General features: G+C 30.9%; 34 protein-coding genes and 2 pseudogenes. 22 read left to right on the top strand and 14 right to left on the bottom strand.

The genetic code is table 11. The features are described from left to right. Positions 1–290: 290 nt before the first annotated feature. From ES044_RS12570 to ES044_RS12550, 5 genes are all read right to left on the bottom strand, one after another. Positions 291–3170 carry a TonB-dependent receptor domain-containing protein gene (locus ES044_RS12570; RefSeq protein ID WP_147117992.1) on the bottom strand — a complete coding sequence of 960 codons (2880 nt, stop codon included), beginning with the start codon at positions 3168–3170 and terminating at the stop codon, positions 291–293. 527 nt (positions 3171–3697) lie between these two features. Then, on the bottom strand, positions 3698–6400 hold the full coding sequence (locus tag ES044_RS12565) for a TonB-dependent receptor domain-containing protein (RefSeq protein WP_147117993.1): 2703 nt from the start codon (positions 6398–6400) through the stop codon (positions 3698–3700). A 386-nt stretch (positions 6401–6786) separates the two neighbouring features. Beyond that, on the bottom strand, positions 6787–9723 hold the full coding sequence (locus tag ES044_RS12560) for a TonB-dependent receptor domain-containing protein (protein WP_147117994.1): 2937 nt from the start codon (positions 9721–9723) through the stop codon (positions 6787–6789). 20 nt (positions 9724–9743) lie between these two features. Next, positions 9744–10733, bottom strand: coding sequence for a FecR family protein (locus ES044_RS12555; protein ID WP_147117995.1), 990 nt, complete (start codon positions 10731–10733; stop codon positions 9744–9746). Positions 10734–10806: 73 nt separating this feature from the next. Then, positions 10807–11424 carry an RNA polymerase sigma factor gene (locus ES044_RS12550; protein WP_223269105.1) on the bottom strand — a complete coding sequence of 206 codons (618 nt, stop codon included), beginning with the start codon at positions 11422–11424 and terminating at the stop codon, positions 10807–10809. An 86-nt stretch (positions 11425–11510) separates the two neighbouring features. On the opposite strand from ES044_RS12550, the gene ES044_RS12545 reads away from it, so the two are divergent. The 10 genes from ES044_RS12545 to can all read left to right on the top strand — a co-directional run bounded on the left by ES044_RS12545 (position 11511) and on the right by can (position 23028). Beyond that, entirely contained in the window at positions 11511–12500 is a 990-nt protein-coding gene (locus ES044_RS12545; RefSeq protein ID WP_147117996.1) for an AAA family ATPase, read from the top strand. Positions 12501–12564: 64 nt separating this feature from the next. Further along, positions 12565–13434: a DUF58 domain-containing protein gene (locus ES044_RS12540; RefSeq protein ID WP_147117997.1), complete on the top strand. Its 870-nt coding sequence runs from the start codon at positions 12565–12567 to the stop codon at positions 13432–13434. Positions 13435–13521: 87 nt separating this feature from the next. Beyond that, the gene (locus ES044_RS12535) at positions 13522–14523 is read left to right on the top strand and encodes a BatD family protein (protein WP_189663171.1); all 1002 of its coding nucleotides are present in this window, start codon (positions 13522–13524) and stop codon (positions 14521–14523) included. Beyond that, positions 14510–15517: a vWA domain-containing protein gene (locus ES044_RS12530; RefSeq protein WP_147118063.1), complete on the top strand. Its 1008-nt coding sequence runs from the start codon at positions 14510–14512 to the stop codon at positions 15515–15517. The genes ES044_RS12535 and ES044_RS12530 overlap by 14 nt, the downstream gene beginning before the upstream one ends. A gap of 83 nt (positions 15518–15600) precedes the next feature. After that, positions 15601–16647 carry a VWA domain-containing protein gene (locus tag ES044_RS12525; protein ID WP_189663172.1) on the top strand — a complete coding sequence of 349 codons (1047 nt, stop codon included), beginning with the start codon at positions 15601–15603 and terminating at the stop codon, positions 16645–16647. A 4-nt stretch (positions 16648–16651) separates the two neighbouring features. After that, positions 16652–17464, top strand: coding sequence for a tetratricopeptide repeat protein (locus ES044_RS12520; protein WP_147117998.1), 813 nt, complete (start codon positions 16652–16654; stop codon positions 17462–17464). Between the two features lie 162 nt (positions 17465–17626). Next, positions 17627–19387 (top strand): BatD family protein, encoded by a 1761-nt coding sequence (locus ES044_RS12515; protein WP_147187204.1) that lies wholly within the window; start codon positions 17627–17629, stop codon positions 19385–19387. 1 nt (position 19388) lies between these two features. Then, complete coding sequence (locus ES044_RS12510) at positions 19389–20138, top strand: tetratricopeptide repeat protein (RefSeq protein ID WP_147117999.1); 750 nt, start codon at positions 19389–19391, stop codon at positions 20136–20138. A 365-nt stretch (positions 20139–20503) separates the two neighbouring features. Beyond that, entirely contained in the window at positions 20504–22366 is a 1863-nt protein-coding gene (locus ES044_RS12505; protein ID WP_147118000.1) for a SulP family inorganic anion transporter, read from the top strand. Between the two features lie 14 nt (positions 22367–22380). Beyond that, positions 22381–23028: a carbonate dehydratase gene (can, locus tag ES044_RS12500; RefSeq protein WP_147118001.1), complete on the top strand. Its 648-nt coding sequence runs from the start codon at positions 22381–22383 to the stop codon at positions 23026–23028. 79 nt (positions 23029–23107) lie between these two features. Here can and ES044_RS12495 read toward each other — a convergent pair whose 3' ends face one another. From ES044_RS12495 to ES044_RS12485, 3 genes are all read right to left on the bottom strand, one after another. After that, entirely contained in the window at positions 23108–23632 is a 525-nt protein-coding gene (locus ES044_RS12495) for a hypothetical protein (protein ID WP_147118002.1), read from the bottom strand. A gap of 385 nt (positions 23633–24017) precedes the next feature. Then, positions 24018–24407: a hypothetical protein gene (locus ES044_RS12490; RefSeq protein ID WP_147118003.1), complete on the bottom strand. Its 390-nt coding sequence runs from the start codon at positions 24405–24407 to the stop codon at positions 24018–24020. Between the two features lie 736 nt (positions 24408–25143). Then, positions 25144–26106: a sodium-dependent bicarbonate transport family permease gene (locus ES044_RS12485; RefSeq protein WP_147118004.1), complete on the bottom strand. Its 963-nt coding sequence runs from the start codon at positions 26104–26106 to the stop codon at positions 25144–25146. An 86-nt stretch (positions 26107–26192) separates the two neighbouring features. Between ES044_RS12485 and ES044_RS12480 the strand changes: the two genes are divergently transcribed. Beyond that, positions 26193–27125, top strand: a complete 933-nt coding sequence (locus ES044_RS12480) for a LysR family transcriptional regulator (RefSeq protein ID WP_147118005.1) — start codon at positions 26193–26195, stop codon at positions 27123–27125. Between the two features lies 1 nt (position 27126). On the opposite strand, the gene ES044_RS12475 is transcribed toward ES044_RS12480, so the two are convergent. Further along, positions 27127–27651, bottom strand: a complete 525-nt coding sequence (locus tag ES044_RS12475) for a CvpA family protein (RefSeq protein WP_147118006.1) — start codon at positions 27649–27651, stop codon at positions 27127–27129. An 81-nt stretch (positions 27652–27732) separates the two neighbouring features. Here ES044_RS12475 and ES044_RS12470 point away from each other — a divergent pair, with 81 nt between their 5' ends. Beyond that, positions 27733–28092: a hypothetical protein gene (locus ES044_RS12470; protein ID WP_147118007.1), complete on the top strand. Its 360-nt coding sequence runs from the start codon at positions 27733–27735 to the stop codon at positions 28090–28092. Here the strand turns inward: ES044_RS12470 and ES044_RS12465 are convergent. Further along, positions 28089–28883, bottom strand: a pseudogene (locus ES044_RS12465) (SDR family oxidoreductase). The gene ES044_RS12470 and the pseudogene ES044_RS12465 overlap by 4 nt on opposite strands. Positions 28884–28990: 107 nt before the next feature. Here ES044_RS12465 and ES044_RS12460 point away from each other — a divergent pair. Next, positions 28991–30358, top strand: coding sequence for a TlpA family protein disulfide reductase (locus ES044_RS12460; RefSeq protein ID WP_223269108.1), 1368 nt, complete (start codon positions 28991–28993; stop codon positions 30356–30358). 22 nt (positions 30359–30380) lie between these two features. On the opposite strand, the gene ES044_RS12455 is transcribed toward ES044_RS12460, so the two are convergent. Then, the gene (locus ES044_RS12455; protein ID WP_147118009.1) at positions 30381–31280 is read right to left on the bottom strand and encodes a DMT family transporter; all 900 of its coding nucleotides are present in this window, start codon (positions 31278–31280) and stop codon (positions 30381–30383) included. A gap of 80 nt (positions 31281–31360) precedes the next feature. Further along, positions 31361–31720: a YraN family protein gene (locus tag ES044_RS12450; protein WP_147118010.1), complete on the bottom strand. Its 360-nt coding sequence runs from the start codon at positions 31718–31720 to the stop codon at positions 31361–31363. Positions 31721–31987: 267 nt separating this feature from the next. Here ES044_RS12450 and ES044_RS12445 point away from each other — a divergent pair, with 267 nt between their 5' ends. Beyond that, entirely contained in the window at positions 31988–32674 is a 687-nt protein-coding gene (locus ES044_RS12445) for a hypothetical protein (RefSeq protein ID WP_147118011.1), read from the top strand. Here the strand turns inward: ES044_RS12445 and ES044_RS12440 are convergent. Then, on the bottom strand, positions 32661–33650 hold the full coding sequence (locus tag ES044_RS12440) for an LD-carboxypeptidase (protein WP_147118012.1): 990 nt from the start codon (positions 33648–33650) through the stop codon (positions 32661–32663). The genes ES044_RS12445 and ES044_RS12440 overlap by 14 nt on opposite strands. Before the next feature lie 91 nt (positions 33651–33741). On the opposite strand from ES044_RS12440, the gene ES044_RS12435 reads away from it, so the two are divergent. Further along, positions 33742–34341, top strand: a complete 600-nt coding sequence (locus ES044_RS12435) for a Uma2 family endonuclease (protein WP_147118013.1) — start codon at positions 33742–33744, stop codon at positions 34339–34341. A gap of 181 nt (positions 34342–34522) precedes the next feature. Here the strand turns inward: ES044_RS12435 and ES044_RS12430 are convergent, their stop codons facing one another. After that, positions 34523–35101 carry a hypothetical protein gene (locus ES044_RS12430; RefSeq protein ID WP_147118014.1) on the bottom strand — a complete coding sequence of 193 codons (579 nt, stop codon included), beginning with the start codon at positions 35099–35101 and terminating at the stop codon, positions 34523–34525. Positions 35102–35275: 174 nt separating this feature from the next. Here ES044_RS12430 and metG point away from each other — a divergent pair, with 174 nt between their 5' ends. The 7 genes and pseudogenes from metG (at position 35276) to ES044_RS12395 (ending at position 42784) form a co-directional block, all read left to right on the top strand. Next, the gene (gene metG / locus ES044_RS12425) at positions 35276–37345 is read left to right on the top strand and encodes a methionine--tRNA ligase (RefSeq protein WP_147118015.1); all 2070 of its coding nucleotides are present in this window, start codon (positions 35276–35278) and stop codon (positions 37343–37345) included. Between the two features lie 12 nt (positions 37346–37357). Next, the gene (locus ES044_RS12420) at positions 37358–38245 is read left to right on the top strand and encodes a DUF488 family protein (RefSeq protein ID WP_147118016.1); all 888 of its coding nucleotides are present in this window, start codon (positions 37358–37360) and stop codon (positions 38243–38245) included. 3 nt (positions 38246–38248) lie between these two features. Continuing rightward, complete coding sequence (locus tag ES044_RS12415; RefSeq protein ID WP_147118017.1) at positions 38249–39064, top strand: hypothetical protein; 816 nt, start codon at positions 38249–38251, stop codon at positions 39062–39064. A gap of 12 nt (positions 39065–39076) precedes the next feature. Beyond that, positions 39077–39277, top strand: a pseudogene (locus ES044_RS12410) (hypothetical protein); the annotation flags it as partial. 109 nt (positions 39278–39386) lie between these two features. Then, positions 39387–40289: a histone deacetylase gene (locus ES044_RS12405; RefSeq protein ID WP_147118019.1), complete on the top strand. Its 903-nt coding sequence runs from the start codon at positions 39387–39389 to the stop codon at positions 40287–40289. A 120-nt stretch (positions 40290–40409) separates the two neighbouring features. After that, on the top strand, positions 40410–40664 hold the full coding sequence (locus tag ES044_RS12400) for a hypothetical protein (RefSeq protein ID WP_147118020.1): 255 nt from the start codon (positions 40410–40412) through the stop codon (positions 40662–40664). 296 nt (positions 40665–40960) lie between these two features. Continuing rightward, on the top strand, positions 40961–42784 hold the full coding sequence (locus ES044_RS12395) for a hypothetical protein (protein WP_147118021.1): 1824 nt from the start codon (positions 40961–40963) through the stop codon (positions 42782–42784). Positions 42785–43487: the final 703 nt, after the last annotated feature.

Below are 43487 nucleotides of genomic sequence, written 5' to 3'. Positions count from 1 at the left end.
GATATAAAATTTAATCCGCCGTAAGCACTAATATTTTCTGTAGTTGTTGTAATTTTCACCTGTCAGGGTTTTCACCCAAGTTGGTGAAAATTATTGAGATGGAAAAGTCTTGTAACTACTATTTTTAAAGGACTTTCCGTTTCTTTTGAATTGAGACCTGCGGAGTTAAGGTTTTATGTTAATTAACATAAAATTAAGGGTGTAAAATCTGCGTTATTAAGCAATATTTTAAAAAGTAAAAAAATGCTACTCTTTCAAGTAGCACTTTAATAATTCAAATAATTAGCTTTTTAAAACTGGTAGTTTAAAGATAAATTAAACATCGTTCCTAATTGGCTAAAGTGATAACCATCATAGGTCATTTGAGAATAACGTTGGTTAAATGTAATTAAGTTAGATGGAGAATTTGTAACGGCAGCGCCATCAAGAATAGCTTGACCTGTTGCAGTTGCATTTGTAAAACTCCATTCTGGTAACACGTTAAATAAATTGTTTATATTTAAAGAAAATGTCAACTTTTCAGTAGCGTTATAGTTAATCCCTAAGTCTGTAACAACTTTTGGAGTAAATTCTGTTCTTAAATCAGATCCTCCGTCTTCTAATGCTCCTGAAGGTACTTGGGATTGGTCAACAAAAAGTTTTTCTAAATCCTGTAAACCTTGTTGTGCAAACTTAGTTTTACCAAAATAGGTATTATTAAGATTGAATCCAAACTTCCCAATATCATAAGTAGCTCCAAAAATTAACTTCATTTCTGGTCTCGAAGTAAAGAATAAAGCTTCTTGAGTTTCATTCACTACAGATTGTCCTGCTGCTTCAACAATAGCTGGATTTTTAACCGCGCCATCTCTAGCATTTTCGATTACGAAGTTTCCAGATAAGTTAAAACCTAAAGTTCCTTCTCCTGCTTCAATCTTATTATAACCAATAACTAAATCGATACCAGAAGTTTTAGTATCTATAGCATTAGAAAAAAAACTAAGATCAGATAAATTGTTATCTCTTAAAATATCATCTAAAGGAGTCGTTCCAATGTTTACATCATTAGCATCAAAAGCTGTTCCTGTAATTTCAGTACCTAAAACAATTCTATCTGCTACATTAATACTGTAATAATCTACCGTAAAACTTAAATTTCTATTTACCTTACCTCCAAAACCTAATGTTAAGTTGGTAGACGTTTCTTGTTTTAATTTTTCAATTCCTAATAAACCTGCTTGAGAAGACACATTATTTACCAAACCACCTACTTGAATCCCTTGTCCTGGAACAAAACTATATTGTGCTTTTTGTGTGTAAATTTGGTGTAATGTTGGTGCTCTAAAACCTGTAGAAGCAGAACCTCTTAGTGTGTATTTGTCAGCAATCGTATAGGCTCCACTTGCTTTCCATACAAATGCATTTCCGAAATCTGAATAGTTTTCAGAACGTATTGTACCGTCTAACGTTAAGTTTTCAATTGGATTCCAGTTTAAAGAGGCATACCCACCAAAATTATAACGTGTAAAAGAACCTGCGTTTTCTGGGCTGTTTCCTGCAAATGAATCTGCACCACCACCATCATAAGAACCTAATTCACCTTCAATCACTTCAAATCTTTCAAATCTAATTTCAGAACCAAAAGCAACACTTAAGTTGTCTGTAAGAATTTTAGAAACATCTAAGTTCCCAACATTGTGATAAAAACCTGTTCCACCTGGATCAAAAGATTGTTTAGAATTTGCACCGTAAAGCGGAGTTGCTTCAAATAAAGCTGTATCTGAGTTATAGCTAACACCAAAAACTTCGTTTCTATTATGAGATTGATTTACTTTATAAGTTTGAGAATTTCCACCCGTAGTAAAACTAGCATCTATATTCCAATCGTTAATTACAGATTTTACTCCTACGGTTGCGTTGTAGTCATTTAAATCTCCTTCAAACGTTGGTACATACCCGTCATAACCACCGTCATTTGTTGGGTGATCGCCAGGGAAAAAATCAGCTAAATAAGGAAAATCATCAACCGTTCTCCAATATGGCGTTCTGTAATTAGCGAAAGAATTTACTTTTTTATTAATTAAAGCTGCATTGAAGTATAAATTAGATTGTTCGTTCAATTTATATTCACCGTTTACTAAAAATTTAGCGGCAGCCGTTTCTGGTGCACCGTTGATATTATTGGCGTCTGGGTTTCTACTTAAAAATTCTTGCACACCACCAAGAGTTATAGGCACAGCCGCATCACCATCAAAGAAATCAGCAAACTCACCGGCAGCACTTACGGTTCCTGGTCTGTTAGATACTTTTGTTTTAGAAAAATCTAATGTATAATTGATAAAACCCTTATCATCTCCAATAGTAGCCCCATTATTTACAGAAACACCATACATTTCTCCATCACCTGCTGAAGTGATTCCTGATCTTAGTGTTGCAGAACCTCCATCAGTAGCATCTTTTAAAATAATATTGATTACACCTGCAATTGCATCAGAACCATATTGTGCAGATGCACCGTCTCTTAACACTTGGATATCTTTAATAGCATCAATTGGAATTCCTGAAATATCAGAACCCGTTTCACCTCTACCAGGAGAAGTTTGTGTGTATAATAAAGCAGATAAATTCTTACGTTTTCCATTAATTAAAATTAAAGTTCTACTTGGCCCCATGTTTCTAATTTCATACGGATCTAATAAAGAAGTTGCATCATTTACAGGTGTTTGTACTGTACTAAATGATGGAATCTTGTATTGTAACGCTTTATCAAAAGTAGTTTGTCCTGTAGCTACTAAATCTTTAGCAGATACAATATCTATTGGTAATGGACTTTTGGTATTACTTCTTTGTGGCGTTCTAGAACCTGTAACAACGATTTCAGATAACGCATTATCTTCATTAATAACGATTGTTAAGTATGAATTATTTTTCACTTTTATCGTTTTGGTTTCAAAACCCATAGAAGAAATAACAATTGATGCTGGTAAACTTTTAAGTGTAATAGAAAACTCTCCATTATCATCAGAAACAATTCCGTTAGAAATGTTTCCTTTTTCAACAATATTCATATAAGGCAATCCTTCACCAGATGAATCTGTAACTTTACCTTTTACAGTCTGTGCCATAAACCCAAGAGGTAGCATAAACATAAAAGCAACGGTACATAATTTTAAAAAATACTTTTGTTTCATAAATAAGTTATTAAATTTGTTTTATTGGTTATTCTTTCATGTAAAAGTTTTCACCCATTTATTTTAAAAGCCAACTATAGAAAAAATATACTCTTTCAAATTCATTTTTTTTTAATAAAAATAACAAAATGGTATCAAGTCGACAATAATCAAGCACTTACATTGCGATATAAATTTTTTAGGATAGTATCTGAAACCATTCATAAAAAGAAAAAAACAACCTTTTAAAACATCGTCTTTTGCGCTCTTATCAATTTTATTTAAATTTATAAAACACGGACTATAATTACATTAAACCACTTAACTTACTTGATAAAACCTTTCTGACGCCTTTAAATTTTGTACTCAATCATATAAATAGATACTACTTTCTATAACAAAATAATAGATAACACTTTCTTCTGATTTTTTAACTTCAAAAAAAATAAACATAAAAAAATGCTACTCTTTCGAGTAGCATTTTTATCTATCCAACTAAAACAATTATACATGTGAGTCTAAAAGTAGGAAATATTTTAAGTTAATTTTTAGAACGTAAATGCTAATTTTGTAAATACTCGTGTTCCATCAATACCAAATTGAGTTGTTTGCCAAGGGTATTTAAATCTACCTACAAAATCTAAATTTCTATCGTTTGGCACACCACCGTTGCTACTATATGCATCCGCAAAAGTATCTGGATACACATTAAACAAATTATTAACCCCTGCTGAAATATTTATTTTATCTGTTAGTTCATAACTAACGTTTATATCGGTTAAGGTTTTACCTCCAAAAGTTGCATCGTTAGAAGCGTCAGAAGCATGTCTATATGTTACCTCTCCATAATTCATAAAAGATAAGCCTGCTGTAAGTTTATTAATTCTATAATTTGCAGAAGCAATAATTTTTTGTCTTGGCCTCCAAGACTCTACTCTAGAAATATCTTCTCTAGAAAAGATTGCATCTTGTAAGTTATTATCTTCTATAAATTTAGGGAAATTAAAGCCTGTTACATCGGTTCTATTAAAATTAGCAGCAACACTACCACTTAATATACCAGGACCTACTTTAATATTATCATAACTAAATACAAGGTCAATACCTTTTGTTCTGGTATCAATCGCATTTAAGAAAAACCCTGCTGCGCCAACATTAACTGCATCTAAGGTTTGATCTATAGGGCTTGAAGCATCTCCTGTAGGAGTTACTTGTCCAGAAAGTGCAATTCTATCATTCACATCTATCTGGTAAACATCTACAGTAAAACCAAGTTTTCTAGTAATACGATAAGAGATACCTGCACCAATACTATTAGAGGTTTCAGGGCTTAATTCAGGAATACCCAATGCTCTAAGTGCCGGATCAGAATTATTTAAAATTCCGTTTTGTTGAATTCCGTTTTCAGTTAAAGTAGTCGTTATTGCTGTATAAAACATTTGGTGCAATGAGGGCGCTCTAAAACCACTACTCACAGATCCTCTTATTGCTAATTTATCGTTCTTTGTTTTCCATCTTGAATTTAATTTCCAACTTACGTTAGACCCAAAATCTGAATAATCTTCAAAACGCAATGCCCCACCAACTAGCCAAGACTTTGAAAGATCTGCGCTTATATCTGTATAGATTCCTATATTACTTCTGTAATCATCAGATGCATTTTCTGGTTTAAAACCACCAAAAGATTCTGAACCTGCTCTATCTGCTATATTTGGTGTGGCATCATTATAAGAAGCTAATTCTCCTTCTTCAGTTACAAAACGTTCTGTTCTGTGCTCTGCGCCAAAAGCGATAGAAATAGCTTTATCATCTTCACCTTCAAACGTTCTAAACACATCTAAATTGTTAACAATATGGCTAAACTGATGTGCGCCATTATAAAAATCTGATGGACTACTTGCACCATAGGATTGGTTAAAAGAATTGGTAATATAATAATCAATTCTATTTTTACCTGTAGACGAACTCAAATCAAAGTTCCAATCATTATAAACTGTTTTTATACCAATTGCCAAGGTATTATCTATAATTTGAGGAGACATTTCTGCTAAAAAAAAATCTTGTTCAGGATATATTTGATCAAAACCACTCACCCAATAAGGAACTCTAGCAAATTGAGGAGCAGAACCACTTCTATTGGTCAACATACCAAAAGAATATACTTCAGTCTCTGTCTCTTCGTCTAATGTGTACCCCATATTATATGAAAAATTTGTAATGGTCATATCTGGCGTACCAACTTGAAAACCTGCACTTGGGTTCTTATCTAAAAACGCAGTTAAATCTGCTGTATTAAAATCAGTTGCGTCTGTAACGCCCCAATATCCTGCTTCATCCTCTACACTTGTAACGGTTCCGGCACGTTGGGTACGTTTTGCATCAAAATAATTAAACGTAAAATTCGCATACCCTTTATCTGCGATATCAACACCAAAACCTGTTTCTAGTTGATATTGCTCTCCATCGCCTTCACTCGTTACACTATAACTTGTATTTACAAATGGATCCATTGATTTTTTCAGCACTAAATTAATAACACCAGCAACAGCATCTGAACCATATTGCGCAGCAGCCCCATCTCTTAATATCTCAACGCGTTCTAACGCTGCGGAAGGAACAGATTTCATATCTACACCAACTTCCCCACGCCCAGGAGTTACGTAACTATATACCAATGCACTCGCATTCTTTCTTTTTCCATTTACTAAAACAAGTGTTCTACTTGGAAACAAACCTCTAAGATCTGCAGGGCTAAAGTGAGCACCAGCATCAGACACAGGTTGCTGTGTGGAATTATACGAAGGTACTTTAAACATCAGTTGCTGATCTAAAACTCCTTGACCAGTTTGTGTTAATTCAGATATTTTAATATTGTCTATTGGTACTGGAGAATCGAAAGCAGTTCTTGGTTTCCCTCTACTACCAACTAAAACAATTTCATCTAACGCATTGTCTTCCATAACCACAATTGTTAAATAATCACTATTCGTAACTTTTACAGATTTTGTTGCAAAACCCATCGAAGAAACCACAATTGTAGTTGGTAAACTTTTAACGGTAATAGAAAATTCTCCATTATCATCAGAAACCATTCCATTAGAAGTGTTTCCTTCTTCTACAATATTCATGTAAGGTAGCACTCTACCTTCTGAATCTGTAATTTTTCCTTTAATTGTTTGTGCCATAAGTCCTAGCGGTAACATGAAAATAAAAGCCACGGTACATAGTTTTAATAAGTATTTCTGTCTCATAAATAAATAAAATTTTAATTAATAATAAATATGTGTAGTTGGTCATTGCTTTAATAAACCACCTTGAAGCAGAGCTGCAGAGGTATCAAAAGAAAGAAACTTTATTTTTAGTTTGATGAAAACAACTTGTTTTCAAACTTTTCTATTGACCACCGACTTAGAACGTCGGAGAATTATTTCGATTAAAAGGCATGCACCCATTTACTATATAAGACATCAAAAGAAAAAATATACCCTTAAAATTTCACTTATTTTTTTAAATTAAAATAATACAATAGCATTAACGCTTTTATATTACTGATAAACAGGTAGTTTGAGCCTAAATTATGCAGAAAAAATAATTTAAAAGAAAACTTACAAGCAGAATTCTGAACAATTCTTTACACTTAAAGCTTTACAGTTAATTTCGTGTAGTAAAATGAGCCATTTATCCCCATTTGTGTGGCATCCCATAAGCCACCACTATCGGTATATTCATTTTGCTTTGTTGGATAAATGTTCAATAAATTATGAGCTCCGAACTGTAGATCTATAATTCTATTTATTTTAAAACTAAAATGTAAGTCTGTTGTTATTCTTGGTTGATAAATATCTGTAGCAGCCGCTAACCTTTCTGATGCTGAATTATTGAAATTCGATAGATTTTTAGTGACTTGCCAATCGATTAACTTAATCTCACTAAATCTAGTAAAATTTAAAGAGGTTTTAAATCTTTTATATTGATAATTAACCCCGAGGTTAAATTTACTATTGGGTGCAGAAGCTAGTAAAAACTGTTGTTCTCTCTCTCCAAAAAAAGTTTCTTTATCTAACAGCTTATTATTAATATCTGTAATGATCATGTGATTTATATTTCCAGATAAATCGAAAGATAATTCACTATTCCCCATTTTCTTTCTCCAGTTTAAAACCAAGTCTATGCCTTTAGTTTCTGTATCTACGCCGTTTGCAAAAAATTGAACGTTATCCACTCCAAGTCCTAAAATTGAAGCATCAAAGTTACCACTCAAAATAATTCTGTCTTTAATTCCAACATAATACCCATCTAAAGTTACGTTAAAAGTAGGACTTACTTTTGCTGTTAATCCCAAACTAAAATTTATCGCTTTTTCTTCCTTTAGCTCATCAATATTAAACCTTCTGGCAATAGGGCTGTTGTTTGCTACCAAAATAGATTCTGTTGGTGTGTCTCCAATAAAATTTGTAAAGGTTAAATTGTAATAATTCTGTGCTAAAGAAGGAGCTCTAAAACCTGTACTAAAAGAACCTCTTAAATTAATTTTCTTGGTAATTTTATATCTAGAAGCAAGTTTGTAATTTAAAGTGCTTCCGAAATCTGTGTAGTATTCTAATCGCAAAGCTGCACCAATCATAAATTTTTCAGAGAAATCTACTTCCGTATCCAAATAGACTCCAAAATTAGATCTATTTCTATCTACCTCGTTTTGTGGAGAATACCCTGGAAAACCTTGAGAACCACCAGGCCTAAGATCCCCGTTATAAGTTTGATATTCAGAAGCCGGAGTTTGTGCGTTTACTACATCACCATTTACGTCATAAGAACTATAAGAACCTTCTTCACCAGAAAATATTTTATATTTATCTAATCTATATTCTAATCCTACTGCAACATTAAATCCATAAGATTTTTCTAAAAAATATTTAGAAAAATCAATACTTGTTGTGTTTTGTATTAATTGATGTCCGCCTGCATCAAACTCTTTAGGTGAGTTTTCTTCTAACGTTGTATTTACCGTATTTTTAATAAAATAATGAAAATTATTTCTGCCTAAAGTATTGTTAATATCAATATTCCATTCTTTAAATTCAGTAAGCATTCCAAAGGAAAAAGAATTATCTAAAATAGTAGACGTAATTAATGGATTAAAGCCGGTAGGATAAAAATCAAGAACATTTCTTGCACTATTAGCTGGTCTAGTAAAAGCATAAGCTTCGGTGTTTTTGTGATTAAAACCACCATTAGCATACAGCTTTGTGTTCTTATAAATGGGTATTTCAGCATTGAAAAATACACTCACATTTTTTACGCCTGCTTGTCCAAATTTTTCTCTGGCAGTTGTTCCTGGTCTTATTGTATTATCTGTTGATAATGCCTCTGCAGTAAAATTTACAAAACCTCCTTTGTTTATTTTAGCACCATAATTTAAGCCTAATTTATATGTAAAACCATCTACTTTGTTAGGAAAAATATTATCATTATTTGCATTATTAAAACCCATAGTAGAACTCACAGTCAGTTCATCATCAGCATCTTTTAAGACTATATTAATAACCCCTGCAATAGCATCAGAACCATATTGTGCAGAGGCCCCATCTCTTAATAGTTCTATTCTTTTAATAGCAGAAATAGGAATTGCATTTAAATCTGTACCAGAATTACCTCTTCCTCTGGTTCCGTATAAATTAATTAAAGATGCTTGATGTCTTCTTTTTCCGTTGATTAAAACCAAGGTTTGATCGGGTCCTAGACCTCTTAAAGTTGCCGGATCTATATGATCTGCACCATCTGCGCCCGATTGTTTTGTAGCATTAAAAGACGGAATAACATATTGCAAAAATTGATTTAATTCTACTTGACTACTTTTTGACGCTGTTTTTTCTATATCTATAAAATCAATCGCCACAGGCGTATCGTTCGCAACTCTATTTTTATTTCGAGATCCTACAATTTTTACTTCCTCTAACTCTTGACCTGCTACGAGTGTAATTGTATGGAATTTATTTGGGGTAAGTTTTAACGTTTTAGTATTATGACCTAAAAAACAAACCGTTACCAAATGATTTTGGTTTATTATAAATTCAAAAGTACCATCTGCCTTGGTTGTAATGCCAACCAAAGAACCTTCTTCCTGCAAGGTTGCCCCGCTAAGAGGTGTGTTATCAGAACTCAAAACGATTCCTTTAATCATAATTTTAGCTCTGCTGTAAACACTATCTGCCATAAAATTAGCGGCTAAATTTAATTTCTCTTTTAAAGTAGCTTTCTTATCATCTAATTGCTTTTTGGTATAAACTACGTAATAGTTATTCCCTAAATCATCGAATAATAAAGAAGTTAATTTTTGTAATAAAGAAATAGATTCTTCTAAAGATAAATTTGCAAAACCCTCTTCTTGTATAAAGTTATTAGAAAGTAGGTTTGCATTATAAGTAAAGAATACTTTGTGTTTGTCACTAATTTGCTCTAATAATGTAGCTAAAGGTATTGGTTGCTTTTTACGCTCTTGCGCCACATTTGTTTGAAAAACAAAGAGCCCAAAAAAAAGTACTAAAAATTTTATAATTATTGATTTTTGATTCATTTATCAATTTAAAATCAAACCTACTTTTTACTAATAATTAAACTGCTATCTTTTTTAATAATTTTTACATCTACAGACTTTTCAATTGCTTGTATACAGATGTCTATATTGGTAATGGGCACAGCCCCTGTTATTACCGTCTTTTTACTGGTCTCATCTTTAAAAACAATAGCATAACCATAAGATTCTTCTATTTTTTCCATCGCTTTTTCCAAAGATAAGTTATCAAAAAATAAAGAACCATCTTTCCAAGAAGTCTTTAGGGTTGGATTAAAAATAGTAATATCTTCTAGAATTTCATTTTTCTTTGCAGAATACGAAACATAATTACCAGGAATCATCTTTTTATCAACACCATTTTTAAGTTTTAGCCAAACCTTACCTTCTTCTAAAAAAACGGCTGTTTTTTTCTTTTTTGTATTTACATTAAAAGAAGTACCGTAAACCTCTACCGATAAATCATTTGTTAAAACCCAAAATTTTGCATTCGTCTCTACTTTTTTATCCACCTGAAAAAAAGCTTCTCCAGACAACCAAACTTTTCTACTCTCATTCTTATAGTATGATAACCTAGAATTTGAGTTTAATGTAACATCACTACCGTCTAGTAACTTTATATTTAAAATTTCGCCATAGTTGGTTTTATGCGTAACTTTTGTATAAAAATTGGCAACATAAAAGCCAAGAGAAATTAATAAAAGGATAGAAGCCGCAATACTTAATGGTTTTAAAAATCGAACCTTCCTTTGTTGCTTTATTTTTTTTACCTGTATTTTAGTTTCTAATTTTTTCCATTCAAAAGCAACTTTTTCTTTGCTCACAAAGTTTTTATCAAAAGAAACCCCTAAAACAAGATCTTTTGCTTTATTTACAAGTTCTTTTTTATCAGGATTATTTAAAATCCAAAACTCCCAAAAACTAATATCGGTTCCGTTATTCTGTACTACCCAATTTTTAAAAGAGGCATCTTCTAAAAAGTCGTTAATCTTTGTATATTTTCTCTTAATCATTTCTGTAATTCATATCAATGTATATAGATAAGGATACTTTATATTTTTTATACTCTAAATTTTATCTTAAAATTTAATTAAATAATTTTAAAATCGCAATTTCTTCCTTTAAACTCTTAATTGCTTTATGCAATGTATTTACAACACTTTGGTAATTAATACCCATTATTTCTGATATTTCTGTTGCCTTTAAATCACTGTAATATTTTAAATAAATAGCCTCTCGTTGTCTTTTTGGTAACTTATTTAGTAAAGTTGATAAGTTTCTATTTTTAAAACTTTCTGTTTCTTGATTGGTCAAAAGCTCTTCTGCTGTAAATTTAAGATCTACAAAAGTTTCGTCTGGTGCATCTGTATATATTAATTTTTCATTCTTTTTCATCACTCTTAACAAAAAACGCTTGTAAGAGGTAAAAAGATACGGCGCAATAACATCTAAATCACTTAAATTTTCTCTGTGCTCATAAACGTACAAGAAAAAATCTTGCAGCGTATCTTCAGTTACATCTGCATCTTTAGATATTTTTAAACCATAGCTATGTAATTTAGGATAATAGGTTTCAAAAAGCACCGAAAACGCATTTAGATCTCCTTCCTTTAATGACTTCCATATAAACTTATCTGTTAATTTTTCCATGTAATAGATTAGACTTAAAATATTTTTTAAAAGTAATAAAAATAAACGAATCATCTTTAACCTTCTTTTAACAAGAATAATTTTGCTAATATTGTAGCTTTGTTTGTCGAAAAAAATAACACCTAACACATAATATAACAATGGAAGTAGATGTAAGAGCTATTAATGAGAAAATAGAAAGAGAAAGTGCCTTTATAGATATTCTTACTTTTGAAATGAATAAAGTAATTGTAGGGCAAAAACAAATGATAGAAAGTTTGTTAATTGGCTTACTCGGTAACGGACATATTTTATTAGAAGGTGTTCCTGGTTTGGCAAAAACGTTGGCCATAAACACGCTAGCAAAAGCAGTTCAAGGTAGCTTTAGTAGAGTGCAGTTTACGCCAGATTTATTGCCCGCAGATGTTGTTGGAACGATGATTTATAACATGAAAGAAAATGATTTCATGATTAAAAAAGGACCAATTTTTGCCAATTTTGTTTTGGCAGATGAGATTAATAGAGCGCCTGCAAAAGTGCAGTCTGCTTTGTTAGAGGCCATGCAAGAACGACAAATTACCATTGGTGACACCACATTTAAATTAGACGAACCATTTTTAGTAATGGCAACTCAAAACCCTGTAGAACAAGAAGGTACCTATCCTTTACCAGAAGCACAGGTAGATAGATTTATGTTAAAGGTTGTTATTGATTATCCTAAATTACAAGATGAACAAATTATTATGCGCCAGAATTTGTCGGGCAGTTTTGCAACTGTAAACCCCGTAATTTCTGTAGCACAAATCTTAAAAGCAAGAGAAGTTGCAAATGAGGTTTATATGGATGAGAAAATTGAGAAATATATTCTTGATATTATTTTTGCAACACGATATCCAGAAAAATACAATTTACCAGCTTTAAAAGATTTAATTAGTTTTGGAGCTTCACCTCGTGGAAGTATCAATTTAGCAAAAGCGGCAAAATGTTATGCTTTTATAAAGCGAAGAGGCTACGTAATTCCTGAAGATGTTAGAGCGGTGGTTTTTGATGTTTTACGTCACAGAATTGGTATTACCTATGAAGCAGAAGCAGAAAATGTGACTTCTGTAGAAATTATCAACCAAATTATTAACGAAATAGAGGTACCATAAAATTGCCTTTCGCTATAAGCTTTTAGCTTTTAGCAAACTGCGAATAGCCAACTGCTTTAAAATAATGGATACAAAAGAAATACTTAAAAAAGTTCGTAAAATAGAAATTAAGACAAAACGCTTGTCTAATGATATTTTTGGGGGAGAATACCATTCCTCTTTTAAAGGACGTGGTATGACTTTTTCTGAAGTGCGCCAATATCAGTTTGGTGATGATGTAAGAGCTATTGACTGGAATGTTACCGCTCGCTACAACGAGCCTTATATTAAAGTTTTTGAAGAAGAACGCGAATTAACCATGATGTTAATGGTCGATGTTTCTGGTTCAGAATCCTTCGGAACGGCTACACAATTCAAAAAAGATACGGTTACAGAAATTGCTGCAACTCTTGCTTTTTCTGCTACCCAAAATAATGATAAAGTAGGTTTAATTTTATTTACGGATGCTATTGAACTCTACATTCCGCCTAAAAAAGGAAAAAGTCATGTTTTAAGAATCATAAGAGAGCTTATAGAATTTAAACCAAAAAGTAAAAAAACAAATATTGCAGCTGCTTTAAAATTTTTATCTAGTGTGATAAAAAAAAGTGCCATTGTTTTTATATTGTCAGATTTTATGGATGATGACTATGAAAAAACAGTTAAAATTGCAGCTAAAAAACACGATTTAACAGGAATTAGGGTCTATGATAAGCATGATGAAGAAATTCCGAATTTAGGAATGGTACACATGCAAGATTCAGAAACCGGAGCTATTCAATTAGTCAACACGTCCTCAAAAACAACAAGAAGAAATTACAAGGCAAATGCTTTAAGACTTTCTGATTATTATATCAACACCTTTAAAAGAGGTGGCGCCGGAACCATCAGTACAAGAGTTGATGAGAGTTACGTGAAAAAATTATTAGGTTATTTTAAATATAAAGGGAAGTAAAGAAACCCAATCCTAACCTTCTTAAAGAGAAGGAATACTCGAACTAAAATCTGGATAAAATCGAAATTAAAAATATATATTAAAAAGTTGAAAAAAAGTAACATTCATATACGTTTTCAAAAAAGTGCTAAAGATTCACTATCCTATTGCTTTTTTTCCTATAGAAAGAGAGTAAGAGAAATAGGCTTCTTTTTTCTTTTTTTAGCCTACAGTATTGCTTCGTTTGGTCAAAACCCAATGGTAAAGGCACAGGTAGAAACCTCTAGCATTAGAATTGGTGAGCAGTTTAATTTAAGAATTTCTGTAAACGAAACAGAAAATGTAATTTTACCAAAATTAGCTTTATTAGGTCTCGAAGTTATCGACTCTGCAAAAATAGATACACTCCGTAATATGCTTATTCAAAAGTATATTATTACTGGTTTTGATAGTGGTTCCTTTTATATACCACAACAACAAGTATTTGTTAAAAACCAAGCCTATTTAACAGACTCTTTGTTGATAAATGTTGCCACAGTAGCGATTGATACTACTAAAATTAAAAAATATCCTATAAAAACTATCAAAAAAGAGCCTTATGTTTTTGATGATTTTAAACTTTATATTTACTTACTAATAGCGGCTTTAGTAATTATCGGATTTTGGATTTATTGGTTTGTGATTAGAAAACGAAAAACCGAAGAAGACGCACCTACCTACAAGGCTTTACCTCCTTATGATGAAGCCATTTTTAAGTTAAACGAATTAGATGAAAAACTGCTTTGGCAGAATAATAAAGTAAAAGAATACTATAGCGAATTAACAGATATTATTCGAGGCTATATAGAACGGGAGTTAAAAGTACCTGCTTTAGAAAAAACATCCGACGAAATTATAGACATGTTAAAAGATTTTCATGATGCAGACGCTATTAACACCAACAAAGCAACACTTATCAAATTAAAAGATTTGTTAAGAGAAGCAGATTTGGTGAAGTTTGCTAAATCGAAGCCTTTAGCACCTGAAATAGAAGAAGATAGAAAAGATGCCGAAGAAGTAGTGCATAATCTAAAACCAAAACCAGTTATTAAGAATGATGAATTGGCGTAATTTTGAATTTCTAAATCCAGAGTTTTTATGGTTGTTAATACTAGTACCTGTATTAGCGATTTGGTATTTCTTTGTCCGAAAAAAAGACGCGGCTGTTTTAACGGTTCCGAGTATTAAGGGTTTTAAGACAAAATCTTCTTTTATATCGAAACTAAAACCAATCGTATCCCTTTTAAGATTGTTAGCTTTAGCGGCCATTGTAGTTGCATTAGCAAGACCACGAAATGTTTCTGTAAGTAAAAAAACAAAAACAAATAAAGGCATCGATATTGTCATGGCAATTGATGTTTCTGCAAGTATGTTAGCGAGAGATTTAAAACCTAATCGACTAGAAGCCTTAAAAAAAGTGGCGGTAACTTTTGTAAATAGAAGACCAAATGATAGAATTGGTATTGTTGTTTATGCAGGAGAAAGCTTTACACAAACACCAATTACTAGTGATAAAGCCATTGTAAAACGTACTATTTCTGAATTAAAATGGGGCCAATTAGATGGTGGTACCGCTATTGGTATGGGTTTGGGCTCTAGCGTAAACAGATTAAAAGATAGTAAAGCAAAAAGTAAGGTTATTATTTTATTAACCGATGGTGTAAATAATTCTGGAAATATTGATCCTAGAACTGCCACAGAATTGGCTAAAGAATTAGGAATAAAAGTATATACCATAGGAATTGGCACAAACGGAATGGCAGATTTCCCTTGGAGTAAAGACCCTAGAACAGGGCAATTAAACTTCAGGAAACAACAAGTAGAAATTGATGAAGAGCTTTTAAAAGAAATTGCATCAGAAACAAACGGGCAATATTTTAGAGCCACCGACAATGATAAATTAGCAGCCATTTATGATGAAATTGATAAACTCGAGAAAACAAAAATAGAAGAATTTAAATATTATAATTATCAAGAAATGTTTAGACCGTTGGTGCTTTTAGCGCTTGGCTTTTTACTGTTAGAATTTTTGTTAAGAAATACGTTATTTAAAAGTTTTATTTAAAAATATTAAAATATTGAAAAACGCAAGAATTAAATAATAACAGTTTTAATTTTTGAATTTTTGAATCTTTCAATAATAGAAAAATGTACAAATTAGAAGAACCAATTTATTTTTATCTATTCGCAATTATTCCAGTAATGATTGTTATTTTTCTATTGGTTTTATGGTGGAAAAAAAGAACGCAGCGCAAATTTGCCGATTTGCCTTTGCTAAAAAAATTAGCCCCAAATTCATCTACATTTAAAGCCACTTTAAAACTACTGATGTTGCTTTTAGGAATTTCTTTTTTAGTTATTTCTCTCGTAAACCCGAAAATGGGCTCTAAATTAAAAACAGTAAAAAGAGAAGGTGTAGACGTTGTGTTTGCTCTAGACGTTTCTAGAAGTATGTTGGCAGAAGATATTGCACCTAACAGACTCGAAAAAGCAAAACAAATCATCTCAAAGATTATCGACCAATTAGGTTCAGATAGAATTGGTATTATTATTTATGCTGGTAACTCGTATCCGCTTTTACCTATTACTACAGATCATGCCGCTGCTAATATGTTTTTGCAAAATGCAAATCCTGATATGGTTTCTAGTCAAGGAACTGCTATTTATGAGGCACTAGAACTAGCAAAAACCTTTTATGATAACAATGATCAGACCAATCGTTTTTTAATTATTATTTCTGATGGTGAAGATCATCAAGAAGAAACAAAACAAGTGGCACAAAATTTGGCGAATGATGGTGTAAAGATTTATACTATTGGTGTTGGTACCGAAAACGGTGGTCCGATACCGATGCGTTTAAATGGCAATATGATTGGCTATAAAAAAGATAGAGCTGGTGAGACTGTTATTACCAAACGTAATGCAGCCGTTTTAGAAGAAATTGCTGCCATTGCTAATGGCGCTTATATAGACGGTAATGTTACCGAAGACCCTGTAAAAAAAATGGCAGGAATTATAGCTAGCGCAGAAAAAAACGAATTTGAAACCAAGCAATTTGCAGATTACAAAGATCAATTTCAATGGTTTTTAGGAATAGGAATTTTATTTTTACTCTTAGATATTTTCTTGTTTGATAAGAAAACCAAATGGCTGCGAAAAGTAGATTTATTTAATGAAGAGAAAACAAAAAGATAATCAGATGAAAATTTATACAAATATAGCACTTCTATTCTTGATGATTTTCTCATCAAACGGAATTCTTGCACAAAAAGATTCTATAGCTTTACAACGTAAAGCTAGAAAAATGGTAAGACAAGGAAACCAACTATACCAACAACAACAATATACAGACGCTTCTGTAGCGTATAGAAAAGCGTTAGATAAAAGCTCTAACTACGATAAAGCAAGTTATAATTTAGGAAATGCTTTATATGAAAACAAAAACTTTAAAGAAGCAGCGCCCCAATACGAATTATCAGCCAAAACAGCAGAAGACAAGTTTACAAAAGCAGAAGCCTATCATAACCTTGGTAATTCTATGATGGAAACTAAAAACTATCAGGGAGCCGTAGATGCCTTTAAAAATTCGTTACGTAATAATCCTAATGACGATGAAACGCGTTATAATTTAGCCGTAGCTCAAGAATTACTGGATAAAGAAAAAGAGGAAAATAAAGACGATAAGAATAAGGATAAAAAAGACCAAGACAAAAAGGACAAAGACGATAAAAATAAAGACGAGGATAAGAAAGAAGGTGACGATAATAAAGATAAAAAAAACGACGAAGATAAAGACGGTAAAGGCGATGAAGATAAAAAGGATAACCAAGATCCTAAAAAAGAAGATGCTAAAGACCAACAAGAAAAGCCAAAACCTCAACAAGGAAAAATGTCTCCTCAACAAGTTAAACAATTGTTAGAAAGTTTAAGTAATGAGGAAAAAAAGACCCAAAAGAAAATGAACGCACAAAAAGCCAAAGGTAAAAAAGTAAAACAAGAAAAAGATTGGTAAAACCCTCTGTTTAATTCTTTGTAAAGCGTAGAAAAATCATACTTTTGAAGTTTATTTTCTAACACTAGAAAAGCAAATAAAATGAAATAAAATGTAGTAAAATAGTTACTTACATAGCTCATATTAAAAGTAGTCGAAAGAAAAAGAATAAGAGAAGCCAATATGAAGTTGAAATTTTACATATCAATATTTATAAGTATACTAACACTTTCTGTGGCAGCGCAGCAACCAGTGCTCGAAGTAACTGTTAGTAAAAATAAACTTGGTCTTAATCAGCGATTAAGAGTTGAATTTTCTATAAACAAGCAAGGTGCAGATAACTTTACACCTCCAAAATTCAGTAACTTTAAAGTTATACAAGGTCCTAGCCAATCTGTAAGTCAGTCCTGGATTAACGGAAAAGTAAGTTTTTCTCAATCTTACACCTATATACTTACCCCAAAAAGAAAGGGAGAACTTATTATTGATCCGGCAAGCATTTACATCAATGGCACTGCCATAGATTCTAAAATGGTAAAGATTATTGTTCTAGACCCGATTGACATCCCTGAAAACCCAAACGATCCAGATTATATTGCTCAACAAAACATCCATTTAATTGCAGAAATTTCTAAATCTCAACCGTATGTAGGTGAAGGAATTTATGTAGAATACCGATTGTATGTAAGCGAAAACGTGAGCGTTTATGATACTTCTGTTACAGAGGCTCCTAAATATAACGGATTCTGGAATCAAGAAATTAAAATAAATGGTTTTCCTGTAAAAATGGGAGAATACAATGGAGAAAATTATAGATATATTGTACTTCAAAAAGCATTGTTAATTCCTACAAAAACAGGAAAATTAACATTAGATCCTATGAAGATGGATATTGTTATTGGGGTTCCTACTGGAAGAGCTGATTTTTTTGGAAATGTAATTACCAAAAACATTCGAAAAGAATTTGCATCTGCCAAAAAAGTTATAAATCCTAAAGGGTTACCTATCAGTCAAAAACCAGAAGATTTTGCAGGTGCTGTTGGTCAGTTTAACTTTGATGTTTCTTTGAGTAAGGATATTTTAAAAGCAAACGAATCATCACAAATTAAAGTGGCAGTTTCAGGAAAAGGGAATTTAAAATTATTTGAATTACCTACCGTGAAAACACCATCTGAATTAGAAAAATATCAACCAGAAAGAAAAGAAAAAGTAAGGGTTGCCACTGACGGATTAACGGGATCGGTAACAGATATTTATACCGTTGTGCCTCAATACAAAGGAAAATATAAAATACCGAGTGTCTCTTTTTCTTACTTTAACCCCAAAACAGAAAAATATGCCACAATTTCTACCAATGATTTATTTGTTGATGTAACAGAAGGCAAACAATTAATAACCAAAGATGCCAATACAGTAGCAAAACAAAATGTAGTTTCAACAGGTAAAAACTTTAGATACATTCAAACTACAACAGCATTTGTATCAAAAGAGACCACTGATTTTTACAAATCAAACTCATTTTATATTTTGCTATTACTTCCTTTAGTCTTAATCCCGGTAGGCATTATAATTGCTAAAAATAATGAGAAACGCAATAATGATGTTATCGGAACAAAACAGCGAAAAGCAGAACGATTAGCCAAAAAATATTTATCTGAAGCACAAAAACAATTGGGTAAAAAAGAAGCTTTTTATGAAGCTTTAGAAAGAGCTTTGCATAATTATTTAAAAGCAAAACTGACTGTAGAAATCGCGGATATTAGCAAAGAAAATATTACCAAAATACTTCAGAATAGAAATGTAAGCGAAACAACTATAGAGCAGTTTATGGATGTATTAAAAGCTTCTGATTTTGCACGTTACACGCCTATAACTGACACAGAAATGAAAGCAGAATTTGAGAGAGCAAAACAAGTAATCGTTGAACTAGATAAACAATTATAAAATGAAAAAAATATTTTTTTTATTACTCATAGTTGCAAACTCTTTACTGGGTCAAAACACAGAACAACTTTTTAAGGAAGCCAATGATTTATATAAAAACGAGAAAATTGAAGAGGCTATTGAATTATATAAAAAAATAGAAGCTCAAGGAATGCTTTCGTCTGAATTATACTATAATTTGGGCAATTCTTATTATAAATTAAATAAGGTAGGCCCATCTATCTACTATTATGAAAAAGCTTTAAAAAATAATCCTTTAAACGAAGATGTAAAAAATAATTTAGTTTTTGCAAAACGTTTAGCGTTAGATAATATTGAAGAAATACCTAAAACAGTATTTCAGAAGTTTCATGAAAATTGGTTACAAAAACTCTCTTATAATCAATGGGCAATTGTAATTATTATTTGCTCTTTTTTAGGAAGTTTATTGTTTTTACTTTTCTATTTTGCAGATTCTCCATCAAAAAAGCGCTTTTATTTTATCACCAGTATTTTTAGTTTTATACTTTTAATCTTCTCTTTTTTAATTACTTATAATCAATATACTTTTTCCAAGAACAATAAGGTAGCCATTGTTTTTGCAGAAAAAACTGCCGTAAGAAACGCGCCAACTTTAAATTCTGAAGAAGTATTTACCTTGCATGAAGGCACTAAAGTTGTGGTTTTAGATCTTGTAGACGACTGGAAAAAAATTAAACTAGCAGATGGCAAATTAGGATGGATTATTGCTGAAGAGATTAAAGAACTTTAAAAAAAACCAACCAATTACCTAACCAATTATCCGTAAAATAAGACTTAAAATACCGTTTTAAGTCTTATTCTCTCTCTTAATACTTTAAATTACTTTAGAGTTTTCGGCTATTGATTAAATTCCTTGTATCTTAGTATCTTGAAAAACTCAAATAGTACGATAAACATTTTTTCTATATTTATTTTTGCGAATAGAAGGTACAAAGCCGCTGTTATTTACTAGCACAATACCTAGTATTGTATCCATAACAAATAGGCCCTCTTTTTAATATAGGATTCAATAGTACAAACAAGTGAGTTTTTACTTAAACCTTTAAAATCTTGTCACTTTTATCGTGACAAGAAAAAAAAATCAACCAATCAATTATGAAAAATTTTTTTTCTAACCTTAAAGGCGATGCCTTTGGTGGAATTACTGCTGGTATCGTAGCACTGCCTTTAGCTTTGGCTTTCGGAGTCTCTTCTGGTTTAGGACCGAGCGCTGGTTTATACGGTGCTATTTTTATTAGTTTTTTTGCCGCACTTTTTGGCGGAACTAGTACGCAAATATCTGGACCAACAGCACCAATGACCGCCGTAAGTATGATTGTTATTGCGGGTATTATTGCCGCTAATGATGGCGATGTTACCAAAGCTTTACCAGCCATTTTAACTGTTTTTTTATTGGCAGGATTATTCCAAATTGGTTTTGGTCTCATGGGTTTGGGAAAATATATTAGATATATTCCATATCCTGTTGTTTCTGGTTTTATGACAGCTATTGGGGTTATTATTTTACTAACTCAAATACTGCCTTCTTTAGGCTATTACCCAAAAGAAGATATAGAATTTGTGAATCAATTTAAGCCTCAAGCCGAAGAAGTAATTCTAAAAAACATATTGAAAGAAGAAGCTGGCGAAAAGATTTTAGTTTTAGAAAATTTTGCAGAAACCATTCAAAGAGCAAAGAAAATTACACCCGGAGACATTCAATTAGAATCTGAAATATTAGCTTCTAAAAGTGCCGCTGGTACCATTGGTGCCCTAAGGGTTTTGCCAAGAGCTTTGCAAAATATTAATTGGCTAGAATTACTATTAGCTTTGGGTACTGTATTTATTATTTATGGTTTTAAAAGAATTACAACGGCAGTCCCCAGTACTTTAGTCGCCTTAATTGTCATGTCTGGAATTGCCGTCGGCTTCGGGCTCGATTATAGAGCTATACAAGAAATTCCTGGAGGAATCCCGATCCCTAAATGGGAAATATTTACTGGGTTTAGTTTTTCTAGTATTACTCCTTACATCTTTACGGCATTAACATTATCCCTTTTAGGAGCTATCGATTCTTTATTGACCAGTGTTGTTGCAGATAATATGACGAAGACCAAACACAAACCTAATAAAGAATTAGTGGGGCAAGGAATCGGAAATAGTATTGCCGCAATATTTGGTGGTATCCCGGGAGCCGGCGCTACGATAAGAACGGTGGTAAATATCAATGCTGGTGGTAAAACAAAACTTTCAGGAATGATTGCAGGTATCATGCTGTTAATCGTTATGTTATTATTAGGCCCTATCGCCTCAAAAATTCCCGCGGCCGTTTTAGCAGGTATTTTAATTACGGTAGGTATTGGTGTAATGGATTATAAAGGTTTAAAGGCAATTCCGTATTTACCAAAAGACTTAAAAATTGGTTTTCTAAAAGTAAGTTCAGAAGTTTTAATTATGTTGATCGTTTTAGGACTTTCTACTTTTTGGGATCTAATTTACGCAGTAGGCATCGGTCTTATCATTGCCTCTTTAATGTTCATGAAAAAAATTGGAGATTTAACTGCTAAAAGAAGTCTCGTTACAATTTTAGACGAAGAATCTTGGCCCGATGAAAAAGGTTTTCCGAATACTTTAAAACAAGAAGTATTTATAAAGCACATAAAAGGACCTTTATTCTTTGGCTCTACCAGCGATTTTCAGCGCTTATCTCAACAAATACCAGAAACCGCGAATATTGTTATTATTCGTTTAGGAAGAATGCAATATATGGATCAATCTGGTTTGTATGCCATGGAGGATATGTTGTTAGATTTAAAAGCAAAAAACATTGAGGTTTTATTTGTAAACCTATTGCATCAACCTAGATATATGATGGAACGTATTGATATTATTCCAGATTTTATACCCACTGAACACATCTTTAAAACCTTCGATGAATGTGTTATATGGGTACAACAAAATATAAAAGACAAATCTTAAAAAAACAAAATATCATGAAAAACACCTATTACCATCAGTTATTACAAAACAACAAAGACTGGGTTAAGAAAAAAATTGACCAAGATCCCACCTTTTTCGAAGAACTCTCTAAAGGTCAGAAACCACCCGTTTTATGGATTGGCTGCGCAGATAGCCGAGTACCCGCAAATCAAATAACAGGAACCTTTCCTGGAGAAATGTTTGTACATAGAAATATTGCGAATATGGTAGTTCATACCGATATGAATATGTTAAGCGTATTAGACTACGCTGTAAATTCTTTGCAAGTAAAACATGTTATTGTTTGCGGTCATTATGGCTGCGGTGGTGTACAAGCTGCCATGCAAAACAAATCTTTAGGGTTGATCAATAAATGGATTAGAAACATTAAAGAAGTTTATAAAAACAATATTACAGAATTAAGAAACATTAAAGATGATCAAAAGCGTTTTGACAGGTTAGTAGAATTAAACGTAAAAGCACAGGTGTATGATTTAGCAAAAACATCGATCATACAGCAAGCTTGGATAGATGATACTGGATTAGAAATTCACGGTTGGGTATATGGTTTAAATGACGGTATTATTAAAGATTTAAAAGTATCTATGGATAGTACGGCACATTTAGATGATATTTTTACCCTAGATTTAGAAAAGAAGTAACACCAAAATAATTCATATATTTTTAGTTTTAAAAAGAAAACCACCTTTATTTAAGGTGGTTTTTGTAAATCTTTTTTCTTTAGTTAAAAGTTTTAACTAATCCAATTCCTAATCCTCTTAAAGTATCCCCATTTGTGTCAAACTGAAAACTTGCTATTAAGTTTAAAGATACAGTATTAAATAATGTAAGGTTGTAAATTAAATTACTTTCCAAACCAGCAGCTATAGTTTCTGATGGTCTAAATTGTTCAAAATAAATAACAGGTAAAGGTAATTCTGTTATCGGCGGATATAAAATTGTACTTACATCAGGTATCGAAGTACTTTGATATCTAATAAATGGTATTAGTCTAACATTAAATTTATGTTTTTTAATTTTAATCAAATTATAATCTAGTCCAAATCCTAATTGTATACCAGATGTTGTATATAAAATAGAACCATCAATGTCTTTTCCATTCAAATTATATATCAATTCGTTTTTACCTTGATGAGTAGATCCTCCTATAGTAATTAAATAGCTTAAATTTTTTTTAATTGGTTTAATGTAATTACTAGAAAAACTAATTCCATTTAAATCGCCAGTACCATGTCTACTTGACAAAATATTTAACTCAAGTTGAAGATTTTCTTGAGAAAATAAAAACGTACTATATAAAAAAAATGAAAAGAAAAAAAAATTTTTACTTTCGTTTAAAATTTGAATAGGAAATACCATAAATTTGATTTAAATTATCCCTAAACTGAACAATTGATTGACCTAAAGTTTCGTCACGTTTTCCAACAGTATATGAAACTGAAGTAGAAGGACAGCCAGTACAAGGGGCAGGAAATGATTGAGATATTGTTATTGAGCGTCCTCTATCTCTTTCAACCCATGCTTAAATCATAAAATTACCAATATTTGAAGTATTCCAATTTGCTATAAAATCATTATAATCTACCCATTTATTATTTTAAAAATGTTTTCTTTTTGTCCTTCCGAATGCTTATTCTTTAATTTTTGCACCTGTAGCTGAAAAAACAATATATTTAATCTCAAATTTACCATTAAACCAAGGTTCAACAGCACCTCTGTCTGTGATTTGAATTATTCCACCATATTCAGCTCTCCCCTCTAATCTTGTTAAACTTGTATTTGGACGAGTACCTCCACTATTTGGGTTTTCATCGACAAATTTAACAAGTTTTTGATTTAAAAATTCAGCTTCTCCAATAACCCAAACATCATTATCCCAAGCATAATCCTCATCAATAACTTCTTCGTAATTTAAATTACCATTTAATAAAGTATACCCTGAACATGTCATATCATTAACATCATACTCATCTTTAAAGACAATTATTGTATCTTCTGTAGCATCATTATTCTTATTCATTAATCTTTATTCTCCTCAATATTTGGTTCATCTAAAGATTTAATAGAAGATACAAAAATAATAGCGTCGTAAGGTGTTATATTTTTATTTTCAAGGTATTAGAAAGAGAAATAACCAGTTTATAAAAATTTATATACTTTTAAAGAAATAGTGTTTTTTTTTAATAAATCTTATTTTTTTATTCATTACTGTTCGGTAAAAATTTTCTGAATATAGGTTTTAGTAATTTAAGTAACAGATTAGAGTAGTTTTAGAATATGACACCTTACTAAAACTCTAAAAACTATTTTCAATTTTGTTATCAGCTATAAAAATCAATTAGTTCTAATATTCAAATATTTACGAATTAACTCTTGCATCTTATATCTTGAAGCAAAGCGATCTTAAGTTTTTGTCGGATGTTAATGTTTTTTATTTTCAAAAATTCATAATTTGAATCTAGTTTTAGTGTTTAAGTAATAATTTTGCAATTTTGTTTTTTTAGTTTGTGTAGATTCTCAAATTTACAATTCTGTATTTTCAAAATTCCCACATGGTATTTTATGAGTTAGAGAATGGTTGAACAATTTAAAATTTCTTTTTTTTCTAAAATTGAAAAGTTTCCATAGTTAGCGCCGCACATTTAGATGATATTTTTACCCTAGATTTAGAAAAAAACAACAATAGGCACAAACAAAAACCATCAAAAAAGAATATTTTGATGGTTTTTACTTTTTTTATAAAAGCATATCTTACTTTAGAATAATTGTACAACTGCGTAATATATAGGCATACCGATTGTAATATTAAAAGGAAACGTAATTCCTAAAGCCATAGGTATATAAATACCAGGATCTGCCCTTGGTTCTGCTAATTTCATTGTTGCTGGCACAGCAATATAAGAAGCACCAGCCGCAAGAATTGCGAAAAGGAATCTATTCCCTTCACTTTCTGTTAAGAAACCGCTAACATATGCTACCACCATACCGTTAAAAAGTGGCACCATAATTCCGAAAAAGAATAAAAATAATCCATGTTTTCTAAATTCTTTAATTCTATTTGCCGTAACCATACCCATTTCTAATAGAAATAAGGATAAAAAACCTTTAAAAATATCGGTTGTAAAAGGCTCTATTCCTCTTGCTTGAGATGCATCTGCAATTAAACCAATAACCAAACTACCTGTGAGCATTAGTACACTACCACTTGTAAGCGAGTGTTTTAAAATACCTCCTATAGATTTTTTCTCTTTTTTAGTACTATCATTTAACATAATTAAAATAACCCCAACAACAATTGCCGGAGATTCCATAATTGCCATAATAGCAACCATATGTCCGCCAAAAGATACCCCTTGATTTTCTAAAAAAGATACCGCAGTTACAAAAGTAACCGCACTTACAGAACCGTATGCCGCCGCTATTGCCCCTGCATTTGGTGTTCCTATTTTTCTTTTTAAAATGTAAAAAGTATATAATGGAACAATTACAGATAAACCGATTGCGAATAAAATGGAATATATAATTTCGGTATTAAATTCGCTGTGAGACAATTCTTGTCCGCCTTTAAAACCAATAGCAAATAATAAGTAGAGCGAAATAAATTTAGAAGATGATTCAGGAATCTTTAAATCACTTTTTACGAGAGAGGCGATAATCCCTAAAACAAAAAATAACAACACTGGGTTTGTTAAATTACTGATTAATACATCTACACTCATTTTTCTGTTTTTTAACGCATCTAATCTATATGCAATAGTTCATATATTTTTATTTAAATTTGTTATGCAAATCATAAACATTTTTAATGAACTTTACTTTACATCAACTAAAGGTTTTTATCACTATTGTAGAAAACAAAAGTATTACTAAAGCAGCTATTGAATTGAATATGACCCAACCGGCAGCATCCATTCAACTAAAAAATTTTCAAGATCAATTTGATATTCCTTTGTCTGAAATTATAGGAAGACAATTTTATGTGACAGATTTTGGCAAAGAAATTTATCAAATTGCAGAAGAAATTTTAAATAAAACAGAAACCATACAGTATAAAACAGAGGCTTTTAAAGGTTTACTATCGGGTAAGTTAAAAATATCTGTGGTTTCTACAGGCAATTACGTAATGCCTTATTTCTTAAATGGTTTTCTAAAAAAACATCCTAAAGTAGAATTAGTTTTAGATGTATCTAACAAAACAACCGTTATTAAAGATTTAGAAAAAAACTTGGTAGATTTTTCTTTGGTAACCGTAATTCCTAATCATTTAGATTTGGAAGAATTACCAATTATGGATAATCATTTGGTTTTAGTAGCATCCAAAGAAAACAAAATAATTGCTCAAAAAAGTAAGGATACTTCCATTTTTAATAAAATACCTTTAATTTTTAGAGAAGAAGGCTCTGGCACCAGACATACCATGCAATTATTTTTTAAACAAGAAAAAATTGCGCCTAAAATAAAAGTAGAATTAACCTCTAACGAAGCTATTAAGCAAGCAGTTATTGCAGATATTGGTGTTTCTATTGTGTCTTTATTAAGTATTAAAAACGAATTATTACAAAACGAACTTAAAATTATACCAGCAAAAGGGTTGCCTCTAAAATCTGTTTGGAAACTAATTTACCTAAAAAAGAAAGCATTATCTCCGGTAGCAAAAGCCTTTTTAGAATATGTAGCTACAGAAAAAGAGAATGTTTATAAAAATTATTTTAATTGGATGGATAAAATAAAATACTAAATTATTTTGGCAATTCTATGGTTGTTTTGCCGTCTTTATCTTCTCTAATTATTGATGGAAATAATTCAGGTGCAATCTTTTTTATAGGATGATATAAGGTAGATGTATCTAACATTTCTGCTGTTATAAACGGAATTGTATTGTTTACTCGGTTAAAAAAGATTAAAATTATACTTAGAATTAACGCAATTTTTAAAACACCAAAAACACCGCCTAGCACTTTATTTAGCAATCCTAACGCTGTAATATCTGCTATCTTAGTTAGTATTTTACCTATAAAAAGTATTAAAAGTACCACTACTAAAAATGTAATTACAAAAGCAACAATTTTGTTGGTTTGGTCAGACCACTCTACAAAAGTAGAATTCACTAAATAAAATTCTACATAGTTCGCATAGTGAATAGCAACATAAACCCCCACTACTACCGCTACTAAAGAAGCAATTTCAGAAAAAAGACCATTCATAATTCCTCTTACAAAAGCCAAAAGAAGCAATACAATAATTACAATATCAAAAACATTCATTAAAGATAATTTCTGTAAACCTACATCTTTTTTTTAAAATTTAAAAATGCAGATTGTATCTTTGCTCTCTAAAGCTATTTTATGACAAAAGTGACCAATTTAAAAGAAAAATGGGAGTATTTGATTACCAAATTAACCGATGATTTTTCTGAAGCAGAAGAATTAAATGTAGACGGAATTCTATATTTAATTGGCGTTCAAGAATTAGGGCAAGGGTATAGAGAGTTTAAAAAAGACGAAAAAATGAATCTAATGCATATTGCTATTTGCAAATTGCTAGAACCTTATGGTTATTATGAGTTCGATTTTTTTGATGATGATGGCTGGCCGCATTATAAAACAATTACAGAGTTACCAAACTTAAAGCCCGGTGAACAAACGGTTCTAATGAAAGAAGCTATTGTTGCTTATTTTGAGTTTTTAGAGTATTTTGAAGATTAAGTAACACGCAGCTTTCTAATCATTGTAGCTAATAACTTCGGATAAAAACGCTTGGCATAAACACCTAATTTTTCTTTTGCACCCGCAATATAAATTTCTTCCCTTTTATTTTGAATCGCTTTGGGCATAAGCTTTGCAAAACGTGCTGGCTGAATTCCATTTTTTGTAGCCTCGTCTAATGTTTCTTGTGGCGTGCCGTTTGCTGCTAATGCATTTATAGAAACATTCGTATTCACAAAACCCGGACAAACTAAAGTTACTGCGATATGATCTTGATGGTGTTCTGCTCGCAAACTATCAAAAAAACCATGTAAAGCGTGTTTGCTAGCAGCATAACTAGAGCGCAACGGAGTGCCAATTTTACCAACAATACTTGTGCTTACCACAAAATGACCCTTTTTATTTTCCATAAAATGTAGTAAAACCGCTTTCGTTAAAGCAACGGTTCTTAAATAATTAATATCCATAATTCATTTATCAACAACAATAGCAGTCTCTTTGATAAAGGAGCGCTGACTAATACCAGCGTTATTTACTAAAATATCAATCTTACCAAAAAGAGCAATCGCCTCATCAACCTTAAACCTAAAGTTTGTATAAACTTCTAAATCTAATGTGATAATTTTTACAAAATAAGGATTCTTACACTGTCTTTTAACCAACTCTAAATTTTCTCTTTTTCTTGAAGATAAAATCAACTTTGCATTTTGACTAGACAACTCAATAGCTAAGGCTCTTCCGATGCCAGAAGAAGCGCCAGTAATCCATATTATTTTATCAGAAAAACCCATCGCTATATATTTTAACGATACAATATACCTATTTTAAAGCAGAAATAGTATTTTTGGTATACTTGTTGAAAACAGCACGTTGATAACAATTAAATTGATCTAAAATGATGAAAAACATACTAGCTTTTGTACTTTTAATATCTACTATTTCGCAGGCGCAACACACTGTAAAAGGATCAATGAGTCCGAAACTAGAAAGCGATTGGGTTATTTTATACAAGCTAGAAGGCACAAAGCAAGTTTTTGTAAACAACACCACCATAAAAACAGATTCTATTATCGTAAACGGAAAAAAACAAGTTGTTGGTAGCTTTGAGATAAAATTACCTGCTACGGCAAAACCTGGCAGCTATAGAGCCACATACCGTTTAGAAGAAGCTGGTTTTGTAGACTTCTTTTACAATAAAGAAAATGTTTCCTTTATTTTTAATCCGAATTATCCTCAAGAAGCAATTGCTTTTCAAGAATCTACAGAAAATAAACTGTATACTGCGTACATGAAAGATGTTTCTATGGCGCAACAACGACTAGATTCTATTCAAGTAGCTGTTTTACAAGACCCAACACTAGACTTAAAAGCATATTACCTAAAAGTATATAAAGAGGTAGATTCCGTTCAAAATACATATGTTCAAAAGACTAAAAATAAATATATTGCTCCGTTTGTAAAGGCTAGCGCTCGAATTAATCCGCCAGAAATTTTATCTTCTGTTAACGAATACCTTTCTAATATTAAAAATACTTTTTTTAATACTTTAGACTTCTCTAATAAAGCGTTGATGAATTCTTCATTTTTAAGCAATAGAATTTTAGATTATGTGTTTTATATTAATTTTTCTGATGATGAAGAACAGCAACAAATTTTATATAAAAAATCTATAGAAACCATACTTTCTAAAATTCAAAATGTTTCTTACAAAAGAGACATTATTCAGTTTTTAATAGAAAATTTTGAAATTTCTAAAAATTTAGAAATTATCGATTATTTATTTGAAAATCATTATAATAAGCTGCCAGAAAATTTACAAAACAAACAATTTATAGCAGAAAAATTAGCGCTTTTTTCTGCTGAAATTGGCAGAGTAGCGCCAGATTTTTCTTGGAATGAAAATGGCAAAACCTTAAAATTATCTGCTTTAAATGATGCCGAAAATTATGTTTTAGTTTTTTGGAGCACAAGTTGCTCTCACTGTTTGCGAGAAATTCCTGAATTGCACAGCTATATGAAAAACAAAACCGCTATGAAAGTCATTGGCTTTGCTTTAGAAAATGATGCATCTGTTTGGAGCAACTATAAGAATGAAAAGTTACTTGGTTGGCATAACGTTTTAGGTTTAAAAAAATGGAAAAATGAAACTGCAAGAACCTATCAAATTAACTCCACACCCACTTATTTTATATTAGATAAGAACAAAAAAATTATTTCGAAACCTACTGAATTTAAAGATCTAGTAGCATTTATAGATACAATGTAAATTTTACAGTGTGCAAACGTTGTTACTTTTTGGTTTTTTTTAATGCGCTTATAACAATCCCAATCAACACCAATAATGCCCCAAAAAACTGAACTAAAGTTAAGCGCTCATTCAAAAAAAATGAAGCTAGTATAATTGTTGATATGGGTCCGATACCCGCAACAATTGCAAAATTAGAAGAGCTAATAATTTTTATAGAAGCACTTATTAAGAACGAAGGAATAACAGTGGCAAAAACTGCTATTAAAGCTCCTAAAACATATACCTGCCACTGTAAATTAAACAAATCTGTTTCTCCGATAAAACTAAAGTGTACAAATACACAAACACAAGAAACTAACATGGTATATGCTGTAAATTTTACAACGCCAAACTTGGGTATTAACCAACCACTTCCTACTAAAAAAAAGGCATAGGTTATTGCGCTTAAGAGTATAAAAAATCCGCCTAAATACGCATTACTTCCAGAAACCTCAACTTCACTAGAAAAAGCAATTATAATGCCTATGTAAGACAAACAAATAGCAATAGCTTGAATTTTTGTAACAGGCTGTTTTAAAAAAAATCTATTTAATAAAATTACAATTGTTGGGTATACAAATAAGATAATACGCTCTAAACTTGCTGTGATATACGTTAATCCTACAAAATCAAAATAACTAGCTAAATAATAACCTATTACCCCAAACAAAACAATCCAATAATACTCTTTTTTAGTTGTTTTAACCTCTTTCTTTTCGTTTCGATACAAATACGCAATAACCAAATAAAATGGAAAAGAAAATAACATTCTTAAAAGGAGCATTGTAATTGCATCTACTTTATAATTGTAAGCCAGTTTAATCATAACCGCTTTTGAAGAAAAAAGAATAACTCCTAAAATTCCTAAAAAAATACCGAGCCAAAACCTCTTTGCTACCATAAAACTAAGGTAAACTTTAGAATGACAATTCTATAATTTCTTTCTTTTTAATTACGATGTTCTATCCAAAAAAAGAAGGTTTAAAAATGCAAAAAAGCATCTTCTAAATGTTCAATTTTAGTTTCATTATTTTGAAAAAGAACCGCAATAACATCAAAACGAACCTCCACATTTAAATCTCGTTGCACCACATAATAATCGATGGCAGAAAGCAATAGTTGTATCTTTTTAGGGGTGATAAAATCTTGCGGATCCCCAAAATAATCAGAGCTTCTGGTTTTTACTTCCACCACAGCTAAAACATTATTTTTTTGAGCAATAATATCTACCTCTGCTTTTAAATAACGATAGTTTTTTTCAAGGATTTTATAACCGCTTTTAATTAATAAATCGACTGCTAATTTTTCACCTTTTTTACCAAGCTCGTTGTGGTCTGCCATAACTAGACTTTAAATAATTGTTTTTGATACTGCACTTTTTGTTTGCACTCTTTACCCTTCTAAAATTCTAATTTACAAATAAATTACAACTTCAAATTATTTATCGAAATAACTTTAGTTTATAGATGCAGCATTTCTATTTTAAAATAACCGTTTCAGAACGCTATTTAGAAATAAATTACCGCAATATTTCAAATAAAAAAAGAAAAAAATGTAATTATACCATTTTTTTTCATCTCTTAAAAGCGGAATCTTTATCTTTGTTGTATGACGCAAATTACCTTAATCTGTTTATTTGAATATAAAGGTTTTAAAAATAAATGGAATGCTTTTGTTAGGATGGGTAGACCACCAATTTCTTTAAAGAACACAAACGGATTAACTTTTTTTAAACCACTAGGAACAGGAAGTGGCAACGGTTTTTCTATAAAACCAGATTTTTCTACTTTTGGTTTTATTGCCGTTTTTGATTCTGAAGAGCAGGCTAAAAATTTCACAAACTCAACGGTTATTGAACGATACAAACAAACTTCCTTAAATTATAGTGTTGTGTTTATGAAAAACATTAAAAGTCATGGTGAATGGAGCAAACAAAATCCGTTTAAAAGTAGCACAGAATTAGATAAAAGTAAACCTTTGGCGGTCATTACAAGAGCTACGATTAAACCTAAATTAGCCTATACATTTTGGAAAAATGTACCAGCCGTCTCTAAATCTATGGATGCTTATAAAGAATTATTGTACTCTAAAGGAATTGGAGAATTCCCGCTATTAATGCAAGCTACTTTTTCAATTTGGTCTTCTGCAGATGCCATGTTTAACTATGCGTACAGCAACCCGAAACATTCAGAAATGGTTAAAAAAACAAGAGAACTTAATTGGTATTCAGAAGAATTATTTGCCCGTTTTGAGCCCTATCATACCGAAGGAAATTTAATCTCTAATTTTCTTTAAAATTAATAGAATACGCTGCATCGCCGATTTTCACATCAACATTTCGACCAAAAATTAACGCTCTGTTATCTGCTTCATGTCCTGCTGGAAAATTAAACAAAACAGGAACTTCTGCTGGCACAACATCTAAAATTAATTGTTCTATAGAACTTCCCCACTGTGTAGAATTCTTCTTAACTAAAGAGATATTGCCCACAATTACAGCGTTTACGTTTGTAAAATAACCTGCACGCTTTAAGCTTTGCAACATTCTGTCTATGGAGTATTTATATTCGCCAATTTCTTCGATAAATAATATTTTATTTTCTGTGTTTAACTCACTTTCAGAGCCCAACATAGACGTTAAAATTGATAAATTTCCACCAATAAGTTGCCCTTCAATTTCTTTGGATGAAAAAGTTCTATTATATTTTGAGGATGCAACCGTATAAGAAAGTGCCTCACCAAAAAGCGATTTTTTAAATGATGAAATCGTATTCATAATTTCTTCTGGTTTCTGCTCTAAACTCGTCGCCATCATTCCATGAATGGTTTCCACTCCTAAATTATAAATATGATTATGAAATGCAGTAATATCAGAATACCCAATAACCCATTTAGGATGTCTTTTAAACTCTGCGAAATCTAACTTATCTAAAATTCTAACAGAACCATATCCGCCTCTTGCCGCCCAAATTGCTTTGATGTTTTTATTGTCTAAAGCCTCTTGAAAATCTTGACAGCGTTCATCATCTGTCCCTGCAAAATGATTGTTTTGATTATACATATTTTTACCCAAAACCACTTTTAAGCCCCAACTCTCCGCTAGCTTTTTTGCTTTTTGTATCGTAGCTTGTCTGCCTTTTAAAATTCCGGCAGGCGCAACAATTGCAATGGTATCGCCAATTTTTAAATACGGTGGCGTTGTTAATTTTTGTTGTGCATTTGTAAACGTAAAACTCATCAACAATAAAAAAGAAACTATTTTACTTTTCATCAATCTAATTTAAAATTTGATCAAAAATAGTGATATAATTTCTATTTTGTGTTTATCCTGAAAATTTGTAAATTTATAAAAACACAAGGTTATGAAAAACACCGTTGAAGAGCCCGTTTTAGATTATGGAAAAGAATACACCTATGCAGATTATTTACAATGGAGATTTAAAGAGCGTGTTGAAATTTTAAAAGGAAAAGTATTTAAAATGTCTCCTGCTCCTGCAAGACTTCATCAAGAGGCATCTAGTAAATTAAGTAGAATTTTTCTAAATCATTTTCACAAATCAGCTTGTAAAGTTTATGCTGCTCCTTTTGATGTTCGTTTAATTGATAAAAGAAAAAACTCTATAAAAGATGAAGATATTATCACCGTTTTTCAACCAGATTTATGTGTTATTTGTGACCCCAAAAAACTAGATAAAAGAGGTTGTATTGGTTCTCCTGATTTAATTATTGAAATTTTATCGCCAAGTAACTCCAATAGAGAAATGAAAAATAAATATGAATTATACGAAGAAAATGGTGTAAAAGAATATTGGATTGTAGATTATGTTTACAAAACCATTCATCGCTATTTTTTACAAGGTGATACGTATATTGGCCTAAAACCACTTATTGCAGAAGAAACTGCAACGAGTCGTATTTTTCCTGATTTATCATTTACAGTGGGTGAAGTTTTTGAAGATTAATTTAAAACTATTGATTCGCGATAAACCAAAGAAAAGCGCTTTGATTTTAGAGCCAACAGCCAAGACGAGATGATAAATAACATAAAATCAGATAAAAAACAAGTGTAATCCCTTTATTTTAGAGTACTTTATTTACTTATACTATTTTTAATCGGACACTAATGATTTAAGAAAATCATTCTTAATCCGTATATATTTTATGCCAACCTAACCCGAACGTTACTCCTACACCAACATAAGATCTTTTAGCAACATTTCCATAAAGTTTAATACCTATAGACCTGCCAAATGACGTTGGTTTACCAACAGGAATTAAACCATAAAAAAATCTAAATCTTTTCTTTTCGGATTTAAACCAACTAATTCCTGCTTCTAAAGGAAATCCTATAAAAGTTTCTCTTGTCTTAAAATCTCCGTTTATATCTTTATTAATATTATAAGAAATTCCGCCAGAAAAATGGTAGGCCAATCCGTCTTCTACATAACGTTTTCCATAAAGTGCCGCATACTCCGTTGTTCTATTGCTTACCACAGAAACCGGAAACATATAAAACCATTCAATTTTATCGATGCTTATAGTTTGTAAAGTTCTAAATGTAAATAAATCATTTTTTAATTGATAATTTATATTTACACCGACAGTAAGCGCCGTTTTACCAGTATTTGAATAACCAATAAGAGCATCTCCAAAAACAATTGGGTTCTCTTTTACTGAGGAAGCATCTTGCTTTTCTTGCGCACTTGTTGTTATAAAAATCATCAAAAACAGAAAGGTAAATAGGATTATTTTCTTCAAAATTTATCTTGACTATTGGTTCTAAAAATCTAATACTCTTACTTCTGTAAATGTATTAATTTTCAATGGTTTTTAAAACTCGGTTTTTTGTACTTTTGCACTTTATAAATCAGTCTCTAAACTAATAAGGAAAATTCGATGAATACTCCAAAAAGATATACAATTACAGCAGCTTTACCCTATACAAATGGCCCAATTCATATTGGTCATTTAGCAGGTGTTTATGTTCCCGCAGATATTTACGCACGTTATTTGCGTTTGAAAGGCAAAGATGTTGCCTATATTTCTGGTTCTGATGAACACGGTGTTGCCATACCAATGAGAGCTAAAAAAGAAGGTATTTCACCCCAAGCTATTATTGATAAATACCACAAAATTATCAAAAAATCTTTTGAAGATTTCGGAATTTCTTTTGATAATTACTCAAGAACTTCATCAAAAATCCATCACGAAACTGCTTCAGCGTTTTTTACAAAAATGTACAATGATGGCGAGTTTATAGAAGAAGTTTCAGCACAATTATACGATGCTGAAGCAAATCAGTTTTTAGCAGACCGTTTTGTAGTAGGTACTTGCCCAAAATGTGGCTTTGAAGAAAGTTATGGCGATCAATGTGAAAACTGCGGAACAAGTCATAACGCAAATGATTTAATCAACCCAAAATCTGCTATTACAGGCAATGTGCCCACTGTTAAAGAAACCAAACATTGGTTTTTACCTTTAGATAGACACGAAGATTTTTTACGTGAATGGATTTTAGAAGGACATAAAAAGGATTGGAAACCCAACGTGTACGGACAAGTAAAAAGTTGGATTGATGACGGTTTGCGACCAAGAGCAGTAACAAGAGATTTAGATTGGGGAATTCCTGTTCCTTTAAAAGATGCCAAAGGAAAAGTTTTATATGTTTGGTTTGATGCGCCCATTGGCTACATTTCAGCGACCAAAGAATGGGCTGCAAAAGAAGGAAAAAACTGGGAAGATTACTGGAAAAAAGACGATACAAAACTGGTTCATTTCATAGGGAAAGACAATATTGTTTTTCACTGTATTATTTTTCCGGCGATGTTAAAAGCACACGGAGATTATATTTTACCAGATAATGTGCCTGCAAATGAGTTCTTAAATTTAGAAGGTAATAAATTATCGACTTCTAAAAATTGGGCAGTTTGGTTGCATGAGTATTTAGAAGAATTCCCGAATCAGCAAGATGTTTTGCGTTATACCTTAACGGCAAATGCACCAGAAAATAAAGACAATGATTTTACTTGGAAAGATTTTCAAGCAAAAAACAACAACGAACTGGTTGCTATTTTCGGTAATTTTATAAACAGAGTTGTTGTTTTAACGAATAAGTATTATTCAGGACTTGTGCCAGAACCTAACAATTTCACAGAAGCCGATGAAGATGTTTTAACGGCAGTAAAAGAGTTTCCAAATGTGATTGGAAAATCTATTGAAAGATACCGATTTAGAGAAGCAAGCCAAGAGTTAATGAATTTAGCAAGACTTGGAAACAAGTATTTAGCAGATGAAGAGCCTTGGAAAGTTATTAAGCTTGACGAAGAACGCGTAAAAACAATTATGTTTGTTGCCTTGCAAATTTCTGCAGCTTTAGCTGTTTTATCGAAACCGTTTTTGCCTTTTACTTCAACTAAATTAAAAGGAATTCTTAATATCATTCCAAACGATAATGAGGAATCTCCTTCTTGGGACAATGTATCCGAAAAAGATATTTTACTTCCTGCAAAGCATCAAATAAACAAAGCAGCGTTGTTATTCTCTAAAATTGAAGATAAAACTATTGAAGCTCAAATTGAAAAGTTACAGGCTACAAAAATTGCCAATGCGCAAGAAAAGAAAGTCACAGCACCTCAAAAAGAAATCATAGATTTTGAAGATTTCACAAAATTAGACATCCGTATTGGAACAATTTTAGAAGCCGAAAAAGTAGCAAAAACTAAAAAATTACTAAAATTAAAGGTTGATGTTGGTATTGATATAAGAACCATTGTTTCTGGCATTGCCGAAAGTTTTTCTCCAGAAGATATTATTGGTCAGCAGGTTTCTGTATTGGTTAATTTAGCGCCAAGAAAAATACGTGGTGTAGAAAGTAACGGAATGATTTTAATGACAGATACTCCTGACGGGAAGTTAGCTTTTATGGAACCTGGAAAAGAGGTTAAAAACGGACAAGAAATTAGTTAGTATATTTACAGTATGTATTATAGAAGAAAGGTTTTATTATCAATGCTTCAAGTCTTTGAAAACAGACTTGATAAAATTCAGTTGCAAAAATTATTGTTTTTGCATAGCAGGTATGATACAAAAAAGAGAACATACGATTTTGTTCCATATAAATATGGATGTTATTCTTTTCAAGCTAATGCTGATTTAAAAACTTTAAAAAAGTACGGAATTGTTGATGAAACAAAAAATTATTGGTCTAAAATCGATGAAACAAACTATTTAGCTCAATTAAATAGTGATGATAAAAAAATTGTTTCAGACTTCGCTATAATTTATAAAAATAAAAGCAGCAGAGATTTAATAAAGCTAACCTACAATAGATATCCATATTTTGCAATTAACAGTATAATTGCAGAAAAGCATCTTTCAAAACAAGAATTAAAAAAAATTAATGATATAAAATTTGAAGAAAACGAAACTACACTTTTTACGATAGGCTATGAAGGGATTTCTTTTGAACATTATTTAAATAAACTGATAAGAAATAATATTAAAGTTTTATGTGATGTCAGAAAAAATGCTTTAAGTATGAAGTACGGATTTAGTAAAAATCAGCTAAAAACAGCCTGTGAAAGTTTAGGAATTATTTATATCCATATTCCTGAAGTTGGTATAAATTCAGATAAAAGAAAAGAGTTGAATTGCCAAAAAGATTATGATTTACTCTTTGATGAGTATAAAACAAATAATTTAACACAAACGGTTAATTATCAAAAAGAAATTCTTAATTTGCTTAAAAAAAATAAAAGAATTGCATTAACTTGCTTTGAAGCTGATAACTGCCAATGTCATAGAACACATTTAGCAGAAGCTGTATCGGAATTAAAAGAGTTTAAATATGTAATTGAGCATTTATAACTTATGCCAATAAAGAAAATTTTAATTACTGTTACTACCTACCCTTTACCTTCTCGCAGTTATGATGAATTAGTTTGTACTGCCGGGATTTTAGAAGATGGATCTTGGATAAGAATTTATCCAATTCCTTTAAGTTTTCTGAATCAAGTAAAACAAGATATTGGTTTTAAAAAATATACTTGGATTGAACTTGATGTTGAAAAAAGAACTTCAAGTGATTTTAGACCTGAAAGCTATTCTCCGAATAATTATAACATAAAAATTTTAAAAACTATTGACACAAAAAATTATTGGCAAGAGAGAAAAAAATTTTGTTTAAATAATGTCTACATCAATAAAACTAAATTAATCGGTGATTCTCAAAATCCTACTAACGTTTCTTTGGCTACTTTTAGACCTACTAAAATTATAGATTTCATTATTGAAGATGACGAAAGGGAATGGAAGGACGAGTGGAAAGAATTGAGAAAACAAACAGATTTATTTGCAGATATAGATAGTGATCCAGAAAAAATAATCCCAAAAGTACCTTATAAATTCTATTATGTATTTGAAGATGATGAGGGAATTTCGAGTAAGTTAATGATTGAAGATTGGGAAATTTTTGAATTATATAAAAATTGCTTAAAAAGAACAAACAATGAAAAAGAAGCCATAAAACAGGTTAGAGAAAAATATTTTGTTTCCTTTATAGAAAAGAACGATATCTTTTTATTTTTGGGAACAACCATGCAATGGCATAGGCGAAGATCTCGTAATCCTTTTGTAATTATTGGTGTTTTCTACCCACTAAAAAAACAACAATTTACTTTATGGTAATAGAGTTGATGATCCCTTGTTTCCGGCATTGCCGAATGTTTTTCTCCAGAAGATATTATTGGTCAGCAGGTTTCTGTATTGGTTAATTTAGCGCCAAGAAAAATACGTGGTGTAGAAAGTAATGGTATGATTTTAATGACAGATACTCCTGACGGGAAGTTAGCTTTTATGGAACCTGGAAAAGCGGTTAAAAACGGACAAGAAGTTAGTTAGAAAAATAAAAACATCGTAGCTAAGTATAAAGACTTTTTTATAAAAACAAACTATCAATATTTCTCTAAAGAATTTAATTTTAAAAAATTTACTGAATAGTAATGCATCTATGCTAAAAATTGCATCTCATCCTATATATCAACATCCTTTGAAAGAAGGGCATCGTTTTCCGATGGAAAAATACGACCTTTTACCGCAACAATTGCGCTATGAAGGCACCTGTGTTGAAGAGAATTTCTTTGAACCAGAAATACCGAATAATAAACACTTTTTTACGGTTCATGATCCTGAATATTTTTTTGATTTACTAAACATCACCTTAAATCAAAAAGCGGCTAGAAAAATAGGTTTTCCTCTATCTGAAGTTTTAATAGAGCGAGAAATGGTGATTGCAGACGGCACTATGAAAGCCTCTGAATTTGCATTAAAAAACGGAATAGCCATGAACATTGCCGGTGGTACACATCATGCTTTTTCAAATCGTGGTGAAGCTTTTTGCATGTTAAACGATCAAGCAATTGGTGCAAAATATATACAAAACAAAAGTTTGGTTGGTAAAATACTGATTGTAGATTTAGATGTGCATCAAGGAAACGGAACGGCTGAAATTTTTAGAAATGACCCTACCGTTTTTACTTTTTCTATGCACGGAAAAAGCAATTATCCGTTTGTCAAAGAAAAATCTGATTTAGATATTGCATTAGAAAATGACACAAAAGATGAAGCATATTTATCGATCTTAAAAGACATCCTTCCAAAACTTATCAACCAAGAAAAACCCGATTTTATTTATTATTTGTGTGGCGTAGATGTTCTTGAGACTGATAAATTAGGAAAACTTGCTTTAACTATTAATGGCTGTAAAGAACGCGACAGATTCGTTTTACAAACCTGTTTTGATTATAAAATTCCCGTAATGTGCTCTATGGGTGGCGGTTACTCTAAAGATGTAAATATTATTGTAAATGCGCACGCAAATACCTTTCGAGTAGCGCAAGAAATTTATTTTTAAATTGCAATAAACTTATAAAATACCTTAAAAATAAATCGAATTTTTAGCAAAAAAGAGTTTTCTTTATAATTATTATTATTTTTCGGAATTAATGTTGATAATAATTCAATAAACTAAACTATGCATAAGAACCTCCTTCAACCTCTAAAAAAAATTATTGCCTTTACGCTATTATTGTCAGTGTATCAAACAACTGTAAGTCAAGCCAGTTTTAAAGAAAAGAATATTAATACTGTTTATAACGCATACACCAAACCATTTCAAGAAGTAATTTATACGCATTTAAATAAATCTAATTTTATAAAAGGAGAGTTTATTGGTTTTACTACCTATGCTTTTAACAAAAAAAAAAAACGCTTTCTAATAATACTATAAACTTATATTGTGTTGTTTCTGACCTAAACAATAATACCATTAAAGAACAACTTATAAAAGTAGAAAACGGAATTGCCAATGGGGCTATTAAAATTGACGCAGCTTTTAAAAGTGGCACTTACATTTTTAAGGCGTACACCAATTGGCTACTTAATTTTTCTGAACATAATTATTTTACCGATACTTTTGAAGTTATAGACCCTAATGACTCTAAAACAAACATTAATAACACTGAAAAAGGGTTTGAAATAGATGCTCAAATTTTGCCTGAAAGTGGCCATATAATTGCCAATGTTATGAATACTATGGGCATTATTGTAAAGGATCAATTTGGATATGGGGCACCAAATTTAAAAGGCAAAATTATAGATGAAAACAAAAAAATAATCACTTCATTTCAATTAAATAAACTTGGTATTGGTCGGTTTTCATTTATGCCAAAAGTAAACGCAAATTACACAGCAATTATTAATAATAATGGCAAAGAAATTAAAATAAGTTTTATTGATACGATAAAAACAGCAGGCGTTTTATTAAAAGTTGCCCGAAATGAAACGCATGCTTTAGTCTCATTAGCCACGAATAAATCTTCAATTACTGATATTAAAAATAAAAAATTAAAATTAGTTTTTCATGATGGTTTTAAGCTTCAAACAATCGATTTAGAATTTGAGAGTACATTGAGTATCACTAAAAAAATACCTTTTAAAAATTTACCAAAAGGAATAACTATTTTTACATTGTTCGATGCCTATAATAATACCTTGGCAGAAAGATTGTTTTTTAATTATGAAGGTTTAAAAATTATTAAGAGCACTATTACTTCTAGTAACAAAAATGATAGCTTAATAAACGTACATCTTAAGTATAGCAAAGAAAACACTGTTGGCTTCAATAATATTAGCGTTACTGCGTTACCTCAAAAAACAAAATCGTATCAAAAAAACGCAAATATTATTTCGCAGACACTTATACAACCCTATATAAGAGGGGTTATAGAAAATGGTGGCTATTATTTTACAAATATTAACGCACAAAAAAAATATGATTTAGATAATTTACTAATTACACAGGGTTGGAGTAGTTATAATTGGTACACTATATTTAAAGCTAATAATAGTTTAGAACATCAACAAGAAAAAGGAATATCTATAAAAGTCAATATTCCTAAAATAGAAAAAGAAAGCACATATTTAGTGCATAATGTATCAAATAAACCACCTCAATCTATTGAATTTAAAGAAGCGGTACAATCTTTTCAAATGTATCAATACTATCCTCAAAATAAAGAAAATCTTTATATTTCTAAAGTTGGTAAAAAAGGTGGATTATTTCAACCAACGCTCTACGTGCAATATTTTCCTAGCAATGTACCTAATTTAAATAAACCGTTTAAAATTATAAATCCTTCTAAAAATTATTTTTCCCAAGAGGTTTTTACGCTAGCAAATAACTTTGAAAACTTAAATAAAATACAAGTTTTAGATGAAATTATAATTACTGCAAACCTTGAAGAGAAGAGAATTGAATCCATTAAAAATAAGTCATTTGGTCGTATTTATCTTATTGATGAGTTTGATAGAAATCAAACACTTGCTAATTTTTTAAGTGGCAAATCTGGTTTATCTGCTCGTGATAATTTTAAAACTAATAAATTTGAGGTTTATAACAGAACGGCAGATGGTGTTCCATTGATGATATTAGATGGTTATCAAGTAGCGAATGACCAATTATTCTATTATTGGTTAGATGTTGTAGATTATATTGAAGTTAATTCAACAACATCTATTGGTTTTGCTTCTGGTCGCGGTGGCACTATAAATATTGTTACAGACCCTTTTAAATTTAGTAAAAAAAGGAGTACTGTAAGAAAATTTGAGTTTCCTTTAACCTTTAGCAAGCCAGAAAAGTTTTATGTACCAAAATACCAAAGTTATACGAATCAATTTTATAAAGAATATGGTGTTGTAGATTGGCTACCTCTTAATAAAATTGATGAAAATGGTCATTTAGAACTCAACATTGCAAACGCACCTTTAAACAATATAAAACTTTTTATTGAAGGAGTTACTGAAGACGGAACCTTCATTTTTGAAGAAAAGACAATACAAATCAAATAGATTCTTAATAAATTAGTCCCTATTTATGTTGCTTTAAAGAGTTTTTATTAAAAGACATTCTTTAAGCTACTAAACTTGAATATATCTAGCAAAACATTAAGATTTTCCCCAAGACTATCAGTTTTAAATTTGCTAAAAGAACTCTTACTTTGGCAAGTTTTCTATTTCAAGTAACTTCATTAGCGCTATAACATTTTCGGAGACACGTTTTATGGTAATTTTATGTGCAAATTTTATTATTTTAAAACTTTAAGCATAATGTTTAATTTTATTTTATAGAAATATCTAGCATTAAAAAAAACATAGCTAAATTTTACTTTTATACTTTTTAAGCACGACATATAAAACACCCCAAATCATAAAAATAAACCTGAAAATTTTCTTTTTTCTAACGTTTTTTATGTCTTAAATAAATTTATATCTAAAATATTATTTAAATTAATTCTAAATAGTTATTTAATTTCATTCTAAATAGCTACTTTTACACGGAATTAAAAATTTAGTAACTATTCAGCCTAGATTTCAAAAAAGAGCTAGTTATTAACAATTCTATCCTTGCTTTTAGGAAAAAGAACTTTCTTGTTAACATTTGTTAGTTACTAGGTAACAATTACATGTTTGATTTTTAGTGCTTTTAAATTGTGTTTGTTTCCTTTGTATCAAAGCATTATAAATTGAACTCCGACAAAAAACGTATTGCAGA

The organism is Polaribacter sp. IC066, assembly GCF_007997085.1.
GTDB lineage: Bacteria > Bacteroidota > Bacteroidia > Flavobacteriales > Flavobacteriaceae > Polaribacter.
The sequence above is the reverse complement of the archived record's forward strand: the minus strand, read 5'-3'. Positions and strand labels throughout refer to the sequence as shown.

What these genes read in the sequence shown, in the direction of transcription:
- ES044_RS12555 (WP_147117995.1), bottom strand. Translation starts at nt 10,733, where the DNA reads ATGATTAAGAGAAAATATACAAAGATTAACGACTTTTTAGAAGATGCC.
- ES044_RS12395 (WP_147118021.1), top strand. Translation starts at nt 40,961, where the DNA reads ATGAATACTATGGGCATTATTGTAAAGGATCAATTTGGATATGGGGCA.
- ES044_RS12455 (WP_147118009.1), bottom strand. Translation starts at nt 31,280, where the DNA reads ATGGTAGCAAAGAGGTTTTGGCTCGGTATTTTTTTAGGAATTTTAGGA.
- ES044_RS12445 (WP_147118011.1), top strand. Translation starts at nt 31,988, where the DNA reads ATGACGCAAATTACCTTAATCTGTTTATTTGAATATAAAGGTTTTAAA.
- ES044_RS12460 (WP_223269108.1), top strand. Translation starts at nt 28,991, where the DNA reads ATGAAAAACATACTAGCTTTTGTACTTTTAATATCTACTATTTCGCAG.
- ES044_RS12415 (WP_147118017.1), top strand. Translation starts at nt 38,249, where the DNA reads ATGCCAATAAAGAAAATTTTAATTACTGTTACTACCTACCCTTTACCT.
- ES044_RS12405 (WP_147118019.1), top strand. Translation starts at nt 39,387, where the DNA reads ATGCTAAAAATTGCATCTCATCCTATATATCAACATCCTTTGAAAGAA.
- ES044_RS12520 (WP_147117998.1), top strand. Translation starts at nt 16,652, where the DNA reads ATGAAAATTTATACAAATATAGCACTTCTATTCTTGATGATTTTCTCA.
- metG (WP_147118015.1), top strand. Translation starts at nt 35,276, where the DNA reads ATGAATACTCCAAAAAGATATACAATTACAGCAGCTTTACCCTATACA.
- ES044_RS12550 (WP_223269105.1), bottom strand. Translation starts at nt 11,424, where the DNA reads ATGATTCGTTTATTTTTATTACTTTTAAAAAATATTTTAAGTCTAATC.
- ES044_RS12545 (WP_147117996.1), top strand. Translation starts at nt 11,511, where the DNA reads ATGGAAGTAGATGTAAGAGCTATTAATGAGAAAATAGAAAGAGAAAGT.
- ES044_RS12560 (WP_147117994.1), bottom strand. Translation starts at nt 9,723, where the DNA reads ATGAATCAAAAATCAATAATTATAAAATTTTTAGTACTTTTTTTTGGG.
- ES044_RS12420 (WP_147118016.1), top strand. Translation starts at nt 37,358, where the DNA reads ATGTATTATAGAAGAAAGGTTTTATTATCAATGCTTCAAGTCTTTGAA.
- ES044_RS12480 (WP_147118005.1), top strand. Translation starts at nt 26,193, where the DNA reads ATGAACTTTACTTTACATCAACTAAAGGTTTTTATCACTATTGTAGAA.
- ES044_RS12470 (WP_147118007.1), top strand. Translation starts at nt 27,733, where the DNA reads ATGACAAAAGTGACCAATTTAAAAGAAAAATGGGAGTATTTGATTACC.
- can (WP_147118001.1), top strand. Translation starts at nt 22,381, where the DNA reads ATGAAAAACACCTATTACCATCAGTTATTACAAAACAACAAAGACTGG.
- ES044_RS12440 (WP_147118012.1), bottom strand. Translation starts at nt 33,650, where the DNA reads ATGAAAAGTAAAATAGTTTCTTTTTTATTGTTGATGAGTTTTACGTTT.
- ES044_RS12485 (WP_147118004.1), bottom strand. Translation starts at nt 26,106, where the DNA reads ATGAGTGTAGATGTATTAATCAGTAATTTAACAAACCCAGTGTTGTTA.
- ES044_RS12525 (WP_189663172.1), top strand. Translation starts at nt 15,601, where the DNA reads ATGTACAAATTAGAAGAACCAATTTATTTTTATCTATTCGCAATTATT.
- ES044_RS12490 (WP_147118003.1), bottom strand. Translation starts at nt 24,407, where the DNA reads ATGAATAAGAATAATGATGCTACAGAAGATACAATAATTGTCTTTAAA.
- ES044_RS12430 (WP_147118014.1), bottom strand. Translation starts at nt 35,101, where the DNA reads ATGATTTTTATAACAACAAGTGCGCAAGAAAAGCAAGATGCTTCCTCA.
- ES044_RS12400 (WP_147118020.1), top strand. Translation starts at nt 40,410, where the DNA reads ATGCATAAGAACCTCCTTCAACCTCTAAAAAAAATTATTGCCTTTACG.
- ES044_RS12505 (WP_147118000.1), top strand. Translation starts at nt 20,504, where the DNA reads ATGAAAAATTTTTTTTCTAACCTTAAAGGCGATGCCTTTGGTGGAATT.
- ES044_RS12530 (WP_147118063.1), top strand. Translation starts at nt 14,510, where the DNA reads ATGAATTGGCGTAATTTTGAATTTCTAAATCCAGAGTTTTTATGGTTG.
- ES044_RS12450 (WP_147118010.1), bottom strand. Translation starts at nt 31,720, where the DNA reads ATGGCAGACCACAACGAGCTTGGTAAAAAAGGTGAAAAATTAGCAGTC.
- ES044_RS12515 (WP_147187204.1), top strand. Translation starts at nt 17,627, where the DNA reads ATGAAGTTGAAATTTTACATATCAATATTTATAAGTATACTAACACTT.
- ES044_RS12570 (WP_147117992.1), bottom strand. Translation starts at nt 3,170, where the DNA reads ATGAAACAAAAGTATTTTTTAAAATTATGTACCGTTGCTTTTATGTTT.
- ES044_RS12565 (WP_147117993.1), bottom strand. Translation starts at nt 6,400, where the DNA reads ATGAGACAGAAATACTTATTAAAACTATGTACCGTGGCTTTTATTTTC.
- ES044_RS12540 (WP_147117997.1), top strand. Translation starts at nt 12,565, where the DNA reads ATGGATACAAAAGAAATACTTAAAAAAGTTCGTAAAATAGAAATTAAG.
- ES044_RS12475 (WP_147118006.1), bottom strand. Translation starts at nt 27,651, where the DNA reads ATGAATGTTTTTGATATTGTAATTATTGTATTGCTTCTTTTGGCTTTT.
- ES044_RS12510 (WP_147117999.1), top strand. Translation starts at nt 19,389, where the DNA reads ATGAAAAAAATATTTTTTTTATTACTCATAGTTGCAAACTCTTTACTG.
- ES044_RS12435 (WP_147118013.1), top strand. Translation starts at nt 33,742, where the DNA reads ATGAAAAACACCGTTGAAGAGCCCGTTTTAGATTATGGAAAAGAATAC.